Here is a 56,905-nt window from a genome sequence, read left to right on the forward strand (position 1 = left end):
CGTAGCTGGATGCAACATCACCCATTGAATGACCTGTAATAAAATCAGATATATCTTTTTTGACGTCAACATCTCGCATCAAATCTTTCAATGTGCCTCTAAATGAGTGAATAACCTTTTCCTTATCCGTAACAACATTGCGAACAATTTTCATGACGTGCTTAGATGCGCTGGTGCTGGCTTTACCGTCAGAATCTAAATTATAATCAAACAAACGCCCATTACCTTTTTTCAATTTAACAATATCTGGAATTGGAACTAATCGTTTTGAACCTTCATTTTTGACAAGAGCAGATGTTAAATCAAAATATCTAATTCCATCTGTGACGTGATATTGCGACCAATCAAGCAAAGCAACTTCGTCTAGTCTCATTCCAGTTGTTAACAGCAGGGTGATTAACAGCCGATCCTGTTTTTCCATTTTTTGCGCAAAAATAGCGTGTAATTCTTTTTCAGAAAACGGCCTATATTTTTTCGATTTAACGCCATAGCCAGCCAGTTTAAGTTGCACAAATGGATTTTCTTTAATGTCACCAGCTTTTTCTGACCATGTAAGCAAAGCTGAAACTGCACTAATTTTTGATTTAATCGTTTTGAAAGCTTTGCCGCTAACGTGCATTTTTTGCGCATATTCATAAGCATGTTGTTTGGTGACGTCTGTTATTGGCATATCACCAACTGCTGTAACAAATTCAGTTATAGCCCGTTTTGCGGCAGATTTTGTTCTGTCCCGATCCCAATGACGATTTTCTAGATAATGGTTGTAATAGATTGAAATGTAGTTTTCGCTAATGACATTAGGGGAGTGAATTTCGGTTAAATGTTGGTCATCAACAGCCTTCATTTTGTCCATTTCAAATGCATAATTTTCGTTAAGAAACAGTTTTTCAGCAATTGGAACAAGATTGGCAAAAGCGGGATTTGGAATGGAAAACAGGTTAGTTGTTAGCTCTGAAATTGCACTATCAACAATATTCAAAACGTCTCTTTTTCCCTTTTCACTTTTCATCTCTTGACGAACGTCAGTGTCTGGCAAAACTTTTGATACAATCGCTTGCATCATATCCAAAGTTTCTTCGCTCAACTGGTCAACTTGGCTGGCGCTTGCACGATCAAAATCACGGTAAATGGCTGCTGCAATATCGTGCATCTTCTGGCCAGCTATCCGCTTATCAGCAGTGCCAGTGCTACGCCGCATCTGTATACGGTTGAAAGAGGGTCGCAATTTCTCTGGAATGGTAACAGTGACATACCATTTTTGCTTTGCTTTATAGAAAAATAGCGTTGGTGCTGGATAGGTCATGATTGGATTTCCCGAATGGTGCTACTACACAAATAATACCCGTGATAGTATCCATAAACGATGACTTGGCGTTAAAATCAAGGAAAAAAGGGGTTTTGGGGAGTATGGCGGAGAGACAGGGATTCGAACCCTGGGTCCCCAGAAGGGACAACGGTTTTCGAGACCGCCCCGTTCGACCACTCCGGCACCTCTCCGCGGGGTGTTGCTGGTCGCAACGGGCGCTTCTTAGCTAGGGTTGGGACGCGGCGCAAGGCTGAAAGCACTGGACAGGGGCAGGTTGGCTTGTCAAAAGCGCAAGAAAACGGAAATCGGGTGACTTATGGCGGGCGCGGGCGCAACGATCAAACAGGTTCTGGATGCAGCAGAGCAGGCAGCAAAAGCCGGTGATGTGGCGCGTGCTGTTGCACTTTACCGGCAGATTCTGACCAAAGCGCCCAAGCATTCCAAAGCCAAGAAAGCACTGGCCCGGCTGGAAAAACAGGGCGGAGCGGCCAATCGCGCCATGACGCAGGCCGATGCCAATGCGCTGGTGCAGGTCTTGAACGGGGGCGATTTTGCGCGGGCCCGTCAGGTGGCCGAAGAAATGGCGCGGGCCTTTCCGAACGAACCGTTTATTTACAACATTCTGGGCTACACATGCGGTATGCTCGGGGATCAGAAAGCGGCGATTGAGGCCTATAAATGGGCGATCAAGCTGAACCCGAATTTTGTCGAGGCGATGTCGAATTACGGCTCCTATCTGGTGCAGATCGACCGTGCGGCGGATGCGGTTCCGGTATTGCAAAAGGCTGTGACCAAAAAGCCCGATTACGCCGAGGCTCATCACAATCTCGGCGTTGCCTATGCTGCGGTCGACCAGCTAGACAAGGCTATGCAGCACTATGACCTCGCTCTACGTCACGCGCCGCGCTATGCCAACGCGCTAAACAGTCGGGGCAGTCTAAAGTCCACGCTGAATGATCGCATCGGGGCAGAGGCGGATTTTCGGGCAGCTTTGCAAATCGCGCCGAATGACACCGGCGCGATGGTCAATTTGGGTGGCGTTTTGTCCGCTGACGGTAAAAGTAGCGAAGCGACAGAGATTTTGGAAAAGGCGGCTGCGCTTGATCCGCGAAATATAGAAACTTTTGTGCAGCTTGGTATTATCCTGAATGAATCGGGTCGGAATGAGGCCGCTCTCTCGTCCTTTCGTAAGGTGCTGGAGATTAACCCGAACCACGCCAAAACACTGCGGTTGATGCTTGGTCTTGTGCCGGCTGAGGAACGGGCAGGGGTGGTGGAGCATATCCAGCGGTTGTTTGAGGATCCGGCGACGCCCGATCTTGATAAGGTGCAGTTGGGGTTTGCCCTTGGCGAGCATTATGAAAAACAGGCGGCGTATGAACAGAGCTTTGTCTGTCTGGATCAGGCCAACCGGCTGTATCGGGCAGCACTTCCGCCTATGCCCCAAAGCGACGACGAGAAGTTCGACCGGATTACCGGGCTTTTCGACTCGGACGCCTTTGCCAAGCTGAAAGACGCCTCCGATCCAAGCGATGCGCCGGTGTTTGTGCTTGGGATGATGCGCTCTGGCACGTCTTTGGTGGAGCAGATCATCGCCACCCATTCTGCGGTTTATGGCGCGGGAGAGCTGAACACCGCGACTGATCTGGCCAGACCGCTTTATGACAAAGGCAGCAGGGCAACCCTTGCGGATGCGAGAACGTTCACAGAAGGCTATTTGCGGGATCTGCTGCGCAACGCCGGCGATGTACGCCATGTGGTCGATAAGATGCCGGGGAATTTCTTTAACGTCGGTTTGATCCGTACCCTGTTTCCCAACGCGAAGATCGTCAATACGGTGCGCGATCCGCGGGACAATTGCTTTTCTATCTACAAAAACTTCTTTGACACCTACGCCCATCAATACGCCTATGATCAGGGCGAACTCGCCCGTTTTGCCAATCGCTACAAGGCGATGATGAACCGATGGGACGAATTGTTCCCCGACGCCGTTTACCATATCCGCTACGAATCTCTCGTGACAGATCAGGAGGCCGAGAGCCGCAAGCTGCTGGCCTATCTGGGCCTGCCGTGGGAAGACAGCGTTCTGGAGTTCCACAAGACAGAGCGTGCGGTGCGCACCGCCAGTGTCAATCAAGTGCGTCAGAAGATTTACCGCTCTTCGGTGAAATCCTGGCAGAATTACGAACCCTACCTGCAAGAGCTGATCGACGGTCTGGACCGCGAACTCTGGGGGGATGCGTTTGTTGACTGACACGGCCTGTGCCATAAAGACCGGAAATCTGCGCAAACGGGTTGACAACAGGGCAGTGATACAGGATACCCCGCCCACCTGACCGACATCCGTCCGTTGGGTTCTTTTAATGTCGTCTTTTATAGACGCGCCGTCCGAGGCAGGGTCCAACCCTACAAACACCGCCGGTTCTGATCTTTGGGTCAGGTCACAGGGGGCCGCAGGACGCGGTAGATAAGAAGGTCGAACATATGTTCGCAGTCGTAAAAACTGGTGGCAAACAGTATAAAGTTGCTTCTGGCGATGTGCTGAAAATCGAAAAGATTGCAGGTAACGCCGGTGAAACCGTTCAATTCAACGAAGTTCTGATGCTGGGTGGCGACAAAACCACCGTTGGCGCACCAACTGTCGAAGGCGCTGGTGTTCAGGCTGAGATCCTTGAGCAGGGCAAAGGCCCCAAGGTTATCAACTACGTCAAACGTCGTCGGAAACACTCGTCCCAGCGTAAAAAAGGCCACCGTCAGCAACTGACCGTTTTGCGGATCACTGACATTCTGGCATCTGGCGCTGACAAATCCGGCGTAACTGCTGCTGTAAACGGTGCGGGCTTTGTGGCCACTGCTGCTGTTGCAGAGGCGGCTGCCCCGAAAAAAGCCAAGGCAGACAAGAAAGCAGCCCCTAAAGCTGCGAAAAAATCCGAAGCAAAAGCCGAGAAAGCTGCTCCTGCGGCCGAAGGTGCTGACGATCTGAAAAAACTGTCCGGTGTTGGTCCAGCTCTCGAGAAGAAACTGCACGCTGCCGGCGTGACAACTTTCGCACAGATTGCTGGCTGGGGTGCTGATGAAATCGCTGAATTCGACGAGAAATTGTCGTTTAAGGGTCGCATCGAGCGCGAAGGTTGGGTAGACCAAGCTAAAGATCTGGCTAAAGGCTAAGGAGAGAACTCATGGCACATAAAAAAGCAGGCGGTTCATCCCGTAACGGTCGCGACTCCGCAGGGCGTCGTCTTGGCATCAAAAAGTTCGGTGGCGAAGCTGTCATCCCGGGCAACATCATCGCGCGTCAGCGCGGCAATAAGTGGTGGCCAGGTGAAGGCGTCGGCCAAGGCAAGGATCACACGATCTTTGCAACAGTCGAAGGCGCCGTGACATTCCGTAAGGGATTCAAAAACCGCACCTTTATTTCTGTCCTCCCTCAAGCAGAGGCCGCAGAATAAGCCGAACCAAAATCGGAATTTCAAAATTCTTAAGGGTCGGTTGAAAAACCGGCCCTTTCCCGTTTTTAGAGGTCATTTTTTATGGGCGTTGCAACCGCAACATTTCTGGCTTTTGCGGCCAGTCAGGTGGGCACACCGGGTCCGGCAAACATGGCGTTGCTGGCAACGGGTGCGCGCTACGGGTTGCGCGATGCCCTGCCGTTTGTTGCAGGGGTGGCCTTTGGCAAACAGTTGATTATCTGGCCCATCGGGTTTGGATTGATGGGGTTGGCGACCCAGCTGCCCTGGCTGTTTACAACGCTGAAATTCGCATCTGCGGCCTATATTTTCTGGCTGGCGTGGAAGGTTGCAAACCTGAAGCTCTCGCCCGGACGGGCCGATGATGATGCGCCCGGTTTTGCGGCGGGTCTGGTGGTTCATCCGCTAAACCCCAAGGCTTGGGCAATGATTACCGCCGGATTCACCAATTTTGTGGATCCCGGCACACCAACGTTACAGGCGACCGCTATCATTGCGGCCTGTCTGTTTGCCTGTCAGATTGTTTTGCACCCTTTGTGGTGCTGGGGAGGAGACAGACTGGCGGCGACTGTTGCAGGGAAGCCTGCTGAACGTTGGCTTATGTGGGCGCTGGCTGCGCTTACGGTCTTAAGTGTGTTATTTGTATTGGTTCAGGGAGGTTGATCCATGATACAGTCTGAAATTTCCGGCCAGATGGTCATTCCGGCAGGGCGGTTTACGCTCCGCCCCGTGCGGCCCTCTGATCTGGGGTTAATCGAACTTTTCGCCGGGGACGAGCGGCTGGCCCGCATGACCCGCAACATCGCCCATCCGTTACCACCGGGCGCGGTTTCCCTATTCCTTGATCGTGTCAGCAAACCGGACAGCGCCGAGAAAGTCTGGGCCATTGACGGCACGGCACAGGACGCTGGCGAGTTGTTGGGTCTGATGGAGCTGGAGCAGGTCACAGAAGGCCAGTCCGAAGTCAGCTACTGGATCGCACCGCAGTTCTGGAACACCGGACTGGCGAGCGAGGCGCTCAACGCGCTGGTTGCCGCAAATCCGCTGGATGACGTTTCGATGGTCGCCAGCATCTTTCAGGACAATCCCGCTTCGGCCAAAGTTGTCACCAACGCAGGCTTTGCCCTGATCGGTGAAAGCGAAGTGTTCTGCCTTGCCCGTAACGGCATGGTGGATACATGGGATTATGTGCTGCGGCTTAAAGAATAGACAACAGTCGGGTTGAGCCGCATCATTCCTTGATATATCCGTGGCGCAACCTGACAGAAAGCCAGAGACTATGAAATTCCTCGATCTCGCCAAAGTACACCTGAAATCCGGCGCTGGCGGCAACGGCTGCGTGTCCTTCCGCCGTGCCGCCCATGAAGAATATGGCGGACCGGATGGCGGGAATGGCGGGCAGGGCGGTGATGTCTGGGCCGAGGCGGTTGAGGGGCTGAATACGCTGATCGACTTCCGTTACCAGCAGCATTTCTTTGCGCAAAACGGTCGGCCCGGCATGGGCAAGCAACGTTCCGGTAAAGATGGCGAAGATGTGGTTCTGCGCGTTCCTGTGGGCACCGAAATTCTGGAAGAAGACGAAGAAACAGTGATTGCCGATCTGACCGAAGTGGGCCAGCGGGTTCTGCTTGCGGCGGGGGGCAATGGCGGCTTTGGCAACCTGCACTTCAAATCCTCCACCAATCAGGCCCCACGGCGTGCGAACGCCGGCCAGCCGATTGTGGAACGCACCGTCTGGCTGCGTCTGAAACTGATTGCGGATGCAGGCCTGTTGGGGCTGCCGAATGCGGGGAAATCCACCTTCCTTGCGGCAACATCCAATGCGCGTCCGAAAATTGCGGATTATCCATTTACCACGCTGCACCCGAACCTCGGGGTGGTGGGTGTCGACAACGCCGAATTCGTGATCGCAGATATTCCCGGACTGATCGCTGGCGCCCATGAAGGTAAGGGCATCGGGGACCGGTTCCTGGGGCATGTGGAACGCTGCGCCGTTCTGTTGCACCTGGTTGATGGCACCAGCGATGATGTTGTGGCGGATTACCACACTATTATCAACGAGTTGGAGCAATACGGCGGTGAGCTGGCCCATAAGCCCCGTGTCACTGCGCTTAACAAAATCGACGCGTTGGACGATGTAGAACAGGCCGAAAAACACAACGCGCTGGAACAGGCGTCCGGTGGCGAGGTGCTGCAAATTTCAGGTGTGGCCCGTGAAGGTCTGACCGAAGTTCTGCGCGCTGTGCGGGCGCAAATCATTACACGGGATACAGCGGAGGCGGCACCGGAGGACACCGGATGGCGTCCGTAGAAACCGTGGCCGACCTGCAAAAAGAGAACCCGCTGCAAACAGCCCAGCGGGTGGTGATCAAAATCGGCTCGGCGCTGTTGGTAGATGCCGAGAGCGGAAAGCTGCGGCTCGACTGGTTGAAATCGCTCGCCAAGGATATTGCCGCACAAAAACAGCAGGGCCGCGATGTTGTCGTGGTCAGCTCCGGCTCTATCGCATTGGGGCGGCGGGTGCTTGGCCTGCCGGACGGGGCCTTGCCGCTGGATCAGGCGCAGGCTGCGGCTGCAGTGGGGCAGATCCGTCTGGCGCGGGCCTATGAAGAAATCCTCGCACCTTATGGCATCGACACCGCGCAGGTCTTGCTGACGCTGGATGATAGCGCGAACCGGCGGCGCTATCTGAACTCCCGCGCGACTTTCGGCGCTTTGCTCAGCCACGGGGTGGTGCCGATCGTGAATGAAAACGATACGGTTGCGACTGATGAAATCCGCTTTGGAGATAACGACCGTCTGGCAGCACAGGTGGCGTCAATGGCGGGTGCTGATGTGTTGGTGCTGCTATCGGATGTGGACGGTTTCTATTCTGCCAATCCGAAAACCGACCCGACTGCGCAGAAGTTTGAGACTGTGACCGAGATCACCCCCGAACTGGAAGCGATGGCAGGGGACGCGGGCACTGCGGCGGCCAAGGGCGGGATGAAAACCAAACTGATGGCAGCAAAGACCGCAATGCGGGCGGGCTGCGCGATGGCGATTATGGAGGGCAACCAGCACGAGCCGCTGGCCGCCTTGCAAAACGGCACCGCCTGTTCGTGGTTTCTTGCAGCGACCAACCCGCAAGCCGCACGCAAACAATGGATCGCAGGAATGAAGCCGCGCGGGACGATCATCGTTGACGCCGGCGCTGTTGAAGCCTTGAAATCGGGGAAATCCCTGCTGGCGGCCGGTGTTGTGTCGGTGCAAGGTACGTTTGAACGGGGTGATCCTGTGCGGATCGCGGATCTGGAAAATAATGAATGCGCACGGGGACTTATCAGTTACAGTTCAAGTGAATCGGTTGCGATTTCCGGGTGCCGCAGCGTCGAGATTGCCGGGGTGCTCGGCTATGCAGGCCGCGCTGCGCTGGTTCACCGTGACGATATGGTGATCTGACACTTTAGGAAAATTCGAGGGACGAAATGGATATTCAGGCAGAGATGCAGCGCATCGGCGCAGATGCCAAGGCCGCCAGCAAAGAGCTGGCCTATGCAACGCCGGCACAAAAAGAAACCGCCTTGAATAAGGCCGCTGATGCGATGCTGGAACGGATGTCCGACATCATCGCCGCTAACGCCAAGGATCTGGAATTTGGCCGCGAGAAGGGGCTTTCGCCTGCGATGATGGACCGCCTGTTGCTGGACGCGGACCGGATTCGCGCCATGGCGGATGGTGTCCGCTCGGTTGCGGGGCAGGATGATCCTGTCGGAAAGGTGATCGCTGAATGGACCCAGCCGACAGGTTTGCGGATTGAAAGAGTGCGCACACCGCTCGGGGTGATTGGCGTGATTTATGAAAGCCGTCCCAATGTGACCGCGGATGCCGGAGCATTGTGCCTGAAGGCGGGGAATGCCGCGATCCTGCGCGGCGGTTCCGAAAGCTTCCATTCCTCGACTGCGATTTATGAATGCCTGAAAACCGGACTGGCGGCGGCAGGCCTGCCTGAAACCGCGATCCAACTGGTGCCAACGCGGGATCGTGCGGCTGTTGGGGAAATGTTAACAATGACCGATTACATAGACGTCATCGTTCCCCGTGGTGGCAAGGGGCTGGTTGTTCGGGTGCAGGCGGACGCCCGTGTGCCGGTTTTTGCCCATCTTGAAGGGATTTGTCATATCTATGTGGATGCCAGCGCGGATATTGAAAAAACCCGCGCGGTTGTTCTGAACGCGAAGACCCGTCGCACTGGCATCTGCGGCTCGGCAGAGTGTTTGCTGGTGGATCGCGCCTTTTTTGACGCGCATGGCGCCCCTTTTGTTGAGGATCTTCTGAAGGCGGGTGTAGAGGTGCGTGCAGATACCGGCTTGCAGGGTATCAAGGGAGTTTCCAGGGCGGCTGCGGATGATTTCGGGCATGAGTTTCTCGACATGATCATCGCTGCGAAACTGGTAGACGGCGTGGACGGTGCGATTGCCCATATTCAGGAATACGGCTCGAACCACACCGATTGCATCATGGCAGAGTCCGCCGCGCCGGTAGAGCGTTTCTTCTCTCGGTTGGACAGCGCAATCCTGATGCACAATGCTTCAACCCAGTTTGCCGACGGGGGAGAATTTGGAATGGGTGCAGAAATCGGCATCGCCACCGGAAAGATGCACGCACGGGGACCGGTGGGGGCAGAACAGCTTACCAGTTTCAAATATCTGGTGCGGGGCAACGGAACCACACGCTCTTAATTCCTCAAATTTAATGCGTTTAATCAGACACTTGCGCGGATTGCTTTGAGCATCTGAAATTCGGATATAAAAAAACCCGCTTGTGCGGGTTTTTTTGCATCTTTGCGGGAACTTTTGTGAACCTCGCGCGTTAACTTGTTAGAAACGCAATATTAACCGCCCCAAGTGCGGACAGGACCACAGTCAAGATGGACAAAGTTCGAGCGATAGTATTTCCCAACGCCCCCTGCATTGCAGGCGAGACCGGCTTTGGAAATCTGCGAGACAGAACGGGAGCCGAGACGAAGGTCCGCAGCCATACCCTTGATGTGATAGCTGGATTTCGCAACGCCACGAGAGCGACCGCGCAGCATGTTGTTGGTGCGTGCCGTGCGGTATCCGGAGAGAACCAGAAACGGTTCTTCAGTATCCAGAAGATTATGGGTCGCTGCGATCAAATCTACGTTGCGACGGTCCATGTTGCGCACCGCGTTCTGGCGCCAGTCACGCATGAAGTAGTTGATTTCTTCCAGCGCCGGTTCGACGTATTTGCCTTCGATCCAGTAAATCGTGTTCAGCGATTCACCAGTCCGTTGGTTCCGCAGGTTCACTTTGCGAATGTTGCCAGCACCTTTGTTGTAGCTGGCAGCCTTGGCGAAATGCGGAGCGGCTGGAATCATGGTAACTGCTGCAAAAGCGCCCAGCAGTTTGCGGCGCGATAAGATATCGGTGGATGTGCCCATCATGGATAATTCTCTGTCTCGTCTCTGCGGCCACACTTTGTCGTGGCTCATTAGTGTCCCGGTAACATTTGATGCCGTTTTATTGCACATTCCGATTCGACCGCCAAGTTCTTCATTCTGGATAAGCGTTTTCCTGCTTATTCCTGCCAAACCCGCCTTATTCGTCCGAATGCGTGATAACCGTCACACACCACCTTGCTTGGGCGTGGTAGATAAACCGCGATTTGGGCGAAAGTTAGTCAAAACCCCGTTTAAACTAGGCGTGAGAGCACGTTTGGGGTAGACGGGAATAAAAGAACCGACAGTGTCAAAGAGGGATTAATGTATTTTTTTCGTACCGGTTTATTTGGTGTAGCCACCGCAGCCGCAATCACACTGGCAGGGGGGCTTACCGGATCTTCGGTTCTGGCCAATACCAGCAAGGTTGACCTCTCCGCCGCGATTCTTGCCGATACCTCTATCGCAGCAGATGCGCGGCAGTTTTATCTGAACCGCAACTATGAACCGCTTTGGGTCGGAACCGAAAACCAGTCCCGCGCCAGCGCCCTCATTGATGCTTTGCGCAACGCGCCCGATCAGGGGTTGCCCGCAGTAAAATACCGCATCGCAGAGCTGGAAGCGGCCCTGCGCAAAGCCCGCGACGGGGACGGGTCCGCGACGGAGCTTCTGGCAACACGGATTTTCCTTGATTACACGCAAGACCTGTCCTCCGGTGTGCTGGAGCCGATCAAGGTGGACCGCGAGATTGCGGTAAAACCGCCGCGCCGCTCTGAGCTGGCGCTGCTAGAGGCGATTGCCAAAAGCTCACCCGCCGGATTCTTCCGCGCTCTGGTGCCAAAACACCCCGAATACACCCATCTTCTGAACGAAAAATCCCGTCTGGAGCGTCTGATCGGGCAGGGCGGTTTCGGAGAGCCAGTGCCATCCGTGACGATGAAACCCGGCACGTCGAGCAAACATGTAGTGGCCCTGCGGGCCCGCCTGTCCCGTATGGGGTACGGGGATCTCGGGACTGAGCCTGCCTATGACGAGACGGTGATCAACGCGGTCAAAGCCTTTCAGGACGATTATGGTATCAAGGTAGACGGCGTTGTCGGGCCGGGAACGCTTAAAGTTTTGAACACACCTGTTAAGGCGCGTCTGAAACAGGTTCTGGTTAATCTGGAGCGGGAACGCTGGATGAACCGAGAACGGGGCCGCCGCCACATCGTGGTGAATCTCGCCAATTTCAGCTTTAACCTTTACGATAACAACCGCGTGTCTTTTTCATCCAATACGGTGATCGGAAAGATTTCCAAGGACCGCACACCGGAATTTCACGACGAAATGACCCATATGGTCGTGAACCCTACATGGCATGTTCCACGCTCTATCACGGGGAAGGAATATCTGCCGCTGTTGAAGAAAGACCCGGGCTTTCTGGCCCGCCGGAATATGGTAATGGTTGGCAGCAACGGGCGTGCGGTGAACCCCTACAACGTGAACTTCTCCCGCTATAATGCGCGGAATTTCCCCTTTAACATCAAACAACGTCCGTCCAACAACAACGCCTTGGGGCTGGTGAAGTTCATGTTCCCCAACAAATATAATATCTACCTGCATGACACGCCGTCCAAAAGTCTGTTTAACCGCGATGTTCGGGCGTTCAGTCATGGCTGTGTGCGGGTCGAAAAACCCTTCGAATTTGCCTATAAACTGCTAGAGCGTCAGACGGCCAACCCGAAAGGCGCGTTTCAATCGTGGTTGAACACCGGACGGGAGCAATATGTGAATCTCGAAACGCCGGTTCCGGTCTATCTGGATTACCGCACCGCGTTTCAGGGTGAGACAGGCAAGATGAACTATCGCAATGACATCTACGGCCGCGATAAAACCATCTTTGACGCGCTCAGCAAGGCCGGGGTAGCCTTGGACCCCGTTCAAGGCTAAAAGCGCGATAGTTTTCGGAAATTCGGGCGCCGGAACGGGCGCCCGTTTTCGTTTCCGGACTGCGTTATGACGAATAATACGACGAAGACCATCAGGAAAACCTCGGGGGCAACGTGGCCAGATTCACCATTGAACAGATCGCATCGGAACTCGGCGCCAAGGCTGTGGGCGACACCGCCTTTCAGGTAAACGCGGTTGCAGAACCGGCCACTGCGGAAGCGGACCAACTGGCGCTTGCGATGGAGCCGAGCTATGCCGAGCCGTTGCAGGCCGGAAATGCGCAGGCCGCGATCCTGTGGGACGGGGCGGACTGGCAGGCTCTGGGGTTGAAGGCCGCGATCTTTGCACCACGGTCGCGATATGTGTTGTCCGGTGTGACGCGGGTGTTTGAACATGCCCCCGATATTCCGGAAGGAATCCACTCTTCAGCCATTATTGATCCATCTGCGCACCTAGGCGAGAATGCCTCGGTCGGCCCGTTCGTGGTGATCGGTGCGGGGGCCGTCATCGGGCGGAATGCGCGGATTGCCAGCCATGTATCCATCGGTCGGGACGCGCAGATCGGGGTAGATGCGACGATCTATCAGGGCGTCCATATCGGGGCGCGTGTGATTATCGGGGACAAGTTTTATGCCCAGCAGGGGGCGGCCATCGGGGTGGACGGGTTTTCCTATGTCACCCCGAAACCCGGCGCTGTTGAGGAAGCCCGCGCCACGGGGAAGATCACCGAAGCCAGCCAGACCGAAGGGTTTGCGCGGATCAACTCGCTCGGGTCGGTCGTGCTCGGGGATCGGGTAGAGGTCGGGGCGAATGCGACCGTGGATCGGGGCACGATTGCCAACACCGTGATTGGCGATGGCACCAAGCTCGATAATCTGGTGCATGTGGGGCATAACGTCAGCGTCGGGCAGAACTGTCTGTTGTGCGGTCAGGTTGGTGTGGCTGGCAGCACCAAAATTGGCGATCGTGTGGTTCTGGGCGGTCAGGTCGGCGTAGCGGACCACATCACTATCGGCTCTGACGTGATCGCGGCGGGCAAATCCGGTATTTCCAGCAATGTCCCTTCGGGCCGTCTGATGATGGGCAATCCGGCGATGAAAATGGACCTGAATATCGAATCCTACAAGGCGCTGCGGCGTCTGCCCCGACTGGTGGCCAAGATTGCCAGATTGGAAAAGACTGTTTTCAAGTCGGACGAAACTGGGTAATCAAAGGGCCAAGACCGAAGGCGAGAAGAGTGCACCATGTCTGTCAGTGAAAAGATCCGTGAAATTCTGGCCGAACAGGCTTTGCTGTCCCCTTCTGATGTCCCTGATGAGGCCAGTCTGGAAGACATCGGCATCGACAGTATGGGGGTGGTCGAGGTGATTTTCGCTATCGAAGAAACCTTCTCTATCGAGGTGCCGTTCAATGCCAATGATCCGCAAGCTTCGGCTTTTGATGTTTCTTCGGTCGGCGCGATAACGGCAGCGGTCAACCAGTTGATCGCAGAGCAGAAAGCGACAGGTTAACCCGTGAACCGCCGCGTTGTGATCACCGGTCAGGGCGCAATCTCTGCGCTGGGGCCAACTGCCAAATCGACCCTCAGTGCAATGATGGACGGCGTCTGCGCCATCACCTCGCTGGAATTTCCAAATGCGGACCGGCTCTCGGTCGGGATCGGTGGTCAAATCAAGGAATATGACCCGTCGGCCCAATTCTCCCGCTCTGAACTGGCGCTATTTGACCCTTTCACACAATTCGCAGTTCTCTCTGCCCGCGAAGCTGTGGCACAATCGGGGTTGGAATTCGGGGAGGCGCTGTCACTGCGCAGCGGCGTAATCCTCGGTTCTGCGGGGGGCGGATTACAAACGCAGGATGAAAACTACCGGCTGGTCTATGAGGACGGCAAGAACCGTGTGCATCCTTTTGTGGTGCCGCGTCTGATGATGAATGCGGGTTCCAGCCAGCTGTCGATGATTTTCGGTCTGCGGGGCGCGTGTTACACAATCGCAACTGCTTGTGCGTCTTCCAATCACGCGATGGGACAGGCATTCCACGCAATTAGAGGCGGTTCGGCGGATGTGATGCTGACCGGAGGCAGCGATTCCATGCTGTGCTTTGGCGGGTTAAAAGCCTGGGAAGGCTTGCGCGTCATGTCTTCGGATGGTTGCCGCCCGTTTTGTGCCACGCGCAACGGGATGGTGCAGGGCGAGGGTGCAGCGGTCTTTGTGTTTGAGGAACTGGAGCACGCCCGCGCCCGCGGTGCGCCTATTCTGGCAGAGGTCGCAGGGTTTTCCATGACCGCTGATGCAGGTGATATTGTCGTGCCCAATCAGGACGGCGCTGCACGGGCGATCAGGGGCGCACTGGCAGATGGCAATCTGTCGCCAGAGCAGGTCGGCTATGTGAACGCCCACGGCACGGCAACTGCGGTGAACGACCGGACCGAAACCGCCGCGCTGCGCAACGCACTTGGCACGGCAGCCGACCGGATCGCGCTGTCATCAACCAAATCCATGCATGGCCATATTATGGGGGGAACCGGCGCGGTAGAGCTGCTCTCTTGTATTGCGGCAGTAAAGGATGGCCAACTTGCCCCGACAGTGAACTACCGCACGCCGGACCCGGAATGTGATCTGGATATTGTTGCCAACACAGCCCGCGAAACGCCGGTAGAAGTGGCCATCAGCAACGCCTTTGCCTTTGGCGGTCTGAACGCGGTTCTGGCCCTGAAACGGTTCGGTTAAAGCCAGAATTCCCCAACGAAAAAACCCGCCGGAGCGGGTTTTTAGAAACTTTACAATTGTAAGTTTTTCTTACTTCGGTTCGATCGCAGTCCACGCAGCAGTAAAGCCGCTCAGCGACAGGTCCAGCCCGAGAGGTTGGTCCGGTGCGGTGACAGATGCGATGGTCACAACCGCTTTGTTGCCCTTTTTCATCGCGTTAATTTCCGCTGCGGTCATACCGAAACGGGCGTAACATCCCAGATTGTCACACCATGTGTATGGGTAGCGCTTCGCCTTGGCGGAATCGACTTTCATAAGGACCTGCGCTGTCAGCAACGACCCGAGCGGGGTCGCCAGATCGACGCCGGCCACAGCCTTGCCACCCTTTGGCAGCGCCTGCATGTCCAGTTGCGCAATCGTGTTGCCATCTTCGTCTTTCAACAGGTTGAACAGGCGGCACTCTTCTTCTTCGCCTTCAACCGCCTTGATGCAACGCACCTGCCAGTCGCCGTGCTCTTCGCGAAGATAGCCCTGACCTTCCTCTGGTGCCTCATTCTCTTCTGCGACCTTGTATTCGCTATCCAGCGTGGAGTTTTCTGCTGCAGCAGGCGCTTCGGACTGGGTCTGCGTCGTCTCTGTTTGTGCAGTTGTTTCCTGGGCATAGCCCATAGGAGCGGCCAGTAACGCGGCCAGTGCAAAGGGGATCAGAGTAGTCTTCATCAGGATGCCTCTTGGCTGTTTCAATTCATTTGGGGTTACATAAAACGATTTGGCCGGAATGTCAGGAAAAATTTTGTGATGTGCGGGGCCTTGCCCATTTCATTTCTCTCTTGAGCAGTCGCACGGGTGTACCCGGCGGGCCTTGGCACCAATGAGGGAAAAGCCTGTAAACTTGCGCGAAAATGCCCCCAAACATAAGCTGTCAAACGCGAAGAAGACGCTTGGAGTATTCTCCTAAGCGTCTTCGATTCTGCGTTTGCAGTTCTCCCCGTCGGACTAGCCGATCATTTGTAAAGGCACGCTAAGACAGAATTTTCCCCGCGTCAACAGTGGCTTGCTTTGTAAACTTTGTAACGAATTAGGGATATACTAATCTCCCCGTTCTTTACCCGATGGTCAAAAAATCGGCGGATTCCGCAGTGGCACCACCGGAATAAATGGCTATTCTTCCTTCAAACAGGCAGGAGCATACCACATGGATGACGCAAAATCCCTCTTTATCGGCGGCGGAGGCCCTGATTATGCAGACCCTCAATCCCTCATCCTGAAATATGCCAACAGGCACGGGTTGATCGCGGGGGCCACGGGGACGGGCAAGACGGTAACGCTGCAAATTCTTGCCGAAAGCTTTTCCAAAGCAGGGGTGCCGGTGATCCTGTCCGATGTGAAAGGCGATCTTTCGGGGCTGGCCCGCGCCGGTTCACCGGATTTCAAACTGCACGGGGCCTTTACCAGCCGCGCGGAAAAAATCGGCTTTGATGACTATGGTTATGATGACTTTCCCGTCACCTTCTGGGATCTGTTCGGGGAGCAGGGCCATCCGGTGCGCACGACAATCTCCGAGATGGGGCCGCTGCTGCTCTCGCGCCTGATGGAATTGACCGATGCGCAAGAGGGCGTTCTTAACATTGCTTTCCATGTGGCGGACGAACAGGGACTGGCGCTGCTGGATATGAAAGATCTGCGGGCGATGCTGGTCTGGTTGGGCGAAAATGACGATGCTGTTTCGCTGGAATACGGCAATGTGGCCCGCAGTTCGATTGGCGCGATCCAGAGACGGCTTCTGGTGCTGGAAAATCAGGGTGCGGATGCGTTCTTCGGGGAACCGGCGCTCGATCTTAATCATATGATTTCGACCACACAGGGCGGGCAGGGGCGGATCAACATCCTTGCTGCGGACAAGCTGATGCAATCGCCGCGGCTTTACGCGACTTTCCTGCTGTGGATGCTCTCCGAACTGTTTGAAACCCTGCCCGAAGTGGGGGATCCGGAAAAACCCAAGCTGGTGTTTTTCTTTGACGAGGCGCATCTGCTGTTTGACGATGCCCCCAAAGCGCTGCTCGACAAGGTTGAACAGGTGGCGCGGCTGATCCGCTCCAAAGGGGTGGGCGTGTATTTCGTGACGCAAAATCCGGCGGATGTGCCCGAAGACATCCTCGGGCAGTTGGGTAACCGGATACAGCACGCGCTGCGGGCCTTTACACCAAAAGATCAAAAGGCCCTGCGGCTTGCCGCTGAAACATTCCGTGCCAATCCCGCATTTGACACCCGCGAGGCGATCACACAGGTGGGCGTGGGAGAGGCGCTGGTCTCCACGCTGGAAAAGAAAGGCATGCCCTCTGTGGTGGAGCGCACGCTGATCCGGCCGCCTTCCTCGCAACTCGGACCAATATCTGAGGCACAGCGGGCCACGCAGATTGCGCAATCCCCTGTGGCCGGCCTGTACGAAGCCGCGGTCGATCGCGAAAGCGCCTTTGAGATCCTGCGCAAACGGGCCGCCGACGCCGCAGCCGAGGCGGAAAAACAGGAACAAGAGGCGCAGCAGGCACAAGCGGCCGAGCAAGCCGAGGCAGACCGCGCCCGCGAATTTCAGCGCGCCCGCCGCTATGATGGCAGCTCAGGCCGCAGCAAAAGCACCAGCACGCGCAGCTCCCGCAGCGACAGTGTCGGCACGACTTTTGCCAAATCGCTGGCCAGACAACTTGGCACAAAGACCGGGCAAACGCTGGTCCGTGGTATTCTTGGTAGCCTGTTCAAGGGGCGTTGAAGGCTCTTTTTGGGGGAAATATCCAATTCCGCCCCCCGCCGGACAAACGGATGTGTCGGGGAGGTCGCAGGGGGCGAGAACCGGATAGTTCCTAAAGTGTTCTACAACCGTTCCGTTAATGTTCGGTAAATATTCTACAGAGGTTTGATCCGCAGCTGGGTGATCTTGTTCTGCTCCCGGTCGATGATTTCAAACCGGAAGCCGTGGAAGGCGAAAACCTGTCCAGCGTCAGGGATCATCTGGGCTTCGTGGATAACCAGTCCGGCCACGGTATTGGCCTCATCGTCGGGCAGGGACCAGTCCAGTGCGCGGTTCAGGTCGCGGATCGTCATGGCGCCGTCGATCAGGTAATGCCCCAGCGTGTCGATCTCCGGTGTCGGCTGGTCGTCCACATCGTGTTCATCCGAAATCTCGCCAATGATTTCCTCGATAATGTCTTCCAGCGTGATCAACCCTTGCAAGGCCCCGTATTCGTCCACAACCAGCGCAAAGTGGGTCTTGCGGCGCAGAAACTCGCGCAGTTGATCATCAAGCGTGGTTGTTTCAGGCACGAAATAGGGCGTCATGGCTACGTCCAGCACATTAAACCCGTCAAGGTTGGGTGCTGCATCCTGTTCGCCCCGCAGGATCCTGTTGACGGCACGCAGCAGGTCTTTGGCGTGAAGCACGCCGATAATGTTTTCGGGATCGTCCTTCCAGACCGGCAGACGGGTATGGGGTGAGGTCAGGCACTGGTTGATAATATCCTGCGGCGCATTGGAGGCATCGACCATCTCCATATCAGAGCGGTGCAACATGATCTCTTCAACCTCGCGGTCCTTCAGATCGAGCGCACCCAGCAGCCGGTCGCGATCATCGCGATCCACGGTGCCTTCCACATGGCCCAGAGAGATCGTACCGGCAATTTCTGCCTGCGCGGCAGAGGCTTCGCTTTCGGCTTCCGCGCTGACGCCCAGCGTCCGCAGGATACCCCGCACGATCAACTGCACCAGATTCACGATGGGTGCCAGCACTGCGACGACGATCGTGATGGGCAGGGACACAAGTGTCGCTGCTTTTTCGGATTGCAGGATCGCATAGGTTTTAGGCAGCACTTCGGCAAAAACCAGCACCAGAACCGTCATGATCAGGGTAGCTAGGGCGACGCCGCTTTCTCCGAACAGGCGCATAAACAAGCTGGTCGCCAGCGATGCTGCAAGGATGTTCACAAGGTTGTTGCCCAGCAAAACCGCCCCGATCAGACTTTCGGAGTTTTCCGTGAGGCGCAACGCACGGCTGGCCCCCGGCGAACCGCGATCCGCAAGAGAGTGCAGCTTCCCCCGTGAGGCTGCGGTCAGGGCGGTTTCACTGCCCGAAAAAAAGGCCGAAATCGCCAGCAGGCAGATGATCCCGCCAATTGTCAGCCACGCGCTGATGTCCATTGTAGCGGTTGCGGTTTGCGCCGTATCCATCCGGTTTTTTCCTTACAAAAGGCTGTGTTGTTGCAATCTTACCCTGCTTGCAAATAAACCGGAATAGGGCCGCGGATCAATCATCCGCGTCAGTTTAACCGCATCGCCTTTGCCAAAAGGGTTTCATGGGGCGCGGGAAGGCTTAGTCTTCGGCCAGCGGATGACGCTCCATCACCAGCTTTTTAAGGTTTTCATCCAGAACATGGGTATAAATTTCTGTGGTGGCCACATCCGCATGGCCCAGCAGCATCTGGATCACCCGCAAATCGGCCCCGCCCGCCAGCAGATGTGTAGCAAAGGCATGGCGCAGGGTGTGGGGGGTGACAGCATCCGGACTGACGCCACCGTTTACCGCAAATTCCTTGACCAGCGTATAAAACCGGATGCGCGTCAGGTGGCCGAGCTTCCCGCTGGAGGGAAACAGAAACCGCGAGGGCTGTTTGCCCTTCAATCGGGCGGCGTCTTCATCCCTGTCACGGCGTTTTAGCCATGCCGCCACCGCCATTTTTGCCGGCGGAGACAGCGGCACCAGCCGTTCCTTGTCGCCTTTGCCCCGCACCAGCAACATTTCGGGATTGCCTCTTACAGCGGCAACAGGCAGCGAGACAAGTTCGCTCACCCGCATTCCGGTCGCATAGAGAAGCTGGATCAGACAGCTGTTGCGCAAGCGGTCGGTTTCACTACGCCCTGTGGTCTGGGCAGCTTCCAGCAGGCGGTCCACTTCTGCTTCACTCAGGGTTTTGGGCAGGTGGCGTTTCTTTCGCGGCCCGCGGATTTGCGTCGCCGGATCATCGTCGCGCCAGCCTTCTTCGAAGGCAAAGCGGAACAACTGGCGCAGAGAGGACAACCGCCGCGCCCGCGTTGCCTGCGCCATGCCTCTCTGGTCCAGCGAGATCAGATACCCCTCCACATCGTCGCGGGTGGCACGGGCGAAATCGGTTTTGGCGGCGGCGAGAAAACCCGAAAATTCCCGCAGGTCGGCGGCATAGGCTTTGAGCGTGTTCTCAGAAGCATCATGTTCCGCGTACATGGCTTCGAGAAAGGTTTCGATCCAGTTCTGCATCAAATCTGTTGGGCTTTTTGCAGCAGGACCGCCAGCGCGATTTGGCGGGCGTCGTCCTCCATTCCGGCCAGCAACAGGGCGGACAGACAGGCCTCAACAGCAAGCGGATCGGCATAGCGGGAGGCAATCAGGTCCGTTGTCGAGCGCAGGATCGCCTCTCCGAAACGGCCCTGTCGCGCATCCGTGACCGCAGAAACATCAAGTGTGGTGCCATTGAACGCCGCCATAACCGCAGCTTCAATATCGTTTTTGGGGTTTTGCAACGGTTGCGCTTGCGCGATGGCCTGTAAAAAAGCCTCGGCGCTGTCTTGCGGTTCGTAATCAAAGGTCAGGTCGGCGTAATCGCTTTGCACCAGCCACAGACGATAGCGGATCGCGGCGGCCTCGGGCGTCAGCTCCATATCCCGCAGCGCATCGGCGGCTAAACCGGAAAGGGCAAATTCCAGCCCGACAGCACGCAGGCTGCGATAAGCATCGGGCAGGGCGGCAGAGACCGCCTCTGCATCGTCATTCTCGATCGCCTCGATCAGCTTTTGAACCGCAGAAATCCGCACCCAGATGCCACCGGATGCCGCCGGTTCCCCGTCCTGATAGAGCGTGATCAGACGATCGGGCGGGATCGCACCGGAGCGCACCAGCCGTTCGGTGGCCAGCACCTGATTGCGCCATCCGGTCTGGCTGTGCAGGTCGCCGTGCAAAAACGCCAGAGGCAGCGCACGTCCGCTACGGGGCAGGGCCAAAGCCTCGCGCATGGTGAAATCAAGGGCGTTCAGCGGCACGGGCGGCGGCGGTGCCTCACTTTCCTCAAACAGTTCGGGATCGAGAAAACGGGCGAGCAGTTCTTCGTCGTCTTCACTGATCTGACCAAGTACCTTGGCAGTGGTCAGGGTCAGGGCGGCGGCGGACCAGTCATTGGCGCGGGCCAGACAAAAGACGCGGGCCTTGTAATCGGGTGACAGGCTCGGGTTGCGCAGCATGGCGGCACAGGCGAATTGGGCGCGTCCGGCCAGCAATCCCACATCAAACGCCCGGCGAAACAGCGCGGGCGTATGCTGTCCGGCACGATCAAGCAATGCCTCGGCCTGTTCCAGCGCACCGGCGTTGATCAGATAATCCACCCGCGCCAGCAACAACGCGCCTTTTTTTGAAACGTTGCGCGGCGGGTCTACTTCGCTCAGGACAATGCGCTGCCAGAGCGCGTTGATCCGTGGCAAGGCCCCTTCATGAAAAGGGGCCACCAGACGGGCCAGCGTCGCCACATCACTATCGCCCCAGAATTCCTGTGGAATACCGGATTGCGCAGGGCTGAGGATGCCCACCGCATCGGTCTGGACCGTATCAAGCTGGCTTGTGCGGATGGCTTCGGTGGTGATCCCCCCGACCAGTCCTTGTGCCAGTGCACCCAGAGGGGCACAGCTTAGAAATACGACGCTACAGAATTTATGTGTCGCCAAGCGTAACAGGGACTGTCACCTCTGTTTTGGGGGCGGAAAGATCGCCCACGAAAGAATATCCCAAAACCGCCAGAAATGCGAGGATCAGTACTAAAATGAGAAAACGAAAGATCCTGCCCATGGATTTTGCCTCTATTGCCTTCTTTTCTTGTTTTACCCCCTGATGTTGCCATCAAGAAAGGCCCCTGTTCGGACCTCTGAGGGGTTGTATGAAGTTTAGACAATGTTATCACCCAAATTGGTATTTGATAATGGGGCATCGGCAGGAACTTGCGTATTTTCCTGCGACCCCCCGAACTTGGGGACGGGCAGCATTGGGCTATCACTTGAAAAAAACCGTTGTGCTGGTCGGCTTGATGGGTGCGGGCAAAACTGCGGTGGGCACATTGGTCGCACAAAAGCTGGGCGTGCCGTTCCTTGATTCGGATCACGAGATCGAACGGGCAGCCAATATGACTGTGGCCGAGATCTTCTCCCGCGATGGAGAGGAATTTTTCCGCGCCAAGGAAAGTCAGGTGCTGGAACGTCTGTTACTGGGCGCACCCTGTATCCTGTCCACGGGCGGCGGGGCTTATCTGGCAGAGGCCAACCGCACGATGATCGCAAGACATGGTGTGGCCCTGTGGTTGCGGGCCGATCTGGAACTGCTGTGGTCACGGGTGCGGCACAAGACGACGCGGCCCCTGTTGCGCACTGACAACCCCAAGGAAACGCTGGCCGGGCTGCATGAGGTGCGCACACCCATCTATCAGAATGCAGAGATCGTCGTGGACAGCGAAGAAGGATTGTCACTGGAAGATATGGCGCAGAGGGTCATTGCGACCCTGTTGGCCGATCCAGATAGTGGCGTCACAAAAGGAGCGCGATAATGCGGGAACAGGTAAGCGTTGATCTGGGCCATCGCGCCTATAATATCGAAATCGGCACCGGATTGCTGGCAGAGGCAGGCAATTACGTCAAACCCTTCCTGCGCCGCAACAAGGTTGCGATTATCACCGATGAAACTGTGGCGGCAAAGCATCTGCCTGCCTTGCTGTCGGGGCTGGAGGCTGCGGGAATAGAGGCCGTGACGCTATCGCTTCCGGCGGGTGAGGCCACCAAAAGCTGGGCGCAGTTGCAGCGCACTGTGGAATGGTTGCTGGCAGAAAAGATTGAACGGGACGACATCCTGATCGCCTTTGGCGGTGGTGTTATCGGTGATCTCGCCGGATTTGCAGCGGCCGTTGTGCGCCGTGGTATACGGTTTGTGCAGATGCCCACGACGCTTTTGGCGCAGGTGGACAGCTCTGTTGGCGGGAAAACGGGGATCAATTCGCCCCACGGCAAGAACCTTGTAGGCGCGTTCTACCAGCCGCAACTGGTGCTGGCGGATGTGTCATTGCTCGATACGCTGGAAAAGCGGGATTATCTGGCAGGCTACGGCGAAGTTGCGAAATACGGCTTGCTCGGGGATGCGGATTTCTGGGAGTGGCTGGAGGAAAACGCTGCGGCTGCAGCTGCGGGGGATGTAGCCAAACGCATCTATGCGGTGAAACGTTCTTGCGAGATGAAGGCGGAGATCGTGGCGCGGGACGAACAGGAACGGGGGGATCGCGCCTTGCTGAACCTCGGCCATACCTTTGGTCATGCGCTAGAGGCTGCGACAGGCTATTCGGACCGCCTGCTTCACGGTGAAGGCGTGTCCATCGGTTGTGCGCTGGCCTTTGAGGTGTCCCAACGGCTCGGTTTTTGTGCGCAGGAAGCACCAAGCCGTGTGCGCGCCCATTTCAAGGCGATGGGCATGAAATGCGACCTGTCGGAAATCGACGGACCGCTGCCCGATGCCGAAGGACTGATCGAACTGATGGGACAGGATAAAAAGGTTAGCGACGGGGTGATCGGCTTTATCATGGCCCGTGGTTTGGGAGAGGCTTTTGTCACCCGTGACGTAGACCTGACCGTGGTAAAATCTGTTTTGTCCGAAGCGCTGGCCGCCCGTTAAGAGGCTTCGGCCTTGCGGGTGCGGCGGCTTTCAATCACGCCGGAAGCCAGCGCAACACCGGCGGCGACGATCAGGATGCCGAGCCATTTGAAGGCCGAAATCGGCTCGTCCAGAAACACCCATCCGCCAATTGCCGCGATCACCGGCACCAATGCGGCTGCGGCGGCTGGAATGGCAGAGCCAAGGGTGCGGATGGCGTAGAGAAAGGTGAAATTGGCGACAAAACCGGCCATGAACCCCTGAAACACCTGAATCGCGAGGATCGGTGCCGGCACCGAGAACAATCCGGTTCCCAAAAACGCCACTGCCGTCAGAAAGGCCAGCGAGGACCACCCCAGAATAACCACTGCGCCGTCAATCGGGTCCAGCGCGGAGACGTTGAAGCGGACGGTATAGGCCGCCCAGCAACAAGATCCGGTTAGAAACAACAGATGCCCGCGCCAGCTGCCCGAGGCGGTGTTGAGGATCGCCTCGAATCCGCCAACGGCCAAAGCCCCGATCAGGATCAACGCGATGCCGGCATATTGAATGCCCGCATAGGCCCGCCCCAGAAAGATCAGGCTTAAAGCTGCGACAAAAACCGGCAGCATCGAAGGCGTAAACAAGCCGCCGTCTACAGTGGGCGCATACTGATAGCCCGATGCCAGCAGCAGCGTGAACAGGGTGCCACCCCCGCCGCCGATAATCAGGACATCCAGCCAGTTGGCCGTTTTCGGTTTGATCCCCCGTTTCAGGATGAACGGCAGCACCGCAATCGCCGCCGGAACCGAGCGCAGCACCCCCATATCAATCGGAGAAAGCTGCTGTGTCATGGCCGCCCGTGTGGAGACCAGATAACTGCCCCAGACAAAAACAGTCACCGCAAGGGCGCCCCAGGACAGTATGAAACGGCGCATCAGGCGGAACAGGATGCGCCGCCGAGGACGCAGAATTTGGCACAATGGGGATGGTTCAGCTTCACAGGTTTCTCGGCCTCTTCCAAAGTTCTGCCCAGATTGAACTGTGGATCATAGGGCAGGAGGGTACAAGCCAGAACCGACAGATGCTTGTCGCCTCTGTGTTTCACCACCATGCGCGAGGAGGCACACATCACGTCATGGGGGGATTTGTTCAGGATACCCCAGCAGGCCGTGGTGATCTCGGGAACTTCGGCGGTTTCGTCCATTTCGGGAAACAGCATGGTCTGGGCAGGGTGGTTCGGATCAATGTCAAACCCGTGCTTTTCATAAAGGGCGGCGTAACCGGCGCGGCTGTCTGCATCGCTGTCGCCCCAGATCGTGCGCCCTGCTACATGCATGGGAATGCCCGCATCCCGCAGCCACGCCATACCTTGCAAGGTCAGGGCAAAACTGCCCTTGCCCCGTTCCTTGTCGTGGTTTTCAGGATCGTAATGGTCCACCGAAATCCGCATGGTCAGCTTGCCCGGATGGGCTTTGTGAAGGGCCAGAATTCCGGCCTGCACCCGTTTGCGCATCATCGGGCGCATGGCGTTGGTCAGGATCAGAACCTCATAACCCCGTTCCAGACAGGCCGCCGTAATATCCACCATATCGGGGTTCATAAAGGGCTCGCCCCCTGTGAACGCGATCTCTTTTGTCGGCCAGCCCCGTTGCTCGATCTGGTCGAGATACTCCTCAACCTCGGCGCGGGTGATATAGACCAGACTGTCATTGGTGGGAGAGCTGAAGATATAACAGTTCTCACATTCGATATTGCACAGGGTTCCGGTATTGAACCAAAGGGTCGTCGCCCCGTCCAGTTCCACAAAGGCGCGGGTCTCGCCTTTGGCGGTGATGTCAGGATGTTCGAATTTCCCTGTCGGGTGCAGATCGGGACGTTCGAAATTCTGGTGGTTCATGGTAAATGCCTGTGGTTGCTTGCCTGATCGCTAACCGATTGTATGTTCATTATCAAAGGAAAGCTTGCAAACCCCACGTAGTTGTGACTGTATGCGACACAATTACGTTATCGCTAACATGAAGACATGCAGAGGTGCCCAGATGGTCGCAAAAACTATACCGGTCGATCCTTTTGATCTGATCATTATCGGCGCCACAGGGGATCTGGCGCGGCGCAAAATCCTGCCCGGGTTGTTTCGCCGGATGTGCGCAGGCCAGATGCCCGAAACCGCCAGAGTGATAGGCGCCTCCCGTGGAGAGTTGGATACCAAGGGCTTTCAAAGCTTTGTGGCAGAAGCCTTGGGCGAATTTGCAGGCGATACCGCCAAGGACAAGGATGCGGTCGCGCGGTTTCTGGAAATGCTTGAATATGTCTCGCTGGATGTGTTCGGGGATACGGGGTGGAAAGACCTGAAATCCAAACTGCGCCCTGATGTGATCCATGCGGTGTATTTCTCTGTCGGGCCCAGCCTGTTCGGAGAAATCGCGCGTAAGCTGTCTGGTTTTGGCATAACTGATGAACACAGCCGGATCGTGGTGGAAAAACCCTTCGGGCATGATCTGGAAACTGCCAAAGCGCTGAATGCCGAGCTGCGGGCCTGTTTTGCAGAACACCAGATTTACCGGATCGACCATTATCTTGGCAAGGAAACCGTGCAGAACCTGATGGCGGTGCGGTTTGGCAATGCGCTGTTTGAACCGCTGTGGAATGCGCAGCACGTGGATCATGTGCAGATTACCGTGGCCGAAACCGTCAGCGTCGAAGGGCGGGGCGGCTATTACGACAAATCCGGTGCCATGCGGGATATGGTGCAGAATCACCTGATGCAGCTTTTGTGTCTGTCTGCGATGGAACCCCCTGCGAAATACGGGGCGGATGCGGTGCGAGACGAAAAACTCAAGGTGATCCGCGCCCTTGAACCCGTTGCCCCCTCAGAGGTGGTCCGCGGCCAGTATGCAGCGGGGCGCGATATGGACAGCTATCTGGATCACGCCGAAAATCCTGACTCCAAAACCGAGAGCTTCATCGCAATGAAGGTGAAAGTGGCAAACTGGCGGTGGGCCAGTACGCCGTTTTATCTGCGCACCGGAAAACGGCTGCGCGGGCGGATGTCGGAAATCGCGATTGTGTTCAAAGATCCGCCCCATTCCATCTTTGAAGGGGATTTCAACCGCAAGGGCAACGTGCTGGTGATCCGCCTGCAACCGGACGAAGGCATCACACTGCGCGTCACCATCAAGGAACCGGGACCGGGGGGAATGCGCCTGACCGAAGTGCCCCTTGATATGACCTTTGCCGAGGCATTGGGGGATCAGGTTTCGGTCATGCCGGACGCCTATGAACGGCTGATTATGGATGTGATCCGCGGCGACCAGACCCTGTTTATGCGCGGTGACGAGGTCGAGGCCGCATGGGCTTGGGTCGATCCGATTATCGAAGCTTGGCAGGACGCGGGCAGCCGCCCCGTGCCGTATGATCCGGGTGGTTCGGGACCGGATGACAGCCTGATGCTGCTGCACAAGGACGGACGCCGCTGGCGGGAGATCAAACCATGAGCGAATTTATCGAATACGACAGTCGGGAGGCTCTGTTTCAGGGACTCGCAGATCGGGTGGAAGACCAGTTGCGCGCCGCGTTAAAGGCCAAGGGTACTGCGACACTTGCGGTTCCGGGCGGAACCACTCCGGCGCCTTTCTTTCACCGTCTGCGCAGCGCCGATCTGGATTGGTCCAAGGTCAGGGTGATGCTGACGGACGAACGGTTTGTGCCGGAAACTTCCGAGCGGTCCAATACACGGCTCCTGCGCGAGAATCTGTTGCAGGACAAGGCCGCTGCCGCAACGCTGGTGCCATTTTATCGGGCGGCTGAGGCACCGGAAGATGTGCTCGACAGTCTGCGCGCGGGGATCGAATCTGCCCTGCCTCTGGATGTTTGTGTTCTGGGTATGGGCGCGGATATGCACACCGCCAGCATCTTCCCCGAAGCGGACCTGCTGGCAGAGGCATTGGACCCGCAAGCGCCGGTTCTTTTGCCCATGCGTGCGCCAAATGCGCCCGAACCCCGCCTGACGCTGACAGCCCCTGTATTGCAAGCGGCCAGATCGGTTCATATCCTGATCGCGGGGGCCGATAAGAAAACCGCCTTTGCACGGGCGCAATCGGCCAATTCACCCCTTGAAGCGCCGGTCCGGATCGTTCAGGAACAAGCTATAACCCATTACGCGGACTAAGGAATTATTCTATGACCCTTTGGAAATCCCTGTCGCAAAACCAGAAAACCAACGCCGACCGCTCTATTCTGGGGCTGTTTGACGATCCCGACCGTTTCAAGGCTTTTTCGGCACAGTGCGGGGATTTGCTGCTGGATTATTCAAAAACCAATCTGGATGCAGAGGCCAAGTCCTTGCTGCTTGAACTGGCAAAATCCGCGGGCGTTGAAACAAAACGCGACGGAATGTTTGCAGGGCAGGCCATTAACCAGACCGAGGATCGCGCCGTGCTTCACACTGCTTTGCGCAATCTGTCGGGACGGCCTGTGACCGTGGATGGCAGCGATGTGATGCCAGAGGTGCTTGGCACGCTCAAAGACATGAAAACCTTCGCCCGCCGCTTGCGGGAGGGAGACATCACTTCGGCCAGTAACGCACCCTTTACCGATGTGGTGAATATCGGGATCGGCGGGTCTGATCTCGGGCCTGTTATGGCAAATATCGCCCTGTCGCCTTATCAGGACGGGCCGCGTGTGCATTTTGTGTCAAACGTGGACGGCGCGGATATTCACGACACGCTGAAAGGGCTTGATCCGGCGAGGACACTGCTGATCATCGCGTCCAAGACCTTCACCACCATTGAAACGATGACCAACGCTGAAACCGGAAAAAAATGGCTGCTACAGGCAGTGCCGGAAGATAAAATCGGGGACCATCTGGCGGCGCTGTCCACGGCGCGGGATAAAACTGCGCAGTTTGGCATTCCTGAGAACCATGTGTTCGGCTTTGCCGATTGGGTTGGCGGACGCTATTCGGTTTGGGGGCCAATCGGTCTGTCCTTGATGCTGGCCATCGGGCCCGACGATTTTACGGAATTTCTGCAAGGTGCCGAGGAGATGGACACCCATTTCCGCGAAACACCGCTGGAGGATAACCTTCCGGTACTGCTTGCGCTGGTGGGGATCTGGCACAACAACATCTGCGGCTATAACACCCGCGCGGTGCTGCCCTATGACCAGCGGCTTTTGCGGCTTCCGGCCTATCTTCAGCAACTGGATATGGAGAGCAACGGCAAAGGCGTGGATATGGAGGGCAATCCGCTGCCCCGTCACTCCGGCCCGATTGTCTGGGGCGAACCCGGCACAAACGGCCAACATGCTTTTTACCAGTTGATCCACCAAGGCACCCGCGTTGTTCCTTGCGAGTTTCTGGTCGCACGACGCGGCCATGAAAATGAACTGGCCCACCAGCACCGCCTGCTGCTGGCGAATTGCCTCGCCCAGTCCGAGGCGTTGATGATCGGGCGCAGTCTAGACGCGGCCCGCGAATTGATGCGCGAACAGGGGTTTGAGGGGGCGGAACTGGAAAAACAGGCCGCCCACCGCGTATTTCCGGGCAACCGTCCCAGCGTGACCATGATGTATAACATCCTTGACCCGAGAACGCTTGGCAAGATCATCGCGCTGTATGAACACCGCGTGTTTGTGGAAGGGGTGATCTGGGGCATCAACAGCTTTGATCAATGGGGGGTGGAACTGGGCAAGGTGCTTGCCACGCGAATGCTGCCCTTGATTGAAGGCGAGGCCACATCCGAAGATAAGGACGGCTCCACCCGCGGATTGCTTGCAACCCTATAATACGGCAAAGGCTCCGGCTGATACCAACCGGAGCCTCCGCTAGACTGCCCGTCATGCGTGCCTGATTATCGTCTTGGATTATTTCGGCACAAGCACCCCGTTAACCACGTGGATGACGCCGTTCGACTGCATCACATCGGCGGTTGTGACCTTATAGGCATTGCCACTTTCGTCATAGATGAACACCTGACCACCGGGGGTCAGTTTTGCCGACAAAGCATCGCCGGACACCGCGTTAAAGTGATAAAACCCGTCTTTGCTTTTCTTGGTGGCTGCGACAATGTCCGACGCCGTCCATTTGCCGGAAACAACATGTGCTGTCAGAACTTTGGTCAGCATCTCTTTGTTTTCCGGTTTCAACAGCATGTCCACAGTGCCATCGGGCAGGGCGGCAAAGGCGTCATTGGTCGGGGCAAAGACAGTAAACGGCCCTTCGCCTGCCAGCGTATCCACCAGACCGGCAGCTTTGACAGCGGCGACCAGTGTGGTGTGATCTGCTGAATTAACCGCATTCTCGACGATGTTCTTGTCCGCAAACATTTCAGCACCGCCCACCATCGGGTTTTTCATGCCATGGCTTTCCGCAAATGCGGCGCCCCCTGCCAAAAGACCTGCAACCACTGCACCTACCAGAATATTTTTCACGATTGTTCTCCCTAGATTGAAACGCCATCCATCGGCGTGTTGTGCAAGGGATACGGAGGCCGGCAAAATGCGGATCGTTTTCGGCGGTAACATGTTTGTGTGGTCGCGTGATCAAGCCGCGCAGCCGCGGTGCAATCACAGGAAATTTGCGTAAACCCAGCGGTTTAACAGAGACCAAATCGGGGGGACTGGAGCGGGTAACGAGAATCGAACTCGTAACTAAAGCTTGGGAAGCTGCCGTGATACCTTTTCACCATACCCGCTCTGTGAGGGTGATTTAGCGGCTTTGGGGATGGCCGTCAATCGTGGATCGGGGGCTTGGTGCGGGAAACCCTGCACCCTGTTTTATCAGGATGCAGGGCCCAATTATGCGCCGTTAGCCGCGTCTGCGCCGGCGTCTGCCGCCGCCACCGCCCGATGCGCTATCGCTTTCGCTGCCGGTGTTGAAATTCACGTCCGGCAGGGTGACGTGGGTCTCAAGAATCGGGAAGGGCTCTGCGCTGTTGGGAATGGCGCTGGCGTTGACGAAATGCTCTTGGAAGCGGGGTTCAATTGCGGTTTCGATCTTGTGGATTGCTTTCACGGTTTCCTCAATTTCACGCCGCGCGGCCACATTCAAAAGCGCAATCCGTGCGCCCGTTCCTGCAGCGTTGCCAGCACTTGTGACCTTTTCCAAGGTACAATCGGGGATCATGCCCAGAACCATCGCGTGTTTGGGCGAGATATGGGCCCCGAATGCGCCCGCCAGAACGATCCGGTCAACCGTTTCCACGCCAAACTTATCCATCAGCAGCCGCGCACCGGAATATAGCGCTGCCTTGGCCATCTGGATTTCACGGATGTCGCGGTTTGTGACCGTGATGCGCGGCCCGCCCTCGGCGGTGCCGTCCCAGACCAGATAGGAATGGGTGCGCCCGTCAAGGAAGCAGCGGTCGGTGCCCACCTGCGCGGGGGAGCCGATCAGCCCCGGACCATCCACAATCCCCGCCAGCCGCATTTCCGCGACCATCTCGATGATGCCGGACCCGCAGATGCCGGTTATTCCGCTGGACAGGATGCTCTCGGCAAATCCCTCCTCGTCGGACCACAGGTCAGAACCGATGACGCGGAAGCGGGGTTCTTTGGTAACAGGGTCAATTTCGACCCGTTCAATCGCACCGGGGGCGGCCCGCTGGCCGGATGAAATCTGCGCCCCTTCAAAGGCGGGACCGGTGGGGGAGGAACAGGCAAGCACCTTTTCCTTATTGCCCAGCAGAATTTCCGCATTGGTGCCCACATCCACCACCAGCACAAGGTCGTCTGATTTATCCGGTGCTTCGGACAGGGCTACGGCCGCGGCATCGGCCCCTACATGGCCTGCGATACACGGCAACAGATAGACCCGCGCCGCCGGATGCAGGTTCAACCCCAGTTCCAATGCGCGCAGGGAAATACTGTCGGAACTGGCCAGCGCGAATGGTGCCTGACCCAGTTCAAACGGATCAATGCCAAGGAACAGGTGGTGCATCACCGGATTGCACACAAACACCGCGTCCACGATCAGCGACTGGTCGATGCCCGCTTCGGCCGCGATATTGGTGAACAGGGTGTTCATGCCCTCCCGTACTGCGCGGGTCATTTCCTGTGCGCCGCTTTCGTTCATCATAGAATAACTGACACGGCTCATCAGGTCTTCGCCAAAGCGGATCTGCGGGTTCATCAACCCGCTAGAGGCCACCACTTCGCCGGTTTGCAGATCACACAGGTGCCCCGCGATGGTGGTAGAGCCAAGATCAACCGCCAGCCCGTAGATGGAGCCTTCGTAAAAGCCGGGCCAGATGTGCATGATCCGCGGGCTGAACATATCATCGCCCAGATGTACGGCGCAGGTGACTTTCCATTCGCCCTTGCGCAGGATCGGCTGCATGGTTGCCAGCACGCCGAGATCGGCCTCCAGATGGGGCAGGTCCCATTGGTCGCGCAGTGCTTTGACCAGCCGCTCCAGATCGCCGGTAGGGTCGTGCATGTCGGGTTGCTGTACCTCGACAAAGAACAGTTTGGTGGAGGGGTCCATCACGATGTCCCGCGCCTCGGCCCGTTTGCGCACCACCTGTTTGTGGACCTGACTTTCGGGGGGCACGTCAATCACCACGTCGCCCTGCACCTGCGCCTGACAGCCGAGCCTGCGCCCGTCGATCATGCCGCGTTTGGATTTGTAGCGTTCCTCAACCGAATTCCATTCGGACAGGGCGTCATCCTCCACGGTGACTCCGTGTTTGGCAAATTCGCCGTAAGAGGGCTGGATCTGGCATTTGGAACAGATACCACGCCCGCCGCAGACACTGTCCAGATCCACACCAAGCTGTCGTGCCGCGGTCAAAATCGGTGTGCCGACCGCAAACCGCCCCCTTTTGCCGGAGGGGGTGAAAATTACCAGTGGATCGTTCGGAGTGGTCATGTCAATCGGCCTGTTCTACTTGGGAGGAACCAACAGGGCGACAATAGGCAGGTGGCAGGAAATGGAAAGCCAACCCGCGTCAGTTTTGGGCCAATTGCGGCATTAATTCCGGAAAATCCGGTCAGAACAAGGTAATGCCCATAAAGTAAAACACCGCCGGCACCGGCGCGACTGCAAGGGCCAGTGTCAGCAGCGCCCAGACAGGCCGAAACAGGCGGCTTAGCCCTGCCGAAAAGCAGATGCCGCCGCCGCCGCCCAGCACGATATTTCCCGGAATATTGATCAGGATCGCCAGAAACAGATAACGCCAGTTTACAAACAGCGGCCCCAAGGCTCCGGGCAGGCGGGATTTCATTAGGCGGGTGCGTTGCTCCAGATCCAGCGGCTCAGTGTCTTGCACCATGAGCGCGGTGCGGTGCAGGCCAAACCCTGCCAGAAACCGCGAGAGTACAGGGTAGGGCAGCAAATGCCCGACCAGAAAGGCAAGGGACAGACCGATAAGGGTAAACAGATACACCAGCGGCGCGATCTTCGCCCCTTGCAGTGCCATTAGCGCAAAGCCGATTTCCACACCGGGAACGAAAGGAACTGCGATAACAAGGGCATAGGCCAGCAGGATCAGAAGCAACATCCCCGTCAACATCAGCTTTTTGCCGCCGCTTTCAACCTGTTCGACCTCTTCGCCGAGCCAGTTCACCGCGAAATGTAGCGCCAGCGCCAGCACCACGACAAAAATGATCCGCGCCAGCATTCGGCCAACACGCAAAGGGCGTAAGAGGGGTGTCGGATCAGTCACAGGAGGTCCACTTCTGGACCTCATCTACAGGCTCGGGGCCGTGCTGCCAAGCCTGCAGCGTGTTAAACGGTGTGTCAGGCGTTAGGCGCACGTCCCGCATCGCGCAGGGCGTTCAGGTCCAGACGGCTGTTATCCATCGCCAGTTCTCCGTCCCTGTTGCGCGGCCATTCTGCCTGTGGACGGTCCCAATAGAGCTCTATCCCGTTGTCGTCCGGATCGCGAAAATACAGCGCCTGACTGACCCCGTGATCCGCCGCCCCGTCAAGCGTTATTCCGTGTTTGTCCAGTTGCAACAGCGCCCGCCCCAGATCGGCCCGTGTCGGGTAGAGCAGGGCAAGGTGATACAATCCCGCAGCATTCACCGGCGCTGGCGGCTGGTTTTTTGAATGCCAGGTGTTCAGGCCAATGTGGTGGTGATACCCGCCCGCTGCAACAAACGCCGCCTCTGTGCCATAGCGTTGGGTCAGGGCAAAGCCCAGAACCCCGCAATAGAACGCCAACGCGCGGTCGAGATCGGATACTTTCAGGTGGACATGGCCGACAGAGGTGCCGGCAGGTGCGGTGTAGGTGTTTGTCATCATCGTCTCGCTTTCGCCGCCTAATCTAACCGCAGATTGGGACTGAACAAACAGGCGAAGCAAGAAGAGAGTGTTCCGGCCAGCGCAACGATGCCGCGCTGGCCGGAGAGTGTATCAGCCGCGACGACGCCGCCCGCCGGTGCGACGGCCCCGTGCGCCGGCTTCCTGTTCGCCTGCTTTGACGGGCGCTTTGTTGAAGTTGATCCAGTCGCTGCCATGGGCGTCGTTGTTCATCAACAGGTTGGCTGCGCGGATCGCGGTCATCTCGCTGCCCGGTCCGAATTTGGTAGAACCAAGACCCGTGACCTGTGCAAACAACTCCATGTCCATATCGTCCGGCACGATGATGCCCGCTTCGGCCAGTTCAGCCTTCTTGGCATCCAGTTTGGTCTGGTTGACCGGCGCTGCCACCGGATTCATGATCGCAGAGGTCATCCCCGCCGCAATTGCCATTGGCAGGAAAGCGTTGTTGACACCGTGACGGTTCGGCAGACCAAAGGATACGTTAGAAGCCCCGCACGTGGTGTTCACGCCCAGTTCTTCACGCAGGCGGCGCACCAGTGCAAAGACCTGCAAACCGGCCGTAGCCATCGCGCCAATCGGCATCACCAGCGGATCAACCACGATGTCATGGGCGGGAATGCCGAAATCCGCCGCCCGCTCTACGATCTTTTTGGCCACCTCAAAGCGCACATCTGGGTCTTCGGAAATCCCGGTGTCGTCATTGGAAATTGCCACAACCGGCACGTTGTACTTCTTAACCAGCGGCAGAACCATCTCAAGCCGGTCTTCCTCGCCGGTGACAGAGTTCAGCAGCGGACGGCCTTCGGCGGCTTCCAGACCGGCCTTAAGCGCACCGGGAACGGAACTGTCGATACACAAAGGCACGTCTACAAGCCCTTGCACCATTTCCAGAATGGCGCGCATCAGTGGCGGCTCTGTCTCGTTGGGGTTGGGGTTGGAGTTGTAAACAACCCCTGCGTTAATATCGAGGATATTGGCACCGGCAGCCACCTGCGCGATAGCGTCTTTTTCAACAGTGGAAAAATCCCCGGCTTCCAGTTCGGCAGCAAGTTTCTTGCGCCCTGTGGGGTTGATCCGCTCTCCGATCACACAGAAGGGTTGATCAAAGCCGATGATGGCGGTTTTGGTTTTGGATTCGACGACAGTACGGGTCATTCAATTCGGCCTTAGTTTTGTTGCGCGGCGGGCAGGGCGGAGCTTCCGCCATGGTCCATTGCCCAAGTTGCGTTTGTTTTAATCCCCCCGAGCGGGAAGAAGTGGACCTGCTCGATGTTGAACTCCGGATTCGCGGCTTTATGGGCCGCCAGTTCGGACACAATGCCGGTCGGCTCGAACGGCATCAGCAGCTTGGTGACGTCCTTAGCCCGTTTTTGCAAGACCTTCAACGATGGCCCAACGCCGCAGGCAATGGCGAATTTGATCATGGTTTGCAGCTTGGCCGGCCCTGCGATCCCGATATGAATTGGAATATCAATGCCTTGCGCTTTGAGGTCATTTGCCCATTCGATCACCGGCTTGCTGTCGAAACAGAACTGGGTGGCCAGTGCCATCTGTGCATCTGTCCGCTCAGAAAACGCCTGTTTCCAGCTGAGCGCTTCGTTTACGTTCTTGCGCCCGCCATCGGGATCAATGTCGGTGTTGGGTTCCGGATGGCCGGCGGTGTGCAGGCGTTTGAACCCTGCCTTGTCAAACAATCCTGTCTCCAGAAGCTGCATGGAACAGTGAAAATCCCCATAGGGTTTCGCCAGGCCACCGGCGAGCACCAGCGCCTGATCGACACCGGCTTCCCCTTGATAGCGTGCAATCCAGTCCGCAAGCGTAGCCTCGTCCTTGATTATGCGCGCGGGAAAATGGGGCATCGCATCATAGCCTTCGCCCCGCAACCGTTTCGCCGTGGCAACCATATCCTCGATCGGGGTACCTTCGATATGGGCGATGTAAACCCGCGTGCCCTTTGGCAGCAAAGCACGGAAATCGTCGATTTTCTCGGCGGTTCGTGGCATAACCTCGATCGAATAGCCTTTCAAGAAGGCCTCTATATCGGGGTTCACTTCATCCCGAATGTCGGTTTTCGAACTGAATTTCAAAAGTGCCATGCGCAGTGCTTTCAAAAGGGGCAGGGTCAATCCCAGCCATCGTTGTTGATTAGGGTTTTCAGGCGTTCCTTGTCGTATTCCGCATCCAGACGGGCAGCTTCGGCGGTTGCGATTTCGCCTTGCTCTCCGTCCACAGGATAAGGGTCCGCCTTGCGCCACTCCGCCAGATAGCTGTCGGTGTCCTTGGCATCAATCTTCATGGCACAGCGGTCAATGGCCTGTTCAAACCGCTCTGGCAGTTGAACCTTGGCCCCGCGACGGCCTTTGCCGACGATGACCTGTGCGGGAATATCGCGCCAGTAAACGATTGTGACGTCAGGCATTTTGAAGAATCCTTATTCTCATGCTTCCAAGAAGCTCTATTGCGTTCGCGCTATTATAAGACGACCATTTTCGACCGCGACCGCTAATTTAACGACACGCATGACGTATCGGCATGAAAAAATAACAAACTTGTAAAAGCCGTCACGCCGCAATAGGTTAATTATAACAGAATTTGGTGCAAGCTCATGCGAGCCAACAATATGCAACCGCTCCGCCAGAGCGGTCGAACAGGACAGAAAAACAGCCAAACCCCGTCAGCCGACGGGGGTCTTTTTGCTGCGCTGGACCTTGGAACGAACAGTTGCCGGATGCTGATTGCACGCCCGTTCGGGACCGAATTTGAAGTGGTAGACGCCTTTTCAAAGCCTGTGCATCTGGGCGCAGGACTGGCGGAATATGGCACACTGGCACCGGCGGCGATCAAGCGAACGCTCGGGGCTTTGCGGATATGCAGCAAAAAACTGCGCCAGCACGGGGTGAAACATTCCCGTCTTGTCGCGACCGAGGCTTGCCGCCGCGCCACCAACGGCACCAGCTTTGTCAATCTGGTGCGCCGCGAGACGGGTCTCGACCTTGAAATCATCGACCCCGCCGAAGAGGCGCGTCTGGCGGTGGTCAGCTGCGCGCCCCATTTGGGCGAAGACGCCGAACAACTGCTGATCGTCGACATTGGCGGCGGCTCGACAGAACTGGTCTGGCTGGACCTGAGCGGCGTTTCCGCGCGAAACCGCGCAAAGGCGCTGGTGGAACTGGACCTGACCAAACGGGACGGGGGCACCTGCACCCGCACAGCCCGCGTGATGGACTGGAAATCGGTCCCCCTTGGCGTGGCAACGCTTAAGGATATGTTCCACGATGTAGACGACGATTGCGCCAAATTCGCGCTGATGTCCTGCTGCTTTGAAGAACAGATCGACGAATTTGTGCCGCCGGAAATCGGGGATGGTGCGAATTGCCAGATTATCGGCACTTCCGGCACGGTCACAACCGTGGCTGCCTCCCATCTGGGACTGTCGCGCTATGAACGCTGCAAGGTAGATGGCGTGTCCATGTGCCGTCAGGAAATCGACCAGGTGGTTCAGAAATATCTGAACATCGGTCCCGAAGGGCGCCGTAAAGCCCCTTGTATCGGCACCGACCGGCATGAACTGATCATGTCCGGCGCTGCCATCCTTCAGGCAATCCTGCGGGTCTGGCCATCAAGCCGGCTCACCGTGGCGGACCGTGGTCTGCGCGAGGGATTGCTTTACAGTCAAATGAGCGCCGCAGGCGTGCTAGGCGATAGGCCACATTAATTATGTCGAACGAAAAGAAATCATCAGGTCGCGGTCAACGCGACCTTCGCGTGCGTGTTAAAACGGCAAAGGGGCGGCGTCTGTCTTCCAAGCTCTGGCTGGAACGGCAGTTGAACGACCCTTATGTGCAGAAGGCGCAAAAGGACGGCTATCGGGGCCGCGCTGCCTATAAAATCCTCGAACTGGATGACAAGTTCCGCTTTCTCGTGCCCGGTGCGCGGGTGGTGGATCTGGGCTGTGCGCCCGGTGGCTGGTGTCAGGTCGCCGCAGAACGCACCAATGCCCACGGCGAAAGACGCGGCAAGAAGCAGGGCCGTATCGTCGGTGTCGACCTGCAAGAAGTCGATCCGGTGCCGGGCTGTGAAATCCACGTGCTCGACTTTCTCGAGGATGGTGCGGATGACAAGGTAAAAGACTGGCTTGGCGGCAAGGCGGATGTTGTGATGTCCGATATGGCGGCGGCCAGTTCCGGCCACAAACAGACCGATCACCTGCGGATCATGGCGCTATGCGAAGCTGCTGCCTATTTCGCATTTGTTGTTCTGGAGGAAGGCGGCACCTTTGTGGCCAAAGTGCTTGCCGGTGGCGCTGAAGGGGATCTGCAACAAATCCTGAAACAGAAATTCACCAAAGTCGCCCATGTAAAACCACCGGCCAGCCGCTCTGACAGCTCTGAAAAATTTGTGATCGCAACCGGCTTCCGCGGATAACCACAGGCTTCAATGTTCCTGAAATACTCCCCGCGGAGCGTCCTGCGGTGGGATTTACCCCACCGCATCAAACGATTTGCGGGCGTGAAAAATAAACCCTAGGAAATTCAGCAGGATCTGTGCGGCCAGAATCGCCGTGCCACCTGTTTGATCGTAATCCGGCGCCACTTCTACCAGATCAATGCCGGCGATTTCATGATTCTGCGCCACGATCTGCAATAATTCCAAAACCTCGTAATACATAAACCCGCCGTGGCTCGGCGTGCCGGTGCCCGGCGCAATGGAGGGATCGAACCCGTCGATGTCAATGGTCACATAGACCCGCGCACCGGCGGGAATCCGTTGGGCGGCGGCCTCGACGCCCATTTTGCGGATCTGCCGCACCGACAGAATATCCGAGCCCATGCCCCGCGCCGCGTCATACCCTTCCTTCGCGGTAGAGCTGACATTGCGGATGCCGTATTGCGACAGCCCGCTGACATAGGGTTTCTCGGCGGCACGGCGCATGGGGTTGCCATGACCGAACCGCACGCCGTGACGCTCGTCCACAAAATCCAGATGGGCGTCGATTTGCAGGATATGGATGTCATCTTCCCCGTCAAAAGCGTTGATACAAGGGATATTGATCGAATGATCGCCCCCGATGGTCACGGGCAGCGCATTTGCGGCCAGCGCCTTGCGCACGGCATATTCGATGTTCGCATGGCTCTGGATCGTGTCGGTGTGAATAATATCCGCATCCCCCATATCCACGATATGCACGTCCGGCCCCAGATAGGTCACATCGTCTTCATGGTCATAGGCCCCGGCATGACCGAAAGAAAACAGGGTAGAGGCTTCGCGCACCGCACGGGGGCCGAAACGGGCACCGGCGCGGAATTGCGCACCAAAATCATAGGGCGCACCGATAATTGCCACATCAGCATCCAAAGCATCCCAATCGGCCAGATAGTCCTTCTTGCCAAAGGTCGCAATTCCGACAAATGGCAGGTTCAACCGCCCGCTGTTATACCCGTGATCTGACATGTTTATGCTCCTTATCGTCGCGAATTTTGCAATCATGGTTGGCCTATCATGGCATTCACTGCAATAAAAACATTATGGCTTTGTTCAATCACTTCTGGCGCCGGACGCCCCCGGCCTTGTTTCCCAGCCTCTTGGGGCTTTTCGGGCTGTCGCTGGCCTGGCGCGCGGCCGCAGGGGTCTGGGATGTACCAGAGGCTGTAGGGGCGTGGATCGGCCTGGGCGCTACACTGGTTCTGCTGGTTACGCTAAGCAGCTACGTCGCCAAACTCTGTATCCGGCCGGGGGTTTTGTGGGATGATCTGATGATTGATCCGGCCCGCGGATCGGTGTCGGCGGGGTCCATGTGTGCGATGGCGATGGCGGCGTTTCTGCTGCCTTATACCAGTCTCGGGGCGTTTCTGGTGTGGTGGATGGCGATCGGGCTGCATCTGATCTATTTCATCTGCGTGGTCCTGATCCTGCTGCGCCATCATAATACGCTGGCACAAGTCACGCCTGTGTTCCTCCTCCCTGCCGCTGGTATTCTGGTGGCAACACTGGCCGGACCGGAGCTGGGCTATGTCGGGTTCAGCCGCGCTGTGCTGGTGTTGTCGATCCCTGTCTGGGCGGTTGTTCTGGGGCTAAGCCTGTGGAACGGTATCAACATAAAGGCGCAGAAACATCATCGCAGCGGCTATGCGGTGTTTTTGGTGCCACCAGCGCTTGCGGCCCTTGGCGTTCACGAGCTGCAGGGGGCGCCGTGGTTTGTTCTGCTCTGGGTGTTGACCAGTGTGACCGGACTGGCCCTCTTGCCGGTTCTGCGCTGGATGTTGCGCGGCGGCTGGTCGCCGGACTGGGGCAATTTCTGCTTTCCGCTGGCGGCTTTCGCGGCGGTGCAGCTGCTGGCGGTAGAGGCTGGATTAGGCTGGATTGCAACGGGACTGGCTGTGGCATCCCTTGGCGCCGCCAGCTTGCTCATTCCCTATATCCTGCTGCGGACCTATCGGGACTGGTTCGCAGGGCGGTTGGCCGAGGCAACAAAAGCGGCTGTTGCCTAGGCGTTTGTTATTTTGGAATGGCGCGACCCGCCCGCTTAGTCGTCTGACGCGCGGTAGGCTTTGTGACAGCCACCGCAGGATTTGCCGATGTCGCCCATAGCGCCTTGCAACGCGGCAAGATCCTGACCTGCAACACCGGCCATTGTTTCAGCCGCGGCAACCAGCGCCTGTCCGTTTTCGGCAATCTTGGGGAAAGTCGTCCAGATTTCCGGCAGGGCAGCCGTTTTACCCGGCATCGCGACATTGTCCGTCCCTTCCGGCCACATAGCCATCTGGTTCATACTGGCGGCAGCCAGCAGGTTGTCCGCTGCGGCCTGCGCAGATTCAGCGTTATATTCCATCGTCCCCTTAGCCATTGCCCCAAGCTGGCCAAGGTTGAAGGCATAAAGCTGCATCAACGACTGACGGGCTTTGATCGCTGCTTCATTGGCGGTTGCGGGGGTAAAAACACCGGCGGTTAATACAATCGCTGTCGCGGTGGTTGCTAGGATGGCTTTCATATCTGGCTCCCTTAGGTTGACTCGTTTTTCAGTCTAGCTTGTGCGGATTCAAAAGATACTCACAAATAATTGAGGGTGCGTTGTGCATAATTGCACTAGACTGCGCCTATGGATCGCGACAACTGGGATGATTACCGCTTTATTCTCGCCGTGGCAGAGCATGGGTCTTTGAACGCGGCGGCGCGGGTGCTCGGGGTGAACCACGCAACGGTACTGCGCCGTGTGATCGGATTTCAGGACCGCCATGGTATCCGCATCTTTGATCGCGCCCGCAACGGCTATCGTTTGCGTGCCGATCAGGGCGGGCTGATTGCTGCCCTGTCTGATGTGCGGCGCGCAATGGACTCTGCGGATCGTGCAGTAACAGGGCAGGGCGCGGGGGTCCGTGGGCCGGTGAGGATCACCTCGACCGATTCGTTCTGTGCGACCATCCTGCCCGAAATGATCGCCGGATTGCAGGCCACCCATCCGGAATTGAAACTGGATTTACTGTCCTCTAACCAGCCGCTGAATTTTGAACAACTGGACGCCGAAGTGACGGTGCGTCCCGCCGACAAGCTGCCCGAGGGGTTGTCGGGAACCGAGGTCGCGCGACTTGGGTTCGCGGTTTATGCCAATGAAACCCTGCAATTTGACCCGGCAAGCCCCCCGTGGCTGGCGTTGTCGGGACCACTTTTACGCTCTCGTGCGGGGAAATGGCAGCAATCCCAGATCGAGGAGAGCACCATCGTCGGGGCAGCGGATAGTTTTATCACCCTGCGCGGACTTTGTTCGGCAGGACTTGGACTGGCGCTGTTGCCATGCTTTCTGGGGGATGGCCATGACGCCCTGCAGCGGGTGGCAGGCTATCCCCGTCAGATGGAAACCGGAATTTGGGTCGCCAATCACAGAGATCTGGACGCCGTGCCCCGCATTCTCGCCTGTCGCATGTATTTGGGCGAAGAAATCAAACGCCAAAGCGCCCTGTTACGCGGCTGGCGTTAATCCTGAATAAAACGCACCGCACCGATATAGGCAAGGTTCCGGTTTCGTTGCGCATAATCAATGCCATAGCCCACAACGAATTCATCCGGAATTTCAAAGCCGGTCCATGTGGCCTTTACATCCACTTCGCGGCGGGAAGGTTTGTCGAGCAGGGCGCATACCTCCAGCCGTTTGGGTTTGCGCGATTTCAACAGGCCGATCACATGTTTGAGCGTATGGCCCGTATCCACAATGTCTTCCACGACAAGAATATCGCGCCCTTCAATTTCGCCGCGCAAGTCTTTGAGAATGCGGACTTCTTTGGAGGATTGCATAGAGTTCCCGTAGGATGAGGTTTCAAGAAAATCCACTTCGCAGGGCAAATCAAGCTCGCGCACCAGATCGGCAATAAACACAAAGCTGCCCCGCAGCAGCCCCACGACCACCAGTTTGTCCGTATCGCGGAAATGCTCCGAGATGGTATCGGCCAGCGCCTCGACCCGTGCGGCAATGGATTTGGCCGAAATCAGTTGGTCGATGACGTAATTGTTGTGGTCCATCAGGCGATTCCCCGTTTGATCTGGTTAGGGCGCCAATTTACTTGTCGTGCGCAAAATGTCAGTACCCGCGACAAACAATCTTAGTGACCCTGTCGTCGCACCGAAGTAGAACACAGCCAATGCCTAAACACAGTGAAACCCGCCAAATGCCCTATAGTGCGCAACAGATGTATGATCTGATTGCGGATATAGGGTCCTATCCGAAATTTCTGCCGTGGTGCGCCGGCGCGCGGATTCGCAACCGCGAACAGGTCGAAGACACCGAAGTGATCGACGCGGATCTGGTGATTTCCTTCAAGGTTTTCCGTGAACAGTTCGGCAGCCGCGTGACCCTGCATCCCGATGATCTGAAGATTGATGTGGAATATATCGACGGGCCGTTCCGGTATCTGAACAACCACTGGTCCTTCACACCGCTGGAAAATGGCGGCTGTGAGGTGGATTTCTTTGTAGATTTCGAATTCAAATCCGCGATGCTGCAAGCGGTGATCGGGGTGGTGTTCAACGAGGCCATGCGCCGGATCGTTGGCGCGTTCGAGTCCCGCGCAAAAGAGCTTTACGGCTGATCAGAAGGACTGGTCCCGCAAGGCTTTCAAGGCAAATTCGGTGGCGGCAAGGCGGACTTCGGTGCGCCCCAACGGGCCAAACTCTCTGGTTATCGTGATGCATCCGGATTGGGTGGCCAATCCGAAACAGACGCGGCCTTCGGGTTTATGCTCTGACCCGCCGGGACCGGCGATTCCGGTGATGCTGACAGCAATCGCCGCGTTGGAATTCGCAAGCGCCCCTTGCGCCATTTCCGCTGCGACCTGTTCGGACACCGCGCCAAAGGCTGCAAGCGAAGCCTCGGTCACGCCCAGCATCTGTATTTTCGCGTCATTGGTATAGGTGACAAAGCCGCGTTCCACCACATCCGATGACCCCGCCACTGCCGTCAGACTGGCCGCAACCAGCCCGCCGGTGCAGCTTTCGGCAGTCGCCACCATCTGGCCGCGGGCACGACAGGCGGCCAGCGTTTCGCGTGCAAGACCAACCGGAAGCGTCACGAAAAACCGCCGTGGGCAAGATAGCCACCGATGCTTAGGACCAGAGCGGCGAAAATACCGGCAAGAATGTCATCGAACATCACGCCAAAGGGGGTGGATTTGCGGTCGGCCCAGCTCACCGGCCAGGGCTTGAGGATGTCAAACAGACGAAACAGGATAAAGCCCCCCAGCAGCCCCGGCCAAGGCAGGATGGTCACAGCACTGCCGTGGGACCAGAGCACATAGGACAATGGCATCAGCGTCAGCCACTGGCCCGCAACTTCGTCGATGACGATCTCGCCCGGATCATGGTTTTCCTTACCGCGGGTTTCGACAGTGGTCGCCCACCAGCCGGTGAAGAATACGACAACCGTGGCCAGCAGCAGCAAGGGAAAGCCGCCCAGCGCGTGAAGGACCACCGCAAAGGGCAGGGCCGCCGCAGAGCCCCAGGTGCCCGGAACATAGGGCAGCAGCCCCGAATAGAACCATGTTGCCAGAAATCTAGTCATAGTTTCACCAGTGTCGCTGTTGCTTGCGCGGCAATCCCCTCCTTGCGCCCCGCAAAGCCGAGCTGTTCTGTTGTGGTTGCCTTCACGCTGATCCTATCTACATCGACTCCGGTAATCTCTGCCAGTTTTTGTCGCATGGCTTTGGCATGGGGGCCGATCTTGGGCATTTCGCAGATGATGGTGCAGTCCAGATGGGTGATGGTAAAGCCGCGTGCTGCTGCGCGCTCTATGGCTTTGCGCAGGAAAATATCGCTGGCGGCCCCTTTCCATTCCGGTTCGCTTGGCGGGAACCACTGGCCGATGTCGCCCTCTGCAAGCGCGCCGAAAATCGCGTCTGTCACTGTGTGCATCGCCACATCCGCGTCGGAGTGACCCACCAGCCCCTGATCATGGGGTATCCGGATGCCGTTCAGCGTGACGTGATCGCCCGCACCGAATTTGTGAACGTCAAAGCCGTTGCCCGTCCGAATGTCCATTTCTGCCCCCATAAGTTGCTCTGCCAGCGCGAAATCGCCAGCCTGTGTGATTTTGATGTTGCTCTGGCTGCCTTCAACCATGTGCACCTCCAGCCCGTAGGTCCGTGCGGTTTCCACATCATCCGGCAGATCGTCACGGCTGGCCGCATGGGCCGCGCGTATATCGTCAAGCCGGAATGCCTGTGGAGTCTGGGCCCGCCAGAGGCCTTCGCGCGATTGGGGCGCCTGTGCGATGCCGTCTTTGCCGCGCCAAAGCGCGTCCACCACCGGCACCGCAAGGAAAGCCGCCGGTTTATGGCGCAGCGTTTCGATCAGCGCGGCAATCTGTGGGCGTTGCAGCAGGGGGCGGGCGCCATCGTGGATCAGCACATGGCTGCCGCGACAGGCCGCAATCCCGCGCCGCACGCTGTCGCTCCGGCTCTGGCCGCCAAATACCGGCGCGTGCAGCCGGGGATCGGTAATTTTCGCAACGGTGGATTTATACAGGGTCAGGTCGTCGGGGTGGATGACCACGCGGACGCCAGTGATCTCGTCGCTTGTCAAACAGGCCGAAATGCTGTGATAGAGCACCGGCATGCCCCGCAGGGGCCGGTACTGTTTGGGAATGCCACCACCGGCGCGGGTGCCACGGCCCGCGGCGACGATCAGGACTTCTGCTGAAATTTCCGACAAACCGCTGCATCCATCTGTTGCCTTGCGCCAAAAGCGCCTCTCGTCCTCCCATACCCAAAGGGACGGAACGTCACAATGGGGTGTTTCTGTCGGGTTGCTCTTGCATTTCCCGTCCACATGCCCAAGAAAGAGGCATGACCCAAATAATGATCGGAAATAAGGCAATCACACCGCCTGTGCTGCTTGCACCGCTGGCCGGAATCACGGATTTGCCCTTTCGCACTCTGGTAAGCCGCTTTGGTGCCGGACTTGTCGTGTCCGAAATGGTGGCCAGTCAGGAAATGATTGAGAAACGCCCCTCGGCGCAGGCGCGGGCCGAACTGGGGTTTCATGCCGCCAATACCTCGGTGCAAATCGCGGGGAAGGATGCCTATTGGATGTCCGAATGCGCCAAGCTCTGCGCTGGTAACGGGGCGCAAATCATTGATATTAATATGGGATGTCCGGCCAAAAAGGTCACGAATGGCTATTCCGGCTCGGCGCTGATGAAGGATCTCGACCACGCGGTGTCCCTGATCGAAGCGGTGATTGCGGCTGTGGATGTGCCTGTCACGCTGAAAACGCGGCTCGGCTGGAACGACGATTTGCTGAACGCCCCCGAACTTGCCGCGCGTGCAGAGCAGGCAGGGGTGCAGATGATCACCATTCACGGGCGCACCCGCTGTCAGTTCTATAAGGGCAACGCGGATTGGGCGGCGATCAGAGGCGTAAAACAGGCGGTCTCTGTGCCGGTTGTGGCCAACGGGGATATTGTCGATGTAAAAACCGCCCGCCGCGCGATGGAGCTGTCGGGGGCGGATGGTGTCATGGTCGGGCGCGGTGCGCAGGGGCGTCCTTGGATGCCAGCATTGATCGCGGCAGAACTTTTTGGTGGGGATGCGCCGGAGATTCCGCAGGGAAGCGATTTTATTGACATGATTTCAGAACACTACGAGGCGATGCTCACCTTCTATGGCGCTGAATTGGGCAACCGTGTCGCCCGCAAGCATCTGGGATGGTATATGGATGTGCTGCCTACGCCCACCGAATTGCGCAAGCAGATTTACACGGAAGCCGACAACGCCCGCGTGTTAAAGCTCATCTCGCAATTGCCAACAGAGTTCCGGCAGGACGTGGCCGCATGAGCAGCGCCGAACCAGTGACCAACGGGTTCGCGCCGGAGAATTTTGAACAGATTTGGGCCAATCTGCCGTTTCCAGCTTTCGTGCTTGGCACGGATAACCACCTGCGTCTGAGCAATAGCGCAGGGGAGCAGATGGTGAAAATATCAGCCAAAATCCTGCGAAACCGCAGTGTCGAGAGCCTGTTCGGGGCGGATTCGGTGATTGCGGAAACGGTAGCGCAGGCGCGGAACAAGGCCGGCTCACTGATGCAATATAACGTGGATGTTGCCCTGAACGACCTCACTCCGGTGCGCTGCAATGTGCACGTGGGGCCGGTAAGCAGCGATTCCGACGATTTGCTGCTAATCATCCAGCCCACCGGCGTTGCACAGAAGATGAGCCGCTCTCTGACCCATATGGCGGCGGCGCGGTCTGTTGTGGCCATGTCTGCCATGCTCGCCCATGAATTGCGCAATCCGTTGGCGGGTATTTCCGGTGCGGCGCAGCTTTTGGCGATGAACGCTTCGCCGGAAGACAGGGAACTGACAGAGTTGATCGAGCAGGAGACCAAGCGGATCGGCAAACTGATTGATAAGGTAGAACATTTTGGGGATGACCGCCCCACCCAACGCTCTGCAGTGAATATCCACGACGTGCTGGACCGCGCGGTGCGGGCGGCGCAGGCGGGATTTGCGAAACATGTATCGTTTTCAGTGGATTACGATCCATCATTGCCAGATGCGGCAGGGGATTCCGACCAGTTGTTGCAGGTCTTCCAGAACCTGATCAAAAACGCTGCCGAAGCGGTCGACAGCACCCACGGACGGATCAGGCTGCGCACCTCTTACAATTCCGGCGTGAAATTCGCCGTGGCAGGCAAGCGCACCGAAACCCTGCCGCTTCAGATTGATATTACCGACAACGGGCACGGGATCGCAGAAACGCTGATTTCCGAGATTTTCGATCCCTTTGTCACCAGCAAATCCAACGGCAGTGGTCTGGGGCTGCCGTTGGTCTCTAAAATTGTCTTGGGACACGGCGGGCTGATTGATTGTGACAGCATGCCGGGTCGCACGACCTTTACCCTGCGCCTGCCTGTGTGGCGCGCCAAAAAAGGAATACACTGATGGATGGAACTGTTCTTGTTGCCGATGACGATCGCACCATTCGCACCGTTCTGACACAGGCGCTGACGCGGGCCGGATGCAAGGTACGGGCCACCAGCAACACCGCAACGCTGTGGCGCTGGGTGGAAGAGGGCGAAGGCGATGCGGTTGTTTCGGATGTGATGATGCCCGATGGCAACGGGCTGGACCTGCTGCCTGCCATTATGAAGCGCCGTCCCAACCTTCCGGTTATTGTGATTTCAGCGCAAAATACCGTCGTGACGGCCATCCGCGCTTCAGAAGCGGGGGCGTTTGATTACGTGCCCAAACCCTTTGATCTGCGGGACCTGCTGTCCAAAGTCTCTAAGGCGCTGAACCGTCCTGGCCATGCAAACCAGCCTGATCCGGTCAAGACCCATGCACTGGAAGCGGCGGAACCTGCGCTACCCTTGGTGGGGGGTAGCCCTGCGATGCAAGAGGTCTACCGCATCGTGGCCCGTGTGGTGAATACGGATCTGAATGTGCTTATTCAGGGCGAAAGCGGCACCGGAAAAGACCTGCTGGCCCGTGCGCTGCATGATCTGGGCAATCGCGCGCAGACAGAATTTGTGCGAATCAACTGTGGCACAGCCACCCCCGAACACCTGGACCGCGCCGTTGCAAACGAGGCAGGGCAGGGTGGCACCGTCTATCTGGACGAACTGGGCGAATTGTCACCGGAAAGCCAGCTGCATCTGCTGGGCTTGACCCAATCGGATGCAATCCAGCGTCAGAGCCTTCGCTTTGTGTCCTCGTCCAACCGCCCGATGCTGCCGCTGGTGAATGACGGTCTGTTCCGTGAGGATCTGTTCTATCGCTTGAACGTGATGCCGATTGTGCTGCCCCCATTGCGGGACCGGATCGAAGATATTGCAGACCTGAGCCAGCATTTCCTTCAGGATTGTGCGGCGAAAGGTATGCCGCGCAAAACCCTGACCAAATCCGCAATGGACCAGATGCGACTGGCAAAATGGCCTGGTAACGTGCGGGGATTGCAGAATTTCATCCAGCGGCTGGTGATCTTGTGTCCAGAAGATGAAATCTCTAGCGAATTTGTATCCAAAGCGCTTAAAGACATGGCCGAGCAGGAGCACAGCGGCACGCCCGTGGTGGCAGACCGCCTGTCGGCATCGGTAGAGGCCCATATCAAACGGTATTTCGACCTGCACGGGGATGCGCTGCCACCGCCCGGACTCTACAACCGTATCCTGCGCGAAGTGGAGCTGCCGCTGCTGGCTCTATCGCTCAGCGCGACGCGCGGAAACCAGATCCGCACGGCTGAATTATTGGGAATAAACCGGAATACGTTGCGCAAAAAAATCCGCGAGCTCGATATACAGGTGACAAGGACCAAGAAGTTGACGTAAAACGGCAACAGTAAGTGATGCACTTCTGAAACGGCAGAGCAGTATAATATGCATCTTGGTATTCTTTGGCGGCGCTTAAACACCTGGCGTAAAAGGCGGCGGGTGCAGACGGTCTTTGCGATTTCGCTGGCCCTCCTAGCGCCGATTCTGGTGTTCACCACCTATTTTGTGCTGCGTGCGACCAACGGATCGGTCTCTAACGACCTGATCCGTTTTGTTTTGCTCTGCGATTTTGTCTACGTGCTAGTGGTGGCCGCATTGGTTAGCCAGCGAATCCTGCGCATTGTCACCGCTCGCAACAAAAAGACCGCCGGATCGCGGTTGCACATGCGTTTGTCCGGCGTTTTTGCCTTTGTAGCGCTGGTGCCGACGGTCATGGTGGCGGTGATTTCGACGATTTTGCTGAACTTCGGGTTTGAGAACTGGTTCTCGACCCGTGTGCAGAACGTGGTGGGAAATTCGCTCGCCGCGGCACAGGCTTATGAAAACGAGCAGCGCAATGATCTGGTGGCAGACGCGCAATTGCTGGCGCAGTTTCTGAACCAGCAGCGACGCATCCTCGGGATCAATGCGGAGGCGGAATTGCGTTCGTCGCTGACGCTTGGCCAGCAGCGCATCCAGCGGGGGTTGAAGGAAGCCTTCGTCATAGATGGGGCCGCAAACCTGCGGGCTCGGGGCGAGCGGAGCTATCTGTTTGATTTCGAGCCGCCCTCTGAAAACAGTTTGCGAGAGGCCGAAGCGGGCAAAACGGTTGTCATTCAGGATTGGGACAATAACGAGTTTCGCGCGCTTGTGCGGCTGACCACCTATCCGGACCGCTATATCTATGTGTCCCGCCGCGTGGACGGGGAAATCCTGAACCTGCTGGATGAGACCAAGGAAACCGTTGCGCTGTATAATCAGGGCGAGCAGGAGCGCGACCAGCTTTTGTTTGATCTGGCGCTGATCTACATGGCTTTTGCCCTGATCGTGATTCTGGCGGCGATCTGGCTGGGCCTGTGGTTTGCCGAACGTCTGTCCCGACCTGTGGCCCGCCTTGCAGGGGCGGTGGAGCGTGTGGGCGAGGGTGATTTGGGGGTGCAGGTCCGCGAAGAGGACAGCGACGACGAAATCGCCATGCTCGGGCGGATATTTAACCGGATGACCCAGCAGGTGAAACGCCAGCACGACGACCTGATCGAAGCGAACGAGCGGACCGAACGGCGCCGCCGTCTGTTTGACAGCGTACTGTCGGGGGTGACGGCGGGTGTGATCGGGCTGAACGAACATGGCCGGATCGCCATGATGAACACCGCAGCGGCGCGGCTGCTCGGCCTTGATGAAGAGCAGGACGTAAACGTTGAACTGGTTCTTGCCGTGCCGGAGTTCAGCGGCCTTTTTGCCAAACTCGAAGAAAAATCCAGCGGCGTTGCGCAAGAGGAAATCAGGCTGACCCGCACCGGAAGTCCCGAAATCCTGCTGGTGCGGGTAGCCAAGCGCGTCTCAGAGGACGACGAGCTTGAAGGCTATGTTGTGACCTTTGACGATGTGACCTCGCTTGTCTCGGCCCAGCGCATGGCGGCTTGGGGGGATGTGGCCCGCCGGATCGCCCATGAGATCAAAAACCCGTTGACGCCCATCCAGCTGTCAGCGGAACGGATGAAGCGCAAATTCGGCCCGAAACTGGGCGATGAAGGTGCGGATCTTGCCCAATATGCGGATGTTATTATCCGGCAAACTAATGATTTGCGCCGGATTGTGGATGAATTCTCAAAATTTGCCCGCATGCCGGAACCCGAACGGCGGGATCAGGATCTTGCAAAACTGATCCGCGATGTGGTGGTGCTCCAGCAATCAGCACTAAGCCCGACCAAGGTGAGCCTTGATATGAAAGCTGACAGCATTCACGCGGTCATTGACGCTACCATGTTCAATCAGGCGATGACAAACCTGATCAAGAACGCCGGGGAAGCCATTGAAGGCATGGAGGAAAAACCCGAAGGCTTTGCGCCGGAAATCCGAGTGATCGTGCGTTGCGAAAACGGTGCGACCGAGATCGAGATACAGGATAACGGCATGGGACTGCCTGCGGAAAACCGCTCCCGTTTGTTTGAACCCTATGTGACACATCGCGATAGTGGCACGGGACTGGGACTGCCGATTGTGAAGAAGATTATTGAAGAACACGGCGGCACGCTGGAACTGTTGGATGCGCCCGCATTCGACGACTCCGGTCGGGTCGGCGCAATGGCACGTATCGTTTTGCCATTTGGGAATGAATTAAGTAACGTAACCGAAAATATAAAGGTTGCCTGATCAAAGGCGACTGTCAGGAGTGGTAATATGGGTGACATTCTCGTCGTTGATGATGAAAAAGATATTCGTGAACTGGTGTCCGATATTCTGGTGGACGAGGGTTATACAACCCGCAAGGCGGCCAATTCGGATGATACTTTCGCAGAGATCAACAAAGACGCGCCGGATCTGATTATTCTGGATATCTGGCTGAAAGACAGCCGTCTGGACGGGATCGACATCCTGAAAACCGTGCGCCGCGATAACCCCGATATTCCGGTGGTGATCATTTCCGGCCACGGTAATATCGAAATCGCTGTGGCTGCGGTAAAGCAGGGTGCTTACGACTTTATCGAAAAACCCTTTAACATCGACCAGTTGATGGTGGTGATTGCGCGGGCGATGGAAACCTCCCGTTTGCGGCGCGAGAATGCGCAGCTAAAGGTCAAGGATGTGACATCTTCGGTTATGGTTGGCCAGTCCACGGCATTCCGTAATCTGCAAAGCCAGCTTGATAAAGTGACCAAAACCAACGGCCGTGTGATGCTGACGGGGCCTTCGGGCTGTGGCAAGGAAGTGGCGGCACGCTACATCCACTCCAAATCCGACCGCGCCAAAGCGCCGTTTGTCTCGGTCAACTCTGCCAGCATCGAACCGGACCGTATGGAAGAGGTTCTGTTCGGACGGGAAGGCGGCGAGCGGGGGTTTGAACCGGGGCTGCTGGAACAGGCCCACGGCGGCATCGTGTTCTTTGACGAAGTGGCGGATATGCCTATTGGCACCCAGTCCAAAATCCTGCGGGTTCTGGTGGAGCAATCCTTCACCCGTGTGGGCGGTTCGGACAAGGTGCGGGTGGATATTCGCGTGCTATCGGCCACAAACCGCGATCTGACACAGGAAATCGCTGCCGGACGCTTCCGCGAGGAATTGTACCATCGTCTGAATGTTGTGCCGATCAATGTGCCATCACTGGAGGCGCGGCGCGAAGATATTGCGCTGCTGGCCCAGCATTTCATGGAAGAACTCAACGCGGCACAGGGATTGCCTGTGCGCCCGCTTGGTGAAGAAACCGAAGCCCTGTTGCAGACCATGACCTGGCCCGGAAACGTGCGCCAGTTGCGCAATGTAATCGAACGGGTGCTGATCCTTGGTCCCGATAAAGGCGAGATCGAACCCTCCGAAATTCCCGGCAACGAGAGCGGTAACGGCGGTGAGGGCGCAGGTTTGTCCAACACCTATGCCATGCTGCCCCTGCGCGAAGCCCGCGAGATGTTCGAGCGGGAATATCTGATGGCGCAGATCAACCGTTTTGGCGGAAATATCTCACGCACGGCCAATTTTGTCGGGATGGAGCGCAGCGCGCTGCACCGCAAGCTGAAAACCCTCAACGTCGTGACTACCAACAAGGCCGGTACCCGCATCGCGGAAATAGAGGATGCGGCAGCGGAGACCCTTGGCGATTGACGCAGCCGTCCAAACTGGTAGCACAGGCCCATAGCGACAGGAGCCTGACATGAAGGTTATCGTATGTGGCGCAGGACAGGTCGGCTGGCAGATTGCCCGCCACCTTGCTGCGGAAAACAATGAAGTCACCATCGTGGACAACAATCCGGCCCTTGTGAATCAGGCAACGGATTCCCTTGATGTTTCCGGTATTGCCGGATTTGCCAGCTATCCCGATGTCCTGCGCCGTGCAGGGGCGCGGGATGCGGATATGATCATCGCGGCGACCCATTCGGATGAAGTGAACATGGTTACGTGTCAGGTGGCCCATTCGGTGTTCTCGGTCCCGCGAAAGATTGCCCGCCTTCGGGCGCAATCTTATCTCGATGTGATCTATACCGACCTGTATCAACGGGACCACCTGCCGATCGACGTTGTGATTTCGCCGGAAAAAGAAGTGGCCGCCGCCGCGCTGCGCCAGTTGGCAGCGCCCTCTACATTCGACAGCGAACCTTTTCTTATGGGTCAGGTGGAAATGCTCGGCATTACGCTGGACGAGGATTGCGCGGTGGTGAACACGCCGCTGCGCCAACTGTCAGAGCTGTTTTCAACCCTGCGCGCATTGGTCTGTGGCGTACGTCGGGACAACCGCCTGTTCACCGCGACCCCCGAGGACCAGTTGTTCGTCGGGGATCAGATTTATCTGTTCACCCACAAGGACGATGTGGGTCGCGCGCTGGAAATCTTTGGCAAAACAACCAAGAAGCGGGAACGGGTGATCATCATTGGCGGTGGCAATGTGGGCCTTGCCGTTGCCAGCGAACTGGAAAAACGATCTGACAGGGTGCGGGCCAAGGTGATCGAAAAATCCCGCCCCGTGGCCGAACGCGCTGCCGAGGCGTTGGAACGGACCATTGTGCTGCACGGTGACGGGCTGGATATGGACATGCTGATGGAGGCGAATCTCGATAAGGCAGATGCGCTTCTGGCGGTGACGGATGATGACAAAACCAACCTTCTGACCGCCACCCGCGCCAAGGCCGAGGGCTGTCCGCAGGTGGTGGCGCTTGTGAATGACAACGGGCTGGCCCCGCTGATGCGTCCCCTGAACATTGACGCATTCATCCATCCCCGCGCGACAACCGTCTCCTCGATCCTGCGCCATATCCGCCACGGTCGGGTCCGGCAGGTCTATTCCATTGGCGACGCCGAGGCCGAGGTGATCGAAGCACAGGTGATGTCCACCTCTCCGATTTCAGGCAGTGCAATCCGCGACATCAACATCCCCGAAGGCGCGATCATTGCGGCTGTGAAAAAAGGCGAAAAAGTCCTGCGCCCCGAAGGGGATACGCGCATTGAAGACGGTGACATCGTGGTGATATTCTCACTTGCACGCCATATCGAAGACGTAGAACGGCTGCTGCAAGTGCGGATCGACTTTTTCTAACGCAATGGCCTGGCTGCGCTCCCTTCCACTCTTTGTCCAGCTGCTGGGTTTTGCAGTGGTGATGATGTATCTGCCAATGGTCTTTGCCATCCGGCTGGAAGACTGGGTGGTGGCCCGCACCTTCTTTTACTACACAACCTTCCTGCTGATCCTGCTTGCGCTGGTCGGGATTGCCGTGTCGGGCTATTCGCCCCCCAATACCGCGCGTAACTATCTTGTGACGGTGTTTGCGTCGTTTCTGGTTATTCCCGCGTTGCTGGCCCTGCCGTTCAACTATCTCATCAATTCGATCACCTACTTTCAGGCTTATTTTGAGATGCTCAGCAGCCTGACAACCACAGGGGCAACCCTGTTTGACGATCCGACAATCGTTCCGGCGCCGCTGCATCTGATGCGGGCGATTGCTGGCTGGGTCGGCGGTTTTTTTATCCTTGTCGTGGCGATGGCAATTTTTGCGCCTCTCAACATCGGCGGATTTGAGATATTCGCCGCAGGGCAGGGATTGCAAAAGTCGAGCAACCAGATCGGCAGTGCGGATGCCAAACAACGGCTTGCGCGGTACGGAGAACAGATTTTCCCGATATATCTGGCGGTTACGGCGGCGCTGACACTGGCCCTGCTGGTGGCCGGTGACCGCACACTGGTGGCGGTCTCCCATGCGATGTCGATCGTCTCCACCAGCGGGATTTCTCCGGTGGGCGGTCTGGAGGGGGCCAGCAGCGGTTATGCGGGTGAGGTTTTGATGTTCCTCTTTCTGTTCTTCGCTGTCTCGCGCCACTCTTTCTTCTTTGCCAGCAGCAAGGAATTCTTTCAGAACCTGAAGCTCGACAAGGAAATCAACCTTGCGCTGGCCTGTCTGATTATTATTCCCGTTCTGTTGTTCCTGCGCCACTGGACCGCCGCCTATGAGGTCTCGGCCGGGGCCGAGGTGCCCAGCGTCATTGCCGCGATCTGGGGCTCCATGTTCATGGTCCTGTCCTTTTTGACCACCACCGGATTTGAAAGTGCCGCGTGGGAGGGCGCACGCAACTGGTCCGGCCTTGGCACGACCGGCCTGATTTTGATGAGCCTGTCTGTCATGGGCGGTGGTATCGCCACCACCGCGGGCGGGGTGAAATTGTTGCGGGTCTATGCGCTTTACAAACACAGCCAGCGGGAAATCCAGCGGCTCAACCATCCGAACTCTATCGCCGGATCATCGCGCCGCGTGCGCCTGATCCGCCGTGAGGGGGCGCAGATCGCTTGGATTTTCCTGATGCTCTTTGCCCTGTCGCTCGGTCTGGTGGCGCTGGCGCTTTCGGCCACGGGAATCAGCTTTGACGACAGCATCCTGTTTGCAACCGCTGGCATGTCCAATACCGGTCCGCTGGCCCATGCCGCCGGTGAGAGCTTTACCGGCTATGCCAATATTTCGGACACCGGCAAACTGATCCTCTGTGTGGCCATGATTCTCGGCCGGTTGGAGGCTTTGGCCGTGATCGCGGTTCTGAACCCCAATTACTGGCGATAAATTACCACAGCTTGCTAAAAAACGAAATTTTCTACTGGTCAAACCCCGTCATTGTCTCTTAGGCTCTTTCGGAACGAAAACAATATCCCGCGCCAATCAATGCGGGGCATAAAACTGAAAGCTGACAAAAATGGCTGGCGACAAACAAAACCTGCAGGACGCATTCCTTAACAATGTTCGCAAACAGAAGGTCTCGGTGACGATCTTTCTGATCAACGGTGTAAAGCTTCAGGGCATGATTACCTGGTTTGATAACTTTTGTGTTCTATTGCGTCGCGACGGCCAAAGCCAGCTTGTCTACAAACACGCCATTTCGACCATCATGCCGGCGCAGGCCGTGCAGTTGTACGACGGCGAGGAAAGCTGATCCTTGGAACGCGCCTGCGTCCTCCACCCCGATATCGCCAATCAGGAAACACGCCGCGCGCCAGAGCATGCTCTGGCAGAGGCTGTGTCCCTTGCCCATGCCCTGAAACTGGACGTGGCCTACGGCGAAGTTGTGAACCTGCGCAAACCGCAGGCCGGCTTGCTGTTCGGGAAAGGTAAACTCGAAGAACTGGATGCGCGGATCAAGGCCGAAGAGGTGACGCTTGTCATCATCGACGGCCCCGTTTCCCCGATCCAGCAACGCAATCTGGAACGGCACTGGAAAGTGAAAGTGCTGGATCGCACCGGTCTGATTCTGGAAATCTTCTCGGATCGCGCCGCCACCCGTGAAGGCGTGCTGCAAGTGGACCTTGCCGCGCTCAGCTATTCCAAAACCCGTCTGGTCCGCGCCTGGACCCACCTTGAACGCCAGCGGGGTGGTCTGGGCTTTGTGGGCGGTGCCGGTGAGACACAGATCGAATCCGACCGCCGCGCTATTGACGATGCGATTGTCCGGCTGAAAAAACAGCTCTCCAAAGTGGTGAAAACCCGCGAGCTGCACCGCGCTGCCCGTGCCAAGGTGCCCTATCCGATTGTTGCCCTTGTGGGCTATACCAACGCGGGCAAATCCACCCTGTTCAACAAACTGACCGGCGCGGATGTGATGGCCAAAGACATGCTCTTTGCCACGCTGGATCCGACCATGCGCGAATTGGAACTGCCCGAGGGCCGCAAGATTATCCTGTCAGACACGGTGGGGTTCATTTCCGAACTGCCAACCCAACTGGTCGCAGCTTTCCGCGCCACGCTGGAAGAAGTGCTCGATGCGGATCTGATCCTTCACGTGCGCGATATTGCCCATCCCGAAACCGAGGCTCAGGCCGAGGACGTGAGGGATATTCTTACCGATCTCGGGATCAGCCAGACTGCCAGTGATACGATGATCGAGGTCTGGAACAAGGTGGACCTGCTCCCCCCCGAGGCATATGAGACAGCCCGCAACACAGCGGAACGCTCTGACAACATCGAGATCCTGTCGGCCGTGACAGGGCAGGGCATCGACACGTTGCTGGACAGTGTGGCCAATGCGCTGGACGATCCCAAAACAACCGAAACCCTGCGTCTTGCCTTTTCCGAAGGCGCACGCCGCGCGTGGTTGTTCGAGCAGAATGTGATCGACGAAGAAGAACTCTGGGATCAGGGCTATAAGATCACCGTCACATGGACTGCCAAACAAGCGGCGCAGTTTGAAAAATACGGCAG

At 57.2% G+C, this 56,905-nt stretch carries 53 protein-coding genes and 2 tRNA genes (1 of these 55 cut by a window edge); 32 read left to right on the forward strand and 23 right to left on the reverse strand.

The features are described from left to right. On the reverse strand, window positions 1-1,303 hold a 1,303-nt coding region (locus BFV97_RS08480), incomplete at its 3' end, for a DUF6538 domain-containing protein (protein ID WP_157888297.1). Between the two features lie 105 nt (window positions 1,304-1,408). Further along, window positions 1,409-1,497 (reverse strand) — tRNA-Ser (locus tag BFV97_RS08485). 125 nt (window positions 1,498-1,622) lie between these two features. Between BFV97_RS08485 and BFV97_RS08490 the strand changes: the two genes are divergently transcribed. From BFV97_RS08490 to BFV97_RS08525, 8 genes are all read left to right on the forward strand, one after another. Further along, window positions 1,623-3,560, forward strand: coding sequence for a tetratricopeptide repeat-containing sulfotransferase family protein (locus BFV97_RS08490; protein ID WP_069299938.1), 1,938 nt, complete (start codon window positions 1,623-1,625; stop codon window positions 3,558-3,560). Window positions 3,561-3,790: 230 nt separating this feature from the next. Continuing rightward, on the forward strand, window positions 3,791-4,474 hold the full coding sequence (locus BFV97_RS08495; protein WP_069299939.1) for a 50S ribosomal protein L21: 684 nt from the start codon (window positions 3,791-3,793) through the stop codon (window positions 4,472-4,474). A gap of 11 nt (window positions 4,475-4,485) precedes the next feature. Next, window positions 4,486-4,755 carry a 50S ribosomal protein L27 gene (gene rpmA / locus BFV97_RS08500; RefSeq protein ID WP_069299940.1) on the forward strand — a complete coding sequence of 90 codons (270 nt, stop codon included), beginning with the start codon at window positions 4,486-4,488 and terminating at the stop codon, window positions 4,753-4,755. A gap of 81 nt (window positions 4,756-4,836) precedes the next feature. Beyond that, window positions 4,837-5,436, forward strand: a complete 600-nt coding sequence (locus tag BFV97_RS08505) for a LysE family translocator (RefSeq protein WP_069299941.1) — start codon at window positions 4,837-4,839, stop codon at window positions 5,434-5,436. A 3-nt stretch (window positions 5,437-5,439) separates the two neighbouring features. Further along, window positions 5,440-5,982: a GNAT family N-acetyltransferase gene (locus tag BFV97_RS08510; protein ID WP_069299942.1), complete on the forward strand. Its 543-nt coding sequence runs from the start codon at window positions 5,440-5,442 to the stop codon at window positions 5,980-5,982. Between the two features lie 70 nt (window positions 5,983-6,052). After that, window positions 6,053-7,084 carry a GTPase ObgE gene (gene obgE, locus BFV97_RS08515; RefSeq protein ID WP_069299943.1) on the forward strand — a complete coding sequence of 344 codons (1,032 nt, stop codon included), beginning with the start codon at window positions 6,053-6,055 and terminating at the stop codon, window positions 7,082-7,084. Beyond that, a complete protein-coding gene (proB, locus tag BFV97_RS08520; protein WP_069299944.1) occupies window positions 7,072-8,214 on the forward strand; it encodes a glutamate 5-kinase in 1,143 nt (380 codons plus the stop codon). Before obgE ends, proB begins: the two co-directional genes overlap by 13 nt. Before the next feature lie 26 nt (window positions 8,215-8,240). Next, on the forward strand, window positions 8,241-9,494 hold the full coding sequence (locus tag BFV97_RS08525) for a glutamate-5-semialdehyde dehydrogenase (RefSeq protein WP_069299945.1): 1,254 nt from the start codon (window positions 8,241-8,243) through the stop codon (window positions 9,492-9,494). A gap of 152 nt (window positions 9,495-9,646) precedes the next feature. Here the strand turns inward: BFV97_RS08525 and mepK are convergent, their stop codons facing one another. Further along, on the reverse strand, window positions 9,647-10,219 hold the full coding sequence (mepK, locus tag BFV97_RS08530) for a peptidoglycan L,D-endopeptidase MepK (RefSeq protein ID WP_069299946.1): 573 nt from the start codon (window positions 10,217-10,219) through the stop codon (window positions 9,647-9,649). Window positions 10,220-10,537: 318 nt separating this feature from the next. Between mepK and BFV97_RS08535 the strand changes: the two genes are divergently transcribed. The 4 genes from BFV97_RS08535 (at window position 10,538) to BFV97_RS08550 (ending at window position 14,874) form a co-directional block, all read left to right on the forward strand. Next, window positions 10,538-12,145, forward strand: a complete 1,608-nt coding sequence (locus BFV97_RS08535; protein ID WP_069299947.1) for a L,D-transpeptidase family protein — start codon at window positions 10,538-10,540, stop codon at window positions 12,143-12,145. A gap of 113 nt (window positions 12,146-12,258) precedes the next feature. Beyond that, entirely contained in the window at window positions 12,259-13,353 is a 1,095-nt protein-coding gene (gene lpxD, locus BFV97_RS08540; RefSeq protein ID WP_069299948.1) for a UDP-3-O-(3-hydroxymyristoyl)glucosamine N-acyltransferase, read from the forward strand. Between the two features lie 36 nt (window positions 13,354-13,389). Further along, window positions 13,390-13,656: an acyl carrier protein gene (locus tag BFV97_RS08545; protein WP_069299949.1), complete on the forward strand. Its 267-nt coding sequence runs from the start codon at window positions 13,390-13,392 to the stop codon at window positions 13,654-13,656. A gap of 3 nt (window positions 13,657-13,659) precedes the next feature. Then, on the forward strand, window positions 13,660-14,874 hold the full coding sequence (locus BFV97_RS08550) for a beta-ketoacyl-[acyl-carrier-protein] synthase family protein (RefSeq protein WP_069299950.1): 1,215 nt from the start codon (window positions 13,660-13,662) through the stop codon (window positions 14,872-14,874). Window positions 14,875-14,943: 69 nt separating this feature from the next. On the opposite strand, the gene BFV97_RS08555 is transcribed toward BFV97_RS08550, so the two are convergent. Continuing rightward, on the reverse strand, window positions 14,944-15,573 hold the full coding sequence (locus BFV97_RS08555; protein WP_069299951.1) for an invasion associated locus B family protein: 630 nt from the start codon (window positions 15,571-15,573) through the stop codon (window positions 14,944-14,946). A gap of 475 nt (window positions 15,574-16,048) precedes the next feature. Between BFV97_RS08555 and BFV97_RS08560 the strand changes: the two genes are divergently transcribed. Further along, a complete protein-coding gene (locus tag BFV97_RS08560) occupies window positions 16,049-17,620 on the forward strand; it encodes a helicase HerA-like domain-containing protein (protein WP_069299952.1) in 1,572 nt (523 codons plus the stop codon). A 134-nt stretch (window positions 17,621-17,754) separates the two neighbouring features. Here the strand turns inward: BFV97_RS08560 and BFV97_RS08565 are convergent, their stop codons facing one another. The 3 genes from BFV97_RS08565 to BFV97_RS08575 all read right to left on the reverse strand — a co-directional run bounded on the left by BFV97_RS08565 (window position 17,755) and on the right by BFV97_RS08575 (window position 21,588). Then, window positions 17,755-19,071: an HlyC/CorC family transporter gene (locus tag BFV97_RS08565; RefSeq protein WP_069299953.1), complete on the reverse strand. Its 1,317-nt coding sequence runs from the start codon at window positions 19,069-19,071 to the stop codon at window positions 17,755-17,757. A gap of 142 nt (window positions 19,072-19,213) precedes the next feature. Then, complete coding sequence (locus BFV97_RS08570; RefSeq protein WP_069299954.1) at window positions 19,214-20,134, reverse strand: site-specific tyrosine recombinase XerD; 921 nt, start codon at window positions 20,132-20,134, stop codon at window positions 19,214-19,216. Continuing rightward, window positions 20,134-21,588, reverse strand: coding sequence for a hypothetical protein (locus BFV97_RS08575; RefSeq protein WP_069299955.1), 1,455 nt, complete (start codon window positions 21,586-21,588; stop codon window positions 20,134-20,136). Before BFV97_RS08575 ends, BFV97_RS08570 begins: the two co-directional genes overlap by 1 nt. A 326-nt stretch (window positions 21,589-21,914) precedes the next feature. On the opposite strand from BFV97_RS08575, the gene BFV97_RS08580 reads away from it, so the two are divergent. Together BFV97_RS08580 and aroB are read left to right on the forward strand one after the other, a co-directional pair. Then, window positions 21,915-22,457 carry a shikimate kinase gene (locus tag BFV97_RS08580; protein WP_425412267.1) on the forward strand — a complete coding sequence of 181 codons (543 nt, stop codon included), beginning with the start codon at window positions 21,915-21,917 and terminating at the stop codon, window positions 22,455-22,457. Next, window positions 22,457-23,569 (forward strand): 3-dehydroquinate synthase, encoded by a 1,113-nt coding sequence (gene aroB / locus BFV97_RS08585; RefSeq protein WP_069299956.1) that lies wholly within the window; start codon window positions 22,457-22,459, stop codon window positions 23,567-23,569. The genes BFV97_RS08580 and aroB overlap by 1 nt, the downstream gene beginning before the upstream one ends. On the opposite strand, the gene BFV97_RS08590 is transcribed toward aroB, so the two are convergent. Together BFV97_RS08590 and BFV97_RS08595 are read right to left on the reverse strand one after the other, a co-directional pair. Next, a complete protein-coding gene (locus BFV97_RS08590; RefSeq protein WP_069299957.1) occupies window positions 23,566-24,465 on the reverse strand; it encodes a DMT family transporter in 900 nt (299 codons plus the stop codon). The two genes, aroB and BFV97_RS08590, sit on opposite strands and share 4 nt — an antisense overlap. After that, window positions 24,465-25,427, reverse strand: coding sequence for a radical SAM protein (locus tag BFV97_RS08595; RefSeq protein WP_069299958.1), 963 nt, complete (start codon window positions 25,425-25,427; stop codon window positions 24,465-24,467). The genes BFV97_RS08590 and BFV97_RS08595 overlap by 1 nt, the downstream gene beginning before the upstream one ends. Window positions 25,428-25,569: 142 nt before the next feature. Between BFV97_RS08595 and zwf the strand changes: the two genes are divergently transcribed. Genes zwf through pgi form a run of 3 tightly spaced genes read left to right on the forward strand, consistent with a single transcriptional unit; the run spans window position 25,570 to window position 29,314 of the window. Continuing rightward, window positions 25,570-27,024: a glucose-6-phosphate dehydrogenase gene (gene zwf / locus BFV97_RS08600; protein ID WP_069299959.1), complete on the forward strand. Its 1,455-nt coding sequence runs from the start codon at window positions 25,570-25,572 to the stop codon at window positions 27,022-27,024. Further along, complete coding sequence (gene pgl / locus BFV97_RS08605) at window positions 27,021-27,698, forward strand: 6-phosphogluconolactonase (RefSeq protein WP_069299960.1); 678 nt, start codon at window positions 27,021-27,023, stop codon at window positions 27,696-27,698. Before zwf ends, pgl begins: the two co-directional genes overlap by 4 nt. Before the next feature lie 11 nt (window positions 27,699-27,709). Next, the gene (gene pgi, locus BFV97_RS08610) at window positions 27,710-29,314 is read left to right on the forward strand and encodes a glucose-6-phosphate isomerase (RefSeq protein WP_069299961.1); all 1,605 of its coding nucleotides are present in this window, start codon (window positions 27,710-27,712) and stop codon (window positions 29,312-29,314) included. A 78-nt stretch (window positions 29,315-29,392) separates the two neighbouring features. Here pgi and BFV97_RS08615 read toward each other — a convergent pair whose 3' ends face one another. The 8 genes from BFV97_RS08615 to BFV97_RS08650 all read right to left on the reverse strand — a co-directional run bounded on the left by BFV97_RS08615 (window position 29,393) and on the right by BFV97_RS08650 (window position 36,213). Continuing rightward, window positions 29,393-29,884: a fasciclin domain-containing protein gene (locus BFV97_RS08615; RefSeq protein ID WP_108721661.1), complete on the reverse strand. Its 492-nt coding sequence runs from the start codon at window positions 29,882-29,884 to the stop codon at window positions 29,393-29,395. Window positions 29,885-30,148: 264 nt separating this feature from the next. Further along, window positions 30,149-30,222: transfer RNA gene (locus BFV97_RS08620), tRNA-Gly, on the reverse strand. A gap of 113 nt (window positions 30,223-30,335) precedes the next feature. Beyond that, the gene (locus BFV97_RS08625) at window positions 30,336-32,396 is read right to left on the reverse strand and encodes an ASKHA domain-containing protein (protein WP_069299963.1); all 2,061 of its coding nucleotides are present in this window, start codon (window positions 32,394-32,396) and stop codon (window positions 30,336-30,338) included. A gap of 121 nt (window positions 32,397-32,517) precedes the next feature. Further along, entirely contained in the window at window positions 32,518-33,192 is a 675-nt protein-coding gene (locus tag BFV97_RS08630; RefSeq protein WP_157888298.1) for a hypothetical protein, read from the reverse strand. A gap of 74 nt (window positions 33,193-33,266) precedes the next feature. Further along, window positions 33,267-33,770 (reverse strand): VOC family protein, encoded by a 504-nt coding sequence (locus BFV97_RS08635; RefSeq protein WP_216635955.1) that lies wholly within the window; start codon window positions 33,768-33,770, stop codon window positions 33,267-33,269. Window positions 33,771-33,884: 114 nt separating this feature from the next. After that, complete coding sequence (locus BFV97_RS08640) at window positions 33,885-34,949, reverse strand: methyltetrahydrofolate cobalamin methyltransferase (RefSeq protein WP_069299966.1); 1,065 nt, start codon at window positions 34,947-34,949, stop codon at window positions 33,885-33,887. An 11-nt stretch (window positions 34,950-34,960) separates the two neighbouring features. Next, on the reverse strand, window positions 34,961-35,890 hold the full coding sequence (locus tag BFV97_RS08645; protein ID WP_069299967.1) for a methylenetetrahydrofolate reductase: 930 nt from the start codon (window positions 35,888-35,890) through the stop codon (window positions 34,961-34,963). Window positions 35,891-35,916: 26 nt separating this feature from the next. Further along, window positions 35,917-36,213: a virulence factor gene (locus tag BFV97_RS08650; RefSeq protein WP_069299968.1), complete on the reverse strand. Its 297-nt coding sequence runs from the start codon at window positions 36,211-36,213 to the stop codon at window positions 35,917-35,919. Window positions 36,214-36,414: 201 nt separating this feature from the next. Between BFV97_RS08650 and BFV97_RS08655 the strand changes: the two genes are divergently transcribed. Together BFV97_RS08655 and BFV97_RS08660 are read left to right on the forward strand one after the other, a co-directional pair. Further along, on the forward strand, window positions 36,415-37,509 hold the full coding sequence (locus tag BFV97_RS08655) for a Ppx/GppA phosphatase family protein (protein ID WP_069299969.1): 1,095 nt from the start codon (window positions 36,415-36,417) through the stop codon (window positions 37,507-37,509). A gap of 2 nt (window positions 37,510-37,511) precedes the next feature. Further along, entirely contained in the window at window positions 37,512-38,219 is a 708-nt protein-coding gene (locus BFV97_RS08660) for an RlmE family RNA methyltransferase (RefSeq protein ID WP_069299970.1), read from the forward strand. A gap of 54 nt (window positions 38,220-38,273) precedes the next feature. On the opposite strand, the gene speB is transcribed toward BFV97_RS08660, so the two are convergent. Further along, entirely contained in the window at window positions 38,274-39,245 is a 972-nt protein-coding gene (gene speB, locus BFV97_RS08665; RefSeq protein ID WP_069299971.1) for an agmatinase, read from the reverse strand. A gap of 74 nt (window positions 39,246-39,319) precedes the next feature. Here speB and BFV97_RS08670 point away from each other — a divergent pair, with 74 nt between their 5' ends. Continuing rightward, on the forward strand, window positions 39,320-40,282 hold the full coding sequence (locus BFV97_RS08670; RefSeq protein WP_069299972.1) for a TDT family transporter: 963 nt from the start codon (window positions 39,320-39,322) through the stop codon (window positions 40,280-40,282). Window positions 40,283-40,317: 35 nt separating this feature from the next. On the opposite strand, the gene BFV97_RS08675 is transcribed toward BFV97_RS08670, so the two are convergent. Continuing rightward, window positions 40,318-40,782, reverse strand: coding sequence for a c-type cytochrome (locus tag BFV97_RS08675; protein WP_069299973.1), 465 nt, complete (start codon window positions 40,780-40,782; stop codon window positions 40,318-40,320). Window positions 40,783-40,890: 108 nt separating this feature from the next. Between BFV97_RS08675 and BFV97_RS08680 the strand changes: the two genes are divergently transcribed. Continuing rightward, entirely contained in the window at window positions 40,891-41,766 is an 876-nt protein-coding gene (locus BFV97_RS08680; RefSeq protein ID WP_069299974.1) for a LysR family transcriptional regulator, read from the forward strand. Here the strand turns inward: BFV97_RS08680 and hpt are convergent. Beyond that, window positions 41,763-42,305 carry a hypoxanthine phosphoribosyltransferase gene (gene hpt, locus BFV97_RS08685; RefSeq protein WP_069299975.1) on the reverse strand — a complete coding sequence of 181 codons (543 nt, stop codon included), beginning with the start codon at window positions 42,303-42,305 and terminating at the stop codon, window positions 41,763-41,765. The two genes, BFV97_RS08680 and hpt, sit on opposite strands and share 4 nt — an antisense overlap. A gap of 119 nt (window positions 42,306-42,424) precedes the next feature. Here hpt and BFV97_RS08690 point away from each other — a divergent pair, with 119 nt between their 5' ends. Next, entirely contained in the window at window positions 42,425-42,871 is a 447-nt protein-coding gene (locus BFV97_RS08690) for a type II toxin-antitoxin system RatA family toxin (protein ID WP_069299976.1), read from the forward strand. On the opposite strand, the gene BFV97_RS08695 is transcribed toward BFV97_RS08690, so the two are convergent. Genes BFV97_RS08695 through BFV97_RS08705 form a run of 3 tightly spaced genes read right to left on the reverse strand, consistent with a single transcriptional unit; the run spans window position 42,872 to window position 44,987 of the window. Further along, a complete protein-coding gene (locus BFV97_RS08695; RefSeq protein WP_281200944.1) occupies window positions 42,872-43,351 on the reverse strand; it encodes a CinA family protein in 480 nt (159 codons plus the stop codon). Further along, on the reverse strand, window positions 43,348-43,839 hold the full coding sequence (locus BFV97_RS08700; protein WP_069299977.1) for a phosphatidylglycerophosphatase A family protein: 492 nt from the start codon (window positions 43,837-43,839) through the stop codon (window positions 43,348-43,350). Before BFV97_RS08700 ends, BFV97_RS08695 begins: the two co-directional genes overlap by 4 nt. Then, complete coding sequence (locus BFV97_RS08705; RefSeq protein ID WP_342672145.1) at window positions 43,836-44,987, reverse strand: bifunctional 2-C-methyl-D-erythritol 4-phosphate cytidylyltransferase/2-C-methyl-D-erythritol 2,4-cyclodiphosphate synthase; 1,152 nt, start codon at window positions 44,985-44,987, stop codon at window positions 43,836-43,838. Before BFV97_RS08705 ends, BFV97_RS08700 begins: the two co-directional genes overlap by 4 nt. 134 nt (window positions 44,988-45,121) lie before the next feature. Here BFV97_RS08705 and dusB point away from each other — a divergent pair, with 134 nt between their 5' ends. The 9 genes from dusB to hflX form a co-directional block, all read left to right on the forward strand. Beyond that, entirely contained in the window at window positions 45,122-46,111 is a 990-nt protein-coding gene (dusB, locus tag BFV97_RS08710) for a tRNA dihydrouridine synthase DusB (RefSeq protein WP_069299978.1), read from the forward strand. Beyond that, window positions 46,108-47,217, forward strand: a complete 1,110-nt coding sequence (locus BFV97_RS08715) for a two-component system sensor histidine kinase NtrB (RefSeq protein WP_069299979.1) — start codon at window positions 46,108-46,110, stop codon at window positions 47,215-47,217. The genes dusB and BFV97_RS08715 overlap by 4 nt, the downstream gene beginning before the upstream one ends. Next, window positions 47,217-48,602 (forward strand): sigma 54-interacting transcriptional regulator, encoded by a 1,386-nt coding sequence (locus tag BFV97_RS08720; protein WP_069299980.1) that lies wholly within the window; start codon window positions 47,217-47,219, stop codon window positions 48,600-48,602. Before BFV97_RS08715 ends, BFV97_RS08720 begins: the two co-directional genes overlap by 1 nt. A gap of 48 nt (window positions 48,603-48,650) precedes the next feature. Further along, a complete protein-coding gene (locus BFV97_RS08725) occupies window positions 48,651-50,897 on the forward strand; it encodes a sensor histidine kinase NtrY-like (protein WP_069299981.1) in 2,247 nt (748 codons plus the stop codon). 27 nt (window positions 50,898-50,924) lie between these two features. After that, a complete protein-coding gene (gene ntrX, locus BFV97_RS08730) occupies window positions 50,925-52,340 on the forward strand; it encodes a nitrogen assimilation response regulator NtrX (protein ID WP_069299982.1) in 1,416 nt (471 codons plus the stop codon). A 49-nt stretch (window positions 52,341-52,389) separates the two neighbouring features. After that, window positions 52,390-53,766, forward strand: coding sequence for a Trk system potassium transporter TrkA (trkA, locus tag BFV97_RS08735; RefSeq protein WP_069299983.1), 1,377 nt, complete (start codon window positions 52,390-52,392; stop codon window positions 53,764-53,766). A gap of 61 nt (window positions 53,767-53,827) precedes the next feature. After that, window positions 53,828-55,276: a TrkH family potassium uptake protein gene (locus BFV97_RS08740; RefSeq protein WP_245667668.1), complete on the forward strand. Its 1,449-nt coding sequence runs from the start codon at window positions 53,828-53,830 to the stop codon at window positions 55,274-55,276. A gap of 130 nt (window positions 55,277-55,406) precedes the next feature. Next, window positions 55,407-55,643: an RNA chaperone Hfq gene (gene hfq, locus BFV97_RS08745; RefSeq protein ID WP_069299985.1), complete on the forward strand. Its 237-nt coding sequence runs from the start codon at window positions 55,407-55,409 to the stop codon at window positions 55,641-55,643. Between the two features lie 3 nt (window positions 55,644-55,646). Then, window positions 55,647-56,905 carry the 5' portion of a GTPase HflX gene (hflX, locus tag BFV97_RS08750; protein WP_069299986.1) on the forward strand. The gene runs 4 nt beyond the window's last position, so only the first 1,259 of its 1,263 coding nucleotides appear in the window; the start codon lies at window positions 55,647-55,649; its stop codon lies off the right edge, out of view.

The sequence above is a fragment of the Neptunicoccus sediminis genome (assembly GCF_001719615.1).
GTDB lineage: Bacteria > Pseudomonadota > Alphaproteobacteria > Rhodobacterales > Rhodobacteraceae > Amylibacter > Amylibacter sediminis.

What these genes read in the sequence shown, in the direction of transcription:
- BFV97_RS08670 (WP_069299972.1), top strand. Translation starts at nt 39,320, where the DNA reads ATGGCTTTGTTCAATCACTTCTGGCGCCGGACGCCCCCGGCCTTGTTT.
- BFV97_RS08560 (WP_069299952.1), top strand. Translation starts at nt 16,049, where the DNA reads ATGGATGACGCAAAATCCCTCTTTATCGGCGGCGGAGGCCCTGATTAT.
- pgl (WP_069299960.1), top strand. Translation starts at nt 27,021, where the DNA reads ATGAGCGAATTTATCGAATACGACAGTCGGGAGGCTCTGTTTCAGGGA.
- BFV97_RS08660 (WP_069299970.1), top strand. Translation starts at nt 37,512, where the DNA reads ATGTCGAACGAAAAGAAATCATCAGGTCGCGGTCAACGCGACCTTCGC.
- trkA (WP_069299983.1), top strand. Translation starts at nt 52,390, where the DNA reads ATGAAGGTTATCGTATGTGGCGCAGGACAGGTCGGCTGGCAGATTGCC.
- BFV97_RS08625 (WP_069299963.1), bottom strand. Translation starts at nt 32,396, where the DNA reads ATGACCACTCCGAACGATCCACTGGTAATTTTCACCCCCTCCGGCAAA.
- BFV97_RS08680 (WP_069299974.1), top strand. Translation starts at nt 40,891, where the DNA reads ATGGATCGCGACAACTGGGATGATTACCGCTTTATTCTCGCCGTGGCA.
- BFV97_RS08615 (WP_108721661.1), bottom strand. Translation starts at nt 29,884, where the DNA reads ATGAAAAACCCGATGGTGGGCGGTGCTGAAATGTTTGCGGACAAGAAC.
- BFV97_RS08635 (WP_216635955.1), bottom strand. Translation starts at nt 33,770, where the DNA reads ATGACAAACACCTACACCGCACCTGCCGGCACCTCTGTCGGCCATGTC.
- BFV97_RS08510 (WP_069299942.1), top strand. Translation starts at nt 5,440, where the DNA reads ATGATACAGTCTGAAATTTCCGGCCAGATGGTCATTCCGGCAGGGCGG.
- BFV97_RS08525 (WP_069299945.1), top strand. Translation starts at nt 8,241, where the DNA reads ATGGATATTCAGGCAGAGATGCAGCGCATCGGCGCAGATGCCAAGGCC.
- ntrX (WP_069299982.1), top strand. Translation starts at nt 50,925, where the DNA reads ATGGGTGACATTCTCGTCGTTGATGATGAAAAAGATATTCGTGAACTG.
- BFV97_RS08700 (WP_069299977.1), bottom strand. Translation starts at nt 43,839, where the DNA reads ATGACTAGATTTCTGGCAACATGGTTCTATTCGGGGCTGCTGCCCTAT.
- BFV97_RS08565 (WP_069299953.1), bottom strand. Translation starts at nt 19,071, where the DNA reads ATGGATACGGCGCAAACCGCAACCGCTACAATGGACATCAGCGCGTGG.
- pgi (WP_069299961.1), top strand. Translation starts at nt 27,710, where the DNA reads ATGACCCTTTGGAAATCCCTGTCGCAAAACCAGAAAACCAACGCCGAC.
- BFV97_RS08675 (WP_069299973.1), bottom strand. Translation starts at nt 40,782, where the DNA reads ATGAAAGCCATCCTAGCAACCACCGCGACAGCGATTGTATTAACCGCC.
- rpmA (WP_069299940.1), top strand. Translation starts at nt 4,486, where the DNA reads ATGGCACATAAAAAAGCAGGCGGTTCATCCCGTAACGGTCGCGACTCC.
- speB (WP_069299971.1), bottom strand. Translation starts at nt 39,245, where the DNA reads ATGTCAGATCACGGGTATAACAGCGGGCGGTTGAACCTGCCATTTGTC.
- BFV97_RS08725 (WP_069299981.1), top strand. Translation starts at nt 48,651, where the DNA reads ATGCATCTTGGTATTCTTTGGCGGCGCTTAAACACCTGGCGTAAAAGG.
- BFV97_RS08645 (WP_069299967.1), bottom strand. Translation starts at nt 35,890, where the DNA reads ATGGCACTTTTGAAATTCAGTTCGAAAACCGACATTCGGGATGAAGTG.
- BFV97_RS08740 (WP_245667668.1), top strand. Translation starts at nt 53,828, where the DNA reads ATGATGTATCTGCCAATGGTCTTTGCCATCCGGCTGGAAGACTGGGTG.
- BFV97_RS08555 (WP_069299951.1), bottom strand. Translation starts at nt 15,573, where the DNA reads ATGAAGACTACTCTGATCCCCTTTGCACTGGCCGCGTTACTGGCCGCT.
- BFV97_RS08545 (WP_069299949.1), top strand. Translation starts at nt 13,390, where the DNA reads ATGTCTGTCAGTGAAAAGATCCGTGAAATTCTGGCCGAACAGGCTTTG.
- mepK (WP_069299946.1), bottom strand. Translation starts at nt 10,219, where the DNA reads ATGATGGGCACATCCACCGATATCTTATCGCGCCGCAAACTGCTGGGC.
- BFV97_RS08590 (WP_069299957.1), bottom strand. Translation starts at nt 24,465, where the DNA reads ATGCGCCGTTTCATACTGTCCTGGGGCGCCCTTGCGGTGACTGTTTTT.
- aroB (WP_069299956.1), top strand. Translation starts at nt 22,457, where the DNA reads ATGCGGGAACAGGTAAGCGTTGATCTGGGCCATCGCGCCTATAATATC.
- BFV97_RS08595 (WP_069299958.1), bottom strand. Translation starts at nt 25,427, where the DNA reads ATGAACCACCAGAATTTCGAACGTCCCGATCTGCACCCGACAGGGAAA.
- BFV97_RS08650 (WP_069299968.1), bottom strand. Translation starts at nt 36,213, where the DNA reads ATGCCTGACGTCACAATCGTTTACTGGCGCGATATTCCCGCACAGGTC.
- obgE (WP_069299943.1), top strand. Translation starts at nt 6,053, where the DNA reads ATGAAATTCCTCGATCTCGCCAAAGTACACCTGAAATCCGGCGCTGGC.
- BFV97_RS08715 (WP_069299979.1), top strand. Translation starts at nt 46,108, where the DNA reads ATGAGCAGCGCCGAACCAGTGACCAACGGGTTCGCGCCGGAGAATTTT.
- hfq (WP_069299985.1), top strand. Translation starts at nt 55,407, where the DNA reads ATGGCTGGCGACAAACAAAACCTGCAGGACGCATTCCTTAACAATGTT.
- BFV97_RS08655 (WP_069299969.1), top strand. Translation starts at nt 36,415, where the DNA reads ATGCAACCGCTCCGCCAGAGCGGTCGAACAGGACAGAAAAACAGCCAA.
- BFV97_RS08505 (WP_069299941.1), top strand. Translation starts at nt 4,837, where the DNA reads ATGGGCGTTGCAACCGCAACATTTCTGGCTTTTGCGGCCAGTCAGGTG.
- zwf (WP_069299959.1), top strand. Translation starts at nt 25,570, where the DNA reads ATGGTCGCAAAAACTATACCGGTCGATCCTTTTGATCTGATCATTATC.
- hpt (WP_069299975.1), bottom strand. Translation starts at nt 42,305, where the DNA reads ATGGACCACAACAATTACGTCATCGACCAACTGATTTCGGCCAAATCC.
- BFV97_RS08535 (WP_069299947.1), top strand. Translation starts at nt 10,538, where the DNA reads ATGTATTTTTTTCGTACCGGTTTATTTGGTGTAGCCACCGCAGCCGCA.
- dusB (WP_069299978.1), top strand. Translation starts at nt 45,122, where the DNA reads ATGACCCAAATAATGATCGGAAATAAGGCAATCACACCGCCTGTGCTG.
- BFV97_RS08495 (WP_069299939.1), top strand. Translation starts at nt 3,791, where the DNA reads ATGTTCGCAGTCGTAAAAACTGGTGGCAAACAGTATAAAGTTGCTTCT.
- BFV97_RS08720 (WP_069299980.1), top strand. Translation starts at nt 47,217, where the DNA reads ATGGATGGAACTGTTCTTGTTGCCGATGACGATCGCACCATTCGCACC.
- BFV97_RS08570 (WP_069299954.1), bottom strand. Translation starts at nt 20,134, where the DNA reads ATGCAGAACTGGATCGAAACCTTTCTCGAAGCCATGTACGCGGAACAT.
- BFV97_RS08490 (WP_069299938.1), top strand. Translation starts at nt 1,623, where the DNA reads ATGGCGGGCGCGGGCGCAACGATCAAACAGGTTCTGGATGCAGCAGAG.
- proB (WP_069299944.1), top strand. Translation starts at nt 7,072, where the DNA reads ATGGCGTCCGTAGAAACCGTGGCCGACCTGCAAAAAGAGAACCCGCTG.
- BFV97_RS08690 (WP_069299976.1), top strand. Translation starts at nt 42,425, where the DNA reads ATGCCTAAACACAGTGAAACCCGCCAAATGCCCTATAGTGCGCAACAG.
- BFV97_RS08640 (WP_069299966.1), bottom strand. Translation starts at nt 34,949, where the DNA reads ATGACCCGTACTGTCGTCGAATCCAAAACCAAAACCGCCATCATCGGC.